The organism is Chitinophaga niastensis (assembly GCF_003014755.1).
GTDB lineage: Bacteria > Bacteroidota > Bacteroidia > Chitinophagales > Chitinophagaceae > Chitinophaga > Chitinophaga niastensis.
Map to the genome: position 1 here is coordinate 287,888 of NZ_PYAW01000002.1, position 57,671 is coordinate 345,558.

51 protein-coding genes (2 of these 51 running past the window's edge) are annotated in these 57,671 nt (G+C 41.9%); 33 read left to right on the forward strand and 18 right to left on the reverse strand.

All coding sequences use genetic code 11. From position 1 onward, the window contains the following. The 15 genes from rpsE to CLV51_RS29780 all read left to right on the forward strand — a co-directional run. A protein-coding gene (gene rpsE, locus CLV51_RS09750; RefSeq protein ID WP_106527856.1) for a 30S ribosomal protein S5 crosses the window boundary here: on the forward strand, positions 1-9 show its 3' portion. 510 nt of this gene lie to the left of the window's left edge; only the last 9 of its 519 coding nucleotides appear in the window; its start codon lies off the left edge, out of view; it ends in the stop codon at positions 7-9. 95 nt (positions 10-104) lie between these two features. Next, positions 105-290 carry a 50S ribosomal protein L30 gene (gene rpmD, locus CLV51_RS09755; RefSeq protein WP_106527857.1) on the forward strand — a complete coding sequence of 62 codons (186 nt, stop codon included), beginning with the start codon at positions 105-107 and terminating at the stop codon, positions 288-290. Positions 291-412: 122 nt separating this feature from the next. Beyond that, entirely contained in the window at positions 413-859 is a 447-nt protein-coding gene (gene rplO / locus CLV51_RS09760; protein ID WP_106527858.1) for a 50S ribosomal protein L15, read from the forward strand. Between the two features lie 78 nt (positions 860-937). Beyond that, a complete protein-coding gene (secY, locus tag CLV51_RS09765; RefSeq protein ID WP_106527859.1) occupies positions 938-2,284 on the forward strand; it encodes a preprotein translocase subunit SecY in 1,347 nt (448 codons plus the stop codon). Between the two features lie 173 nt (positions 2,285-2,457). Continuing rightward, positions 2,458-3,258 carry a type I methionyl aminopeptidase gene (gene map, locus CLV51_RS09770; protein ID WP_211301980.1) on the forward strand — a complete coding sequence of 267 codons (801 nt, stop codon included), beginning with the start codon at positions 2,458-2,460 and terminating at the stop codon, positions 3,256-3,258. 149 nt (positions 3,259-3,407) lie between these two features. Next, on the forward strand, positions 3,408-3,626 hold the full coding sequence (gene infA, locus CLV51_RS09775; protein WP_012789309.1) for a translation initiation factor IF-1: 219 nt from the start codon (positions 3,408-3,410) through the stop codon (positions 3,624-3,626). A 72-nt stretch (positions 3,627-3,698) separates the two neighbouring features. Then, on the forward strand, positions 3,699-3,815 hold the full coding sequence (gene rpmJ / locus CLV51_RS09780; RefSeq protein ID WP_073083232.1) for a 50S ribosomal protein L36: 117 nt from the start codon (positions 3,699-3,701) through the stop codon (positions 3,813-3,815). 59 nt (positions 3,816-3,874) lie between these two features. Beyond that, positions 3,875-4,255, forward strand: coding sequence for a 30S ribosomal protein S13 (rpsM, locus tag CLV51_RS09785; RefSeq protein WP_106527861.1), 381 nt, complete (start codon positions 3,875-3,877; stop codon positions 4,253-4,255). Positions 4,256-4,363: 108 nt separating this feature from the next. Next, positions 4,364-4,765 (forward strand): 30S ribosomal protein S11, encoded by a 402-nt coding sequence (gene rpsK / locus CLV51_RS09790; protein WP_079470752.1) that lies wholly within the window; start codon positions 4,364-4,366, stop codon positions 4,763-4,765. Positions 4,766-4,919: 154 nt separating this feature from the next. Beyond that, complete coding sequence (gene rpsD / locus CLV51_RS09795) at positions 4,920-5,525, forward strand: 30S ribosomal protein S4 (RefSeq protein WP_106528791.1); 606 nt, start codon at positions 4,920-4,922, stop codon at positions 5,523-5,525. 68 nt (positions 5,526-5,593) lie between these two features. Beyond that, positions 5,594-6,589 (forward strand): DNA-directed RNA polymerase subunit alpha, encoded by a 996-nt coding sequence (locus CLV51_RS09800; RefSeq protein WP_106527862.1) that lies wholly within the window; start codon positions 5,594-5,596, stop codon positions 6,587-6,589. 124 nt (positions 6,590-6,713) lie between these two features. After that, complete coding sequence (gene rplQ, locus CLV51_RS09805; protein WP_106527863.1) at positions 6,714-7,205, forward strand: 50S ribosomal protein L17; 492 nt, start codon at positions 6,714-6,716, stop codon at positions 7,203-7,205. A 111-nt stretch (positions 7,206-7,316) separates the two neighbouring features. Then, on the forward strand, positions 7,317-8,144 hold the full coding sequence (locus tag CLV51_RS09810; protein WP_106527864.1) for a hypothetical protein: 828 nt from the start codon (positions 7,317-7,319) through the stop codon (positions 8,142-8,144). Between the two features lie 137 nt (positions 8,145-8,281). Further along, the gene (carA, locus tag CLV51_RS09815) at positions 8,282-9,403 is read left to right on the forward strand and encodes a glutamine-hydrolyzing carbamoyl-phosphate synthase small subunit (RefSeq protein WP_106527865.1); all 1,122 of its coding nucleotides are present in this window, start codon (positions 8,282-8,284) and stop codon (positions 9,401-9,403) included. 103 nt (positions 9,404-9,506) lie between these two features. Continuing rightward, positions 9,507-9,635, forward strand: a complete 129-nt coding sequence (locus tag CLV51_RS29780) for a hypothetical protein (RefSeq protein ID WP_281261525.1) — start codon at positions 9,507-9,509, stop codon at positions 9,633-9,635. Between the two features lie 478 nt (positions 9,636-10,113). Here CLV51_RS29780 and CLV51_RS09820 read toward each other — a convergent pair whose 3' ends face one another. Further along, positions 10,114-11,313 (reverse strand): pyridoxal phosphate-dependent aminotransferase, encoded by a 1,200-nt coding sequence (locus tag CLV51_RS09820; protein WP_106527866.1) that lies wholly within the window; start codon positions 11,311-11,313, stop codon positions 10,114-10,116. Between the two features lie 107 nt (positions 11,314-11,420). Further along, positions 11,421-11,831: a DUF1573 domain-containing protein gene (locus CLV51_RS09825; RefSeq protein WP_106528792.1), complete on the reverse strand. Its 411-nt coding sequence runs from the start codon at positions 11,829-11,831 to the stop codon at positions 11,421-11,423. Positions 11,832-12,033: 202 nt separating this feature from the next. On the opposite strand from CLV51_RS09825, the gene CLV51_RS09830 reads away from it, so the two are divergent. Together CLV51_RS09830 and CLV51_RS09835 are read left to right on the forward strand one after the other, a co-directional pair. Continuing rightward, complete coding sequence (locus CLV51_RS09830; protein WP_106527867.1) at positions 12,034-14,436, forward strand: alpha-ketoacid dehydrogenase subunit alpha/beta; 2,403 nt, start codon at positions 12,034-12,036, stop codon at positions 14,434-14,436. 116 nt (positions 14,437-14,552) lie between these two features. Next, complete coding sequence (locus CLV51_RS09835; protein ID WP_106527868.1) at positions 14,553-15,860, forward strand: DUF3472 domain-containing protein; 1,308 nt, start codon at positions 14,553-14,555, stop codon at positions 15,858-15,860. Positions 15,861-16,145: 285 nt separating this feature from the next. On the opposite strand, the gene CLV51_RS09840 is transcribed toward CLV51_RS09835, so the two are convergent. The 5 genes from CLV51_RS09840 to CLV51_RS09860 all read right to left on the reverse strand — a co-directional run bounded on the left by CLV51_RS09840 (position 16,146) and on the right by CLV51_RS09860 (position 26,624). Continuing rightward, positions 16,146-16,823, reverse strand: coding sequence for a hypothetical protein (locus CLV51_RS09840; protein WP_146151261.1), 678 nt, complete (start codon positions 16,821-16,823; stop codon positions 16,146-16,148). Between the two features lie 454 nt (positions 16,824-17,277). Then, a complete protein-coding gene (locus tag CLV51_RS09845) occupies positions 17,278-17,550 on the reverse strand; it encodes a DUF7710 domain-containing protein (protein WP_106527870.1) in 273 nt (90 codons plus the stop codon). 439 nt (positions 17,551-17,989) lie between these two features. Next, positions 17,990-18,535 (reverse strand): hypothetical protein, encoded by a 546-nt coding sequence (locus CLV51_RS09850; RefSeq protein WP_106527871.1) that lies wholly within the window; start codon positions 18,533-18,535, stop codon positions 17,990-17,992. After that, complete coding sequence (locus tag CLV51_RS09855) at positions 18,532-23,022, reverse strand: DUF6443 domain-containing protein (protein ID WP_106527872.1); 4,491 nt, start codon at positions 23,020-23,022, stop codon at positions 18,532-18,534. The genes CLV51_RS09850 and CLV51_RS09855 overlap by 4 nt, the downstream gene beginning before the upstream one ends. A gap of 26 nt (positions 23,023-23,048) precedes the next feature. Beyond that, a complete protein-coding gene (locus CLV51_RS09860) occupies positions 23,049-26,624 on the reverse strand; it encodes an RHS repeat domain-containing protein (protein WP_146151262.1) in 3,576 nt (1,191 codons plus the stop codon). 472 nt (positions 26,625-27,096) lie between these two features. Here CLV51_RS09860 and CLV51_RS09865 point away from each other — a divergent pair, with 472 nt between their 5' ends. Both CLV51_RS09865 and CLV51_RS09870 read left to right on the forward strand, forming a co-directional pair. Next, entirely contained in the window at positions 27,097-28,059 is a 963-nt protein-coding gene (locus CLV51_RS09865; RefSeq protein ID WP_106527874.1) for a D-2-hydroxyacid dehydrogenase, read from the forward strand. A gap of 236 nt (positions 28,060-28,295) precedes the next feature. Continuing rightward, positions 28,296-29,021 carry a response regulator transcription factor gene (locus tag CLV51_RS09870; RefSeq protein WP_106527875.1) on the forward strand — a complete coding sequence of 242 codons (726 nt, stop codon included), beginning with the start codon at positions 28,296-28,298 and terminating at the stop codon, positions 29,019-29,021. 89 nt (positions 29,022-29,110) lie between these two features. On the opposite strand, the gene CLV51_RS09875 is transcribed toward CLV51_RS09870, so the two are convergent. Then, positions 29,111-29,821: a YebC/PmpR family DNA-binding transcriptional regulator gene (locus CLV51_RS09875; RefSeq protein ID WP_106527876.1), complete on the reverse strand. Its 711-nt coding sequence runs from the start codon at positions 29,819-29,821 to the stop codon at positions 29,111-29,113. Positions 29,822-29,967: 146 nt separating this feature from the next. Next, positions 29,968-31,467, reverse strand: a complete 1,500-nt coding sequence (locus CLV51_RS09880; protein WP_106527877.1) for an amino acid permease — start codon at positions 31,465-31,467, stop codon at positions 29,968-29,970. A gap of 202 nt (positions 31,468-31,669) precedes the next feature. Between CLV51_RS09880 and CLV51_RS09885 the strand changes: the two genes are divergently transcribed. The 3 genes from CLV51_RS09885 to CLV51_RS09895 are packed head-to-tail and all read left to right on the forward strand — an operon-like array spanning position 31,670 to position 35,026. Further along, positions 31,670-32,962, forward strand: a complete 1,293-nt coding sequence (locus tag CLV51_RS09885; protein ID WP_106527878.1) for a dicarboxylate/amino acid:cation symporter — start codon at positions 31,670-31,672, stop codon at positions 32,960-32,962. 60 nt (positions 32,963-33,022) lie between these two features. Beyond that, entirely contained in the window at positions 33,023-33,715 is a 693-nt protein-coding gene (locus CLV51_RS09890) for a DedA family protein (RefSeq protein ID WP_106527879.1), read from the forward strand. A gap of 24 nt (positions 33,716-33,739) precedes the next feature. Beyond that, positions 33,740-35,026, forward strand: coding sequence for an MFS transporter (locus CLV51_RS09895; protein WP_245898675.1), 1,287 nt, complete (start codon positions 33,740-33,742; stop codon positions 35,024-35,026). Here the strand turns inward: CLV51_RS09895 and CLV51_RS09900 are convergent, their stop codons facing one another. From CLV51_RS09900 to CLV51_RS09910, 3 genes are all read right to left on the reverse strand, one after another. Further along, the gene (locus CLV51_RS09900) at positions 35,027-35,488 is read right to left on the reverse strand and encodes a MarR family winged helix-turn-helix transcriptional regulator (protein WP_106527880.1); all 462 of its coding nucleotides are present in this window, start codon (positions 35,486-35,488) and stop codon (positions 35,027-35,029) included. A gap of 305 nt (positions 35,489-35,793) precedes the next feature. Beyond that, positions 35,794-36,735 carry a malate dehydrogenase gene (mdh, locus tag CLV51_RS09905; protein WP_106527881.1) on the reverse strand — a complete coding sequence of 314 codons (942 nt, stop codon included), beginning with the start codon at positions 36,733-36,735 and terminating at the stop codon, positions 35,794-35,796. Positions 36,736-36,834: 99 nt separating this feature from the next. Next, positions 36,835-37,338, reverse strand: coding sequence for a peroxiredoxin family protein (locus tag CLV51_RS09910; RefSeq protein WP_106527882.1), 504 nt, complete (start codon positions 37,336-37,338; stop codon positions 36,835-36,837). A gap of 189 nt (positions 37,339-37,527) precedes the next feature. Between CLV51_RS09910 and efp the strand changes: the two genes are divergently transcribed. The 3 genes from efp to accC all read left to right on the forward strand — a co-directional run bounded on the left by efp (position 37,528) and on the right by accC (position 40,166). Continuing rightward, a complete protein-coding gene (efp, locus tag CLV51_RS09915) occupies positions 37,528-38,091 on the forward strand; it encodes an elongation factor P (protein ID WP_106527883.1) in 564 nt (187 codons plus the stop codon). A 138-nt stretch (positions 38,092-38,229) separates the two neighbouring features. Then, positions 38,230-38,706 carry an acetyl-CoA carboxylase biotin carboxyl carrier protein gene (accB, locus tag CLV51_RS09920; RefSeq protein ID WP_106527884.1) on the forward strand — a complete coding sequence of 159 codons (477 nt, stop codon included), beginning with the start codon at positions 38,230-38,232 and terminating at the stop codon, positions 38,704-38,706. Positions 38,707-38,828: 122 nt separating this feature from the next. Next, positions 38,829-40,166, forward strand: coding sequence for an acetyl-CoA carboxylase biotin carboxylase subunit (gene accC, locus CLV51_RS09925; protein WP_106527885.1), 1,338 nt, complete (start codon positions 38,829-38,831; stop codon positions 40,164-40,166). Between the two features lie 144 nt (positions 40,167-40,310). On the opposite strand, the gene CLV51_RS09930 is transcribed toward accC, so the two are convergent. Next, positions 40,311-42,500, reverse strand: a complete 2,190-nt coding sequence (locus CLV51_RS09930) for a glutamine synthetase III family protein (protein ID WP_106527886.1) — start codon at positions 42,498-42,500, stop codon at positions 40,311-40,313. A gap of 290 nt (positions 42,501-42,790) precedes the next feature. Between CLV51_RS09930 and purL the strand changes: the two genes are divergently transcribed. After that, positions 42,791-45,016 carry a phosphoribosylformylglycinamidine synthase subunit PurL gene (purL, locus tag CLV51_RS09935; protein WP_106527887.1) on the forward strand — a complete coding sequence of 742 codons (2,226 nt, stop codon included), beginning with the start codon at positions 42,791-42,793 and terminating at the stop codon, positions 45,014-45,016. A 319-nt stretch (positions 45,017-45,335) separates the two neighbouring features. Here purL and CLV51_RS09940 read toward each other — a convergent pair whose 3' ends face one another. Both CLV51_RS09940 and CLV51_RS09945 read right to left on the reverse strand, forming a co-directional pair. Then, a complete protein-coding gene (locus tag CLV51_RS09940; protein ID WP_106527888.1) occupies positions 45,336-45,599 on the reverse strand; it encodes a hypothetical protein in 264 nt (87 codons plus the stop codon). 620 nt (positions 45,600-46,219) lie between these two features. Further along, positions 46,220-47,461: an aminotransferase class I/II-fold pyridoxal phosphate-dependent enzyme gene (locus CLV51_RS09945; RefSeq protein ID WP_106527889.1), complete on the reverse strand. Its 1,242-nt coding sequence runs from the start codon at positions 47,459-47,461 to the stop codon at positions 46,220-46,222. Between the two features lie 174 nt (positions 47,462-47,635). On the opposite strand from CLV51_RS09945, the gene pafA reads away from it, so the two are divergent. From pafA to CLV51_RS09960, 3 genes are all read left to right on the forward strand, one after another. Then, positions 47,636-49,303, forward strand: coding sequence for an alkaline phosphatase PafA (gene pafA, locus CLV51_RS09950; RefSeq protein WP_106527890.1), 1,668 nt, complete (start codon positions 47,636-47,638; stop codon positions 49,301-49,303). Positions 49,304-49,453: 150 nt separating this feature from the next. Beyond that, the gene (locus tag CLV51_RS09955) at positions 49,454-50,233 is read left to right on the forward strand and encodes an enoyl-CoA hydratase/isomerase family protein (RefSeq protein ID WP_106527891.1); all 780 of its coding nucleotides are present in this window, start codon (positions 49,454-49,456) and stop codon (positions 50,231-50,233) included. A 49-nt stretch (positions 50,234-50,282) separates the two neighbouring features. Next, positions 50,283-50,930 carry a hypothetical protein gene (locus tag CLV51_RS09960; RefSeq protein WP_106527892.1) on the forward strand — a complete coding sequence of 216 codons (648 nt, stop codon included), beginning with the start codon at positions 50,283-50,285 and terminating at the stop codon, positions 50,928-50,930. 272 nt (positions 50,931-51,202) lie between these two features. On the opposite strand, the gene CLV51_RS09965 is transcribed toward CLV51_RS09960, so the two are convergent. Further along, on the reverse strand, positions 51,203-51,604 hold the full coding sequence (locus CLV51_RS09965; protein WP_106527893.1) for a hypothetical protein: 402 nt from the start codon (positions 51,602-51,604) through the stop codon (positions 51,203-51,205). A 148-nt stretch (positions 51,605-51,752) separates the two neighbouring features. Between CLV51_RS09965 and CLV51_RS09970 the strand changes: the two genes are divergently transcribed. The 3 genes from CLV51_RS09970 to CLV51_RS09980 all read left to right on the forward strand — a co-directional run bounded on the left by CLV51_RS09970 (position 51,753) and on the right by CLV51_RS09980 (position 54,956). After that, a complete protein-coding gene (locus CLV51_RS09970; protein WP_106528794.1) occupies positions 51,753-53,174 on the forward strand; it encodes a tetratricopeptide repeat protein in 1,422 nt (473 codons plus the stop codon). Positions 53,175-53,353: 179 nt separating this feature from the next. Beyond that, entirely contained in the window at positions 53,354-54,118 is a 765-nt protein-coding gene (locus tag CLV51_RS09975) for a phosphosulfolactate synthase (RefSeq protein ID WP_106527894.1), read from the forward strand. 106 nt (positions 54,119-54,224) lie between these two features. Continuing rightward, on the forward strand, positions 54,225-54,956 hold the full coding sequence (locus tag CLV51_RS09980) for a shikimate dehydrogenase family protein (RefSeq protein WP_106527895.1): 732 nt from the start codon (positions 54,225-54,227) through the stop codon (positions 54,954-54,956). Between the two features lie 388 nt (positions 54,957-55,344). On the opposite strand, the gene CLV51_RS09985 is transcribed toward CLV51_RS09980, so the two are convergent. Continuing rightward, complete coding sequence (locus tag CLV51_RS09985) at positions 55,345-56,142, reverse strand: class I SAM-dependent methyltransferase (protein WP_106527896.1); 798 nt, start codon at positions 56,140-56,142, stop codon at positions 55,345-55,347. A 135-nt stretch (positions 56,143-56,277) separates the two neighbouring features. Between CLV51_RS09985 and truB the strand changes: the two genes are divergently transcribed. Beyond that, on the forward strand, positions 56,278-56,973 hold the full coding sequence (truB, locus tag CLV51_RS09990; protein WP_106527897.1) for a tRNA pseudouridine(55) synthase TruB: 696 nt from the start codon (positions 56,278-56,280) through the stop codon (positions 56,971-56,973). Here truB and tamL read toward each other — a convergent pair. After that, a protein-coding gene (tamL, locus tag CLV51_RS09995; protein WP_158266968.1) for a translocation and assembly module lipoprotein TamL crosses the window boundary here: on the reverse strand, positions 56,954-57,671 show its 3' portion. The gene runs 1,664 nt beyond the window's last position; only the last 718 of its 2,382 coding nucleotides appear in the window; the start codon falls outside the window, past its right edge — the gene reads right to left on this strand; it ends in the stop codon at positions 56,954-56,956. The genes truB and tamL overlap by 20 nt on opposite strands.

Below are 57,671 nucleotides of genomic sequence, written 5' to 3' on the forward strand. Positions count from 1 at the left end.
AACGGATGATAATTACTGCGCTCTCACGGGCATAGTAGTTTCCGGATATTTTGAAAATAATTCATTAACAATTAAATTACTCCGCCTTCGGCGGATAGGGGTTTATGGCAAAGATTAAGATCACTCAAGTGAAAAGTGGTATAGACCGTTCTGAAAGGCAGAAACTGACCTTGAAAGCACTGGGCCTGACTAAGATGCACGCTACTGTTGAAGTAGAAGCAACTCCTCAGATCTTGGGAATGGTTCGTAAAGTGAATCACCTTGTAACAGTAGCAGAAGTTAACGCTTAGTAATAAGTAACACTGCTGTGGGATTGTCCGTTGATAATCTTACCTTTACATTTGTGACTTTACCATTTTTATTCTAGATTAAAGCGAGCGGTTAATTTCCGCGCAAGTAAAAACAATTAATTATGAATCTGCATTCATTAAAGCCTGCACAAGGGGCTGTACATAAAGAAAAACGTCTTGGACGTGGTGAGGCTTCCGGTAAAGGTGGTACCTCTACAAAAGGTAACAAAGGTATCCAGCAACGTGCTGGTTATTCCAGCAAAAGAGGCTTCGAAGGCGGTCAGATGCCAATCCAACGCCGTATGCCAAAACGCGGTTTCAAAAACATTTTCCGTGAAGAATTTACAATCTTTAACCTGGGTCAGCTCGACAATTTAGTTGAGAAATACGGTATCCAGGAGTTCAATATGGAAAGCTTGTTCATGAACGGTCTGATTAGCAGAACGGCCAAAGTTAAGATTCTCGCTAACGGAGAACTCAAGACCAAGGTTACTGTTAAAGTGAACGCGATCAGTGAGAAAGCTAAGCAGGCCATCGAAACAGCGGGTGGATCAGTAGAACTGGTATAAGACTTTACGACTGAGGAGACGCCTACGGAGTAGTGCGTCTTTTCATATTTAATAGCGCTATTAAACCTTTATCTTCCTGTGAAGAAATTTATCGAAACGATTAAGAATATCTGGAGTATTGAGGATTTGCGTAACCGCATCCTGACCACCCTGCTCCTGGTCCTCATCTACCGTGTAGGATCCTATATCGCTTTGCCTGGTATTGATGCAAACGATCTTACCTCCAACTTTGAAAAGAATTCTAATCAAGGTATTTTAGGATTGGTGAACATGTTTGCCGGCGGATCGTTTTCAAGGGCCTCTATATTTGCGTTGGGTATTATGCCCTACATTTCCGCGTCAATTGCTATTCAGTTATTAACAATAGCAGTACCTTATTTCCAGAAACTCCAGAAGGAAGGTGAAAGCGGCCGCAAAAAGATTAACCAGTTTACCCGTTATCTCACAGTAATAGTAACAGGTTTCCAGGCGAGCGCTTACGTAGCTTATCTGCGTAATCAATCCGGTGGCGCTATTATGCCTGAATATGGCACCTTTTTCTTCTGGCTCTCTACTACCATTGTACTTACTGCAGGTACCCTGTTTGTAATGTGGCTTGGTGAAAAGATCACAGATAAAGGTATTGGTAACGGTACTTCCATCATCATCATGATGGGTATCCTTGCCCGTTTGCCACAGGCTTTAGTGGCAGAGTTCTCCAGTAAGGTAGCAGGTGAAGCGGGTGGACCGATCCTGTTCCTCATAGAAATTGCCATCTTTATCTTAATTACGGTTGGGCTTATCCTGCTTGTTCAGGGTACGCGAAAAATACCGGTGAATTACGCGAAACGTATTGTGGGTAACAAACAATATGGTGGTGTACGCCAGTTCATTCCCCTGAAGGTGAATGCTGCAGGTGTAATGCCAATCATCTTTGCCCAGGCTATTATGTTCATACCTGCTACTGCGATAGGCTTTGCAACTTCTTCTGAGAGTGCATCCGGCTTTATCCGCATCTTTAGTGATCACACTAATAGCTGGTATAACCTGATATATGCGGTACTTGTAATTGTATTTACCTACTTCTATACTGCGTTGATCTTCAATCCAACCCAAATGGCGGATGAAATGAAACGTAATAACGGCTTCATTCCTGGCATTAAACCAGGTAAATCCACTGCCGATTATATCGGCGCGGTAATGGACCGTATCACTTTACCAGGTGCATTTTTCCTGGCCATCGTTGGTATATTGCCAGGCGTAGCTGCTGCCTTTAAGATTAACAGTAACTTTGCTACCTTCTTTGGTGGTACTTCACTGTTGATCATGGTGGGAGTTATCCTGGATACACTGCAACAGATCGAAAGCCAGCTGCTGATGCGCCATTATGATGGACTCATGAGCACCGGCCGTATCAAAGGCAGAACTGCCCCGGCTAACGCATAAGTAATTGAACGCTCCGGCGAACAATAACAATAAAATAGCCACAGAAGCTTTTACGCTTTAGTGGCTATATTATTTTGAATAAAGCAGTTAGCCTTTAGCTATTGGCTTTTAGCAGAATTCTTTCTCTAACAGCTTATAGCTAATGGCTAACAGCTTAAGAAACAAGGATTGTTATGATTCATTATAAGACGAAGGAAGAAATAGAGCTGATACGTAAAAGCGCCCTCCTCCTGAGTGCTGCCCTGGCAGAAGTGGCCAAAGCCATGAAACCCGGAATGAGCACACTTGATGTAGATGCAGTGGCGGATAAGTTTATCGTTGAGAATGGTGCAACTCCTTCTTTTAAAAATTACAAAGGTTTCCCGAATGCTTGCTGCATTTCTGTAAATGAAGAAGTAGTGCATGGCATCCCCAACAAATATGTGCTGAAAGACGGTGATATCCTCACAGTGGACGTAGGCGTTTATATGAACGGTTATCATGCAGACAGTGCCTATACCTTTGCAATCGGTAATGTACCTGAAAATGTACTTCGACTGATGGCGGCTACTAAAGCTTCTCTTTACAAAGGCATTGAGAAAGCAATTGTGGGTAACAGGGTAGGTGATATCTCATACGCTATTCAGGAATACACAGAGAAAGAGCGTGGTTACGGCGTTGTAAGGGAGCTGGTGGGGCATGGCCTTGGCAGAAACCTGCACGAAGATCCTCAGGTGCCTAACTATGGTAAACGCGGTAGTGGCCCTGTGATGAAGGAAGGATTGGTAATAGCCATTGAGCCTATGATCAACCTCCGTACCAAGGATGTGGAATACCTGGAAGATGGCTGGACAGTAGCTACCCGTGATGGCAGTCCTTCTGTACACTTTGAGCATACAGTAGCGGTAGGAAAAGGTAAAGCAGATGTTTTATCTACTTACGTGGATATCGAAAAAGCAGAGAAAAATAACCCCGAATTGAACACAAATTACTGATGCTGAATAGTGTATTTGTCTAATATTATGTGGGTTTTAACGAGAAATCAGGTAGGTTTTAGTAAGAAAACTGGCAATATTAATAATAATCACGGTAAATTTTTCTATTTCAAAAGATAAATGCTATCTTTGCAGTCCTAAAAATTTTTATGGCAAAACAGGCACTCATTAAGCAGGATGGAATTATTTTAGAAGCCTTGTCGAACGCTATGTTCCGTGTAAAATTGGAAAATGGGCATGAGATCCTGGCCACCATTTCTGGAAAAATGAGGATGCACTATATCCGCATTCTGCCAGGAGATAAGGTTGGAGTGGAGATGAGCCCATACGATTTATCAAGAGGCCGTATAATTTTCAGATACAAATAAGGTCGGCACGGAATAGAAGAGTTTGGAAGTTACAATTTAACAAATATCATAACCTTTTATAAAGTATTAATCATGAAGGTAAGAGCTGCAATCAAAAAAAGAAGCGCGGATTGTAAAATAGTTCGTAGAAAAGGTGTTTTGTTGGTAATCAACAAAAAGAATCCTCGTTTTAAACAACGCCAGGGTTAATCGATTCCCCTAACGGAATTTGATTTTTTAATCAGAATCATAAAATCTAAAATAGAAATATGGCACGTATAGCCGGTATAGATCTTCCTAAAAATAAAAGAGGAGAAATTGGCCTCACCTATATCTTTGGTATAGGCCGTTCTACCGCCCAATATATCCTGAACAAGGCGGAAATTGATTTCAACAAAAAAGTGCGGGATTGGAATGATGATGAACAAGCTGCCATCCGTAATGTTATCAACGGTGAGTTTAAGGTAGAGGGTCAACTGCGTTCTGAAGTACAAATGAATATCAAGCGTTTGCTGGATATCGCTTGCTACCGCGGTTTACGCCACAGGAAAGGCTTACCGGTAAGAGGTCAGCGTACACGTACCAACAGCCGTACCCGTAAAGGTAAACGTAAGACAGTGGCTGGTAAGAAAAAAGCAACTAAGAAATAATAAATAAAATCCCAGGTTGAAATCCCAATTCCGAATCAGAGGGGTTTCAAGGACATTGAGTCGTGTAAATTTGGGATCTGGAATTTCATATTTGGAATTTAAATCATTATGGCAAAAGCAAATAATACAAAAACTGCTGCTAATAAAAAGAGGGTAGTAAAAGTAGATAACTACGGAGACGTACACATCTCCGCTAGCTTTAACAACATCATTGTTAGCATTACCAATAAGCACGGTCAGGTAATTTCCTGGTCTTCTGCGGGTAAGATGGGCTTCAGAGGTTCTAAAAAGAACACTCCTTATGCAGCTCAGCTGGCTGCACAGGATGCTGCTAAAGTTGCAATGGACTCTGGTCTGAAAAGAGCAGATGTTTTTGTTAAAGGCCCGGGTGCTGGTCGTGAAAGTGCTATCCGCGCTATCGCTAACTCCGGTATCGAAGTGAACATGATTAAAGACGTTACGCCTTTACCTCACAACGGTTGCCGTCCTCCTAAGAAGAGAAGAGTATAGAAATATATATTCACAGATTCCAGATACCAGATTTCTTACGAAGTTTGGTATCTGGAGTTTGTAGTTTATTATTTATAAATGGGTGTATGATCAGGTTTTCAGATTTTTTGAAGAGCATGCACCATTAACTAAAAAATCTAAAGTATATTTAATCATGGCAAGGTACACAGGACCAAAGACCAAAATTTCCAGAATTTTTGGTGAACCCATTCTCGGTAATGGCAAGTATTTAAGTAAAAACAGTAACCCTCCGGGTCAGCATGGTGCTAATCGTAAACGCAAACAATTAGGTGAATACGCACTGCAGCTGAGAGAAAAACAGAAAGCAAAATACACTTATGGTTTGCTGGAGCGTCAGTTCCGTAACCTGTTCGACGAAGCTACCCGTAGAAAAGGTGTTGCCGGTGAAGTATTGATCAAATTGCTCGAAGCCCGTCTGGATAACACTGTTTTCCGTCTGGGTATCGCACCTTCCCGCCCTGCTGCACGTCAGCTGGTTTCTCACAAGCACGTAACTGTTAACGGTGTCGTTGTTAATACTCCTTCTTTCCAACTGAAACCAGGAGATGTTATCAGCCTGAAAAACAAAACCGCAAACAATTCTGCATTGACCAGCGTTATTCGTGGAAAAAATCCTAAGTTTAGCTGGTTAGATTGGAGCGAAAAAGAAATGAAAGGTATATTCATTGCTTATCCTGAGAGAGAGAGCGTTCCTGAGAATATCAAGGAACAACTGATTGTAGAATTGTACTCTAAGTAATAAATAATTAGTCCATGGCCTTGGTCATGGACTAACCTCATATTTAAACAAATAAATCTATCATATCAATGGCAATTTTAAATTTCCAGAAACCTGATAAGATCGTATTGCAGAAGTCTACCGACTTTGAAGCTCAATTCGAATTCCGTCCATTAGAACCAGGTTATGCTGTGACTGTCGGTAATGCGTTACGTCGCGTACTGTTGTCTTCTTTGGAGGGCTATGCCATTGTGGGTATTAAGATCGAAGGGGCAGATCACGAGTTCGCTACACTGAAAGGTGTTACTGAAGACGTTACTGAGATTATTCTGAATCTGAAACAGGTTCGTTTTAAGAAGATCTCTGAGAGTGATGTAACGAACGAAAAGATCACGCTATCGATCAAGGGTAAAACAGAATTTCGTGCGGATATGATTGAAAAAGCCACCAGTGCTTTCCAGATCATGAATCCTGAGCTGTTAATCTGCACCCTGGATCCTTCTGCTAAGCTGGATATCGAATTGACTATCGGCAAAGGTCGTGGTTATGTTCCGGCTGAAGAAAACAAGCCCAAAGATGCAATATTTGGCTACATCGCTATCGACTCTATCTTTACGCCTATCAAGAACGTAAAGTACAGCATAGAAAATACCCGTGTTGAACAGAAAACTGACTATGAGAAGCTCGTAATGGAGGTGATCACAGATGGTACTATTCATCCGGAAGAAGCAGTAAAACAGGCTTCCCGCATTCTGATCCAGCATCTGATGATCATTACTGATGAAAACATCAGCTTTGATACTAAAGACACGGAGAAAGAAGACGTGGTAGACGAACAAACACTGCAACTGCGTAAGATCCTGAAAACACCACTGGAAGATCTCGATCTGAGTGTGCGTGCATTCAACTGTCTGAAAGCAGCTAAAATCAATTCATTGAGCGAACTGGTACAATACGAACAGGAAGAACTGATGAAGTTCAGAAACTTTGGCCAGAAATCACTGAGCGAAATTGAACAGGTATTAGGTGAAAGAGGTCTGCACTTCGGTATGGATCTTTCTAAACTGAAACTGGAAGAAGAATAGTCTTAACAGCTATTAGCCATTAGCTGTTAGCGTTTAGTGCTAAAAGCTAATAGCTAACAGCTAATATCTAAACAAAGTACCTTGCAATTCCTGACACGGTGTAAGGGTTAAAACAAATAATGTCATGCGTCACGGAGTTAAATTAAACAAATTAAGCAGAACTGCTTCCCACCGTAAAGCCCTGATGTCCAATCTGGCTTGCGAACTGATCAGCCATAAACGTATCAACACTACACTGGCAAAGGCTAAAGCCCTGCGTGTGTACGTTGAGCCGCTGCTGACAAGAGGCAAAACCGATTCTACCCACAACCGTAGAATTGTGTTCAGCTACCTGCAGGATAAAGAAGCTATCAAGGAACTGTTCAGCACGATCAGTGAGAAAATAGCTACCCGTCCTGGTGGTTACACCCGTATCATTAAGCTGGGTAAACGTCATGGAGATAACGCAGAAGTTGCGATGATTGAACTGGTAGATTTCAACGAAATCTACGGAGTATCAACTGAAAAAACTGCTGCTAAGAAAACACGTCGTGCCGGTGGTGCTAAGAAAAAAGGTGATGAAGCAACTGAAACTAAAGCTGCTGACACTACAACAGAAGAAAAATCTGCTGAATAATCTTATAGTAACGATACGAAAAAAGGACAAAGCCTCGCTTTGTCCTTTTTTTATGCATAGATAAATGCAGATATTTCGTAATATTACAGTAGTATTATTAACTACCCTCCTATGAAATACCTGAAATGCGACAGCTGTGGTCATGCCAATGCAATTAAGTCAGAGTACCTCACTTTTTGTGATGAGTGCGGCAAAAAGCTCCCCCATACTTTTGCAGAGTGGCGTAAAACGCATCCCATGGCTTCTTTTCCGGAGTACCAGCAAAAAGTAGGCATCTCCATAAAAATAGAAAAGCCAAATATGGCGATAGCCTGGGTGAAAAAACAGTTTCAGCCGGCCAACAGGGGTAAAGTAATTCTCTTTTTTTCTCTCTTAACAGTACTGGTAGCTACGGCAGGTACTTTATTCGGTAAACGTGCGGTATATACCTTGCTGTACCCAAAAGTAGCAAAGAGTAGCTTGTACAGCAGCTGGCAAACGGCCACTATTGGGCGTCAGGCACTGGAAATAAGCACTCCTGTGAAATTGTGGGTGCATGATCAGCCACTGGAAGGTGAGGAGGCTAAAAGCATTGAATATTCCAAAAGTTATAAAAATGAAGATGGCGGTGGTATACAAATATCTGTCAACATGTTCAGCTATTTGAGCAATGTGGCCAATAGCGTGGAAGAAGCTGTTGCCCAGTCACATAACGCTATGCAATTGGGAGGAGAGATAACGGATATACAGTGTAAGTCAGTACCAGTATTGATTTCCGGTCTGCCAGGTATACTGGAGGAAGGTAATTACCTGTATAAAAGTGCTATCCGTCTGGCATTTTGTAACCTGGTAATGATTAAGGGAAATAGCCGCTGGCAAATTCATATAAACTACCGGGATGATGATCAGATAGGCCAGCAGGTGGCACAAAGAGTATTGAAATCTGTAAAAATTAAGTAACATATTTATTTCTGGTAAAAAAAATCTGCAATTAACTGTTGCATTTCATAACTTTGCACGGTTTTTTATCCGAACCTTCAGGGCTTTTACACCCTTGAAGGTTTTTTTTAAAATATAAAACAAGACAGATACCAGAAATGCCTCAGACAAGAACCATCCAACCTGCCATACTGCTGTTAGACGACGGTACGGTTTTTCAGGGAAAAGCTTTTGGGAAAATTGGCACTGCCGCCGGTGAACTAGCTTTCAATACCGGTATGACGGGTTACCAGGAAGTGTTTACAGACCCTTCTTACAAAGGACAGGTACTTATTATGAACAACTGCTACATTGGGAACTACGGCACCAAGAAAGATGACGTAGAAAGTAGCAGTGTGAAGATCAGCGGTTTGATCGCTAAGAATATTGCGTATAACTATTCCAGGAAGATGGCTGATGCGTCACTGGAAACGTTCCTGACCGACAATAACCTGGTAGCCATTTATGATGTTGATACCCGTGCCCTCGTGTCTCACATCCGTAGCAAAGGTGCTATGAACTGTATTATCTCTTCAGAAGAACTGGACGTAGAAAAGCTGAAAGTTGAATTGGCGAAAGTGCCGTCAATGGAAGGTTTGGCCTTATGCCAGGAAGTAACCACCAAAGAGGTATACAATATAGGAGATCCGGCATCGGACATCCGTATTGCAGTACTGGATAATGGGGTAAAGAGGAATATGCTGAAATGTTTGTCTGAAAAAGGCGCATACCTGCAGGTATTTCCTACCGACACCAAATTTGAAGTGTGCGAAGAATTTAAGCCACATGCTTACTTTATTTCTAATGGTCCCGGCGATCCGGCTCCGTTGAAATACGCAGTAGATACGGTGAAAAAAATCCTGGCTGCAGAAAGACCGATGTTCGGTATCTGCCTGGGACATCAGCTGCTGGCATTGGCCAATGATATTCCAACTTACAAGATGCACCATGGTCACCGTGGTTTAAACCATCCGGTAAAAAACCTGAAAACAGGTTTGTGTGAGATCACTACCCAAAACCACGGTTTTGCGGTTGATCCTAAAGCCATAGCTGCCAGTGATAACGTGGAGGTTACGCACGTTAACCTGAATGATCACTCCGTAGAAGGTATTCGTATCAAGAACAAGCCGGCATTCAGCGTACAGTATCACCCGGAATCAACCCCTGGTCCGTTTGATAGCCGTTATTTGTTTGATGATTTCTTTGAGATGATCAGAGCGAATAAAGCTGCCAGCCTTTAGCTTTTAAGCATATAATTTACTAATAGCTAAAAGCTAAACGCTTATAGCTAAAATGAAGACGGTCCCGAGGAATCGGGACCGTTGCATTTTAAAATTCCACGTTATGAAAACAAACGAAATTACTATGCAACTAGGCAATAGTGTTTCCGCCGTTTTATTACATAACAATATTATAGAAAAAAGACGTGTAATGGTGAAATCAGTTGCTGAATATTTTGGATCATTGGCATAATCTGTTGATTTATGCTTGTTTTTCGAAGAATATACCGGGATTGGGACAAAAAAATACGGCTCTGTGATCAGAGCCGTTTGCCTTTATAAATTCCACGTTATGAAAAACTGATACAAAAATACGATATTTTGCTAAAACGTTTTAGTTAATCTTTGAGTTTTACAGAAGACTGATAAATCTTATGCTGTAATAACAATTCAAAGGTCGGACCAAATAAACGTTCTAAGAAATAATGCAGGTTAAATTTTTCTTAAACAAGTTTAGATTTTGCAGTCCATCGTATTTGTAAATATTTTTATTTATGAGTTATTTTCGTGTTGTTGCTGTTTCTTTATCAAATATACAAAATAAAACATGAAAATTCCAAGCATTGGATGTTAAATAATTGCCTTTTCGGCGAAAAAAATAAACATTAAATTATTAATAATATGTTTACTCTTCTTATTACTTTATCTAACTACTTATTTTAAGCCCAAAATTATTTGTTAGTTCGGTCAGGATATATCTCTAATGCCTTTTTCAGGCAGACCATGGCATGACGAATGTCTTCTGTATTGAGCACATAAGCCAGGCGCACTTCATTTTTCCCCAACCCAGGTGTAGCATAAAACCCGGTTGCAGGCGCCATCATCACCGTTTGGCCTTCGTAAGAGAAGGAATCCAGCATCCACTGACAGAACTTATCGGAATCGTCGATAGGTAAACTGGCCATAGCGTAGAAAGCTCCACCTGGATTAGGACAAAATACATCCGGGATCTCATTCAGCATTTTTACCAATATATCCCGACGGCTCAGGTACTCGGCTTTGATACCGTCAAAATAATCAGCAGGCAGATCTACTGCAGCTTCACCGGCAATTTGTGCAAAAGAAGGAGGACTGAGGCGTGCCTGCGCAAACTTCATAGTAGCATCCAGCACAGATTGATTTTTAGTAACAAATGCGCCTATACGACCACCACATGCGCTGTAACGCTTGGAGATGGTATCCATCAGTATCACATTGTTTTCCATTCCTTCCAGGTTCATCGCGGAAAAATGCTGACCACTGTAGCAAAACTCGCGGTAGGCTTCATCGGAGAACAGGAACAGGTTATGTTTCAGGCACAGCTCTTTCAGTACTTCCATTTCTGCCTGGCTATACAGATAACCGGTTGGGTTATTTGGGTTACAGATCAGGATCGCTTTGGTACGTGGTGTAATGGCTTTTTCAAAATCGGCCATAGCGGGTAACGCAAAACCGGTTTTAATGCTGGCTGTAATGGTTTTTATTTTCACTTCGGCCTCTACTGCAAACCCGTTGTAGTTGGCGTAAAAAGGTTCCGGAACAATCACTTCATCTCCCGGATCCAGGCAGGCCATGAATGCAAATACAATGGCTTCAGAACCACCGGTAGTTACAATGATCTGGTTATGATTAAGAGAGATGTTGAATCTTTCATAATAGGTAACCAGTTTGCGGCGATAGCTTTCATTTCCTGCGCTGTGGCTGTATTCCAGGATCTTGAAATCGGAATGACGCACCGCATCCAGTACCGGCTTAGGTGTTTCAATATCCGGCTGCCCGATGTTGAGGTGATATACTTTAACACCTCTTTTCTTTGCTGCTTCAGCGAAGGGTACAAGCTTTCTGATGGGAGAAGGCGGCATTTGCTCACCTCTCTGGCTAATGGTAGGCATAAAATTGTTTTGATTCTTTTGCGTTGCAAAGATAGGGGATACTATGGGCAACAAAAAAACCTTACAGCATTGTGCTGTAAGGTCTTAAATATGTTTCAGTGCGAATGTTAGTTGTTGGTACCTCCACCTACTGTACCGGTCAGGTGCAATTCCTTGTCCTGATCCACGCCTCTGAACTTAACCCAGATGGTTTTATTCTGCTGACCCAAACCGTTTGCGCTATAGCTAGCGGTTACTTTACCTTTTTTACCAGGCAGGATCGGTTCTTGTGTCCATTTTGGTGTAGTGCAACCGCAACTTGCGCGGGCAGCTTCAATCAAAATCGGTTCTTTGGAAATGTTGGTGAATTCGAAGTCAACAGAAACAGGTTTGTTCAGCTCTGTTTTACCAAAATCAACCGTTTCTTTTACAAATTTTACTTTTGCATCTGCTGCATTTTGAGGAGCTGGCGTAGTTTGAGCCCACAGCGCTGTAGTCAACAGCATGCTCGCAAATAGGGATAAGATGAATTTTTTCATTTTCATATGATGGTTTTTTAAATCGACCGGTTAAAAAATATGAATATCTTTCTAGCCGATAACAAATTTACGGCCAAAAAGCATTACATACCTTACAATTTATTAAATTCTTATTAAAAAAAATCAGATTATTTTAAATGAGAGATTTACGGCATTTCTCAACTGTATAATTAACCTTACTTTTGTACTTTAACCAAGAGGCATGATAGAAAATAACGAACTAGCTATGAATATAGAAAGCCGGTTGTCATTCGAAGAGTTCCGCAAGGAGGTGTTAAATGACTACAGGTTGGCCTGCGATAGCAGGGAGGTTAGTCTGCTGGCCCGTAAGGAAGTGCTTACAGGTAAGGCAAAGTTTGGCATTTTTGGAGATGGTAAAGAGGTGGCGCAGATAGCAATGTCCAAATACTTTCAGCCCGGCGACTACCGTTCCGGTTATTACCGCGATCAAACTGTTGCGTTTGCCACTGGTATCGCCACTCCCGAACAATTCTTTTCGCAGTTATATGCTGATCCGGACCTGAAAAACGATCCGTTTTCCGGTGGACGGCAGATGAACGCGCATTTTGCCACCTCTAATATTGATAAGGATGGTAACTGGCGCAATCTGACGGAGATGAAGAACTCCGCAGCTGACATCGCACCTACTGCAGGTCAGATGCCACGTGCACTGGGATTGGCATATGCCTCTAAAATGTTCCGGGAAGTAGAAACGTTACATCAGTTTAAAGGATTGTCTGACAACGGAAAGGAAATATGTTTTGCTACTATCGGTGACGCCTCTACGTCTGAAGGTCATTTCTGGGAAACCATGAATGCAGCAGGCGTACTCCAGGTACCACTGGCAGTATTTGTATGGGATGATGGTTATGGTATTTCCGTTCCCCGTAAATATCAGACTACAAAAAATTCTATCAGTGCAGCACTGGAAGGCTTCCGTAAAAAGGAAGACACCAATGGCTTTGATATATATAATGTAAAGGGCTGGGATTATGCCGGCATGTGTGAAGTGTTTGAAGCAGGTATCCGCAAAATGCGCGAAACCCATGTTCCTGCATTGTTTCACGTAGAAGAGATTACACAGCCGCAAGGCCATTCTACCAGCGGTTCTCATGAACGTTACAAAAGCAAGGAACGTCTTTCCTGGGAGAAAGAATTTGACTGTAACGCCAAGATGCGCTCCTGGATCATTGAAAATGCTTTATGTGAAGAATCTGCGCTGATCGAAGTAGAAGCAGCTGCCAAAGTGAAAGCACAGGAAGCCCGTAAGGCAGCGTGGGAAAAGTACATTGCGCCGATTAAAGAAGATGTGCAGTCATTCATCTCCCTGGTAACCCCTGTTGCTTCAGTAGCCGGTGCCGATACTGCTATGGTTAATCTGGCTGTCCGTGATTTGCAGCATAACCGTGAACCACTGCGCAGAGATGTACTGAAAGCCGCCGCTATTATTCTGCTGAAACATAAGCATCTGAAAAAAGATCCTGCCGTACAATCATTACAACAGTTCTACGATCAATATCTGCAGGCAGGAAAAGAAAATTATAATACCTACCTGTATGCTACCGGTGTAAACTCTGCTTTGAATGTACCCGTTGTTCCGGCTATCTACGAAGAAGATGGTATTACTGTAAATGGGTATGAAGTACTGAATAAATATTTTGATCAGCTGATTACCAACAATCCTAAAGTGTTTGCTTTTGGTGAAGATGTTGGTAAGATTGGTGATGTAAACCAGGGCTTCGCCGGATTACAACAGAAACATGGTAAAGATCGTATTGCTGATACCGGCATACGTGAACTTACCATCATGGGACAAGGCATTGGTATGGCATTGCGTGGTCTTCGCCCTATTGCTGAAATCCAGTACCTGGACTACCTGTTGTACGGCTTACAACCACTCAGTGATGATGTGGCCTCCCTGCAATACCGTACCAAAGGCATGACCTATTGCCCGATCATTGTACGTACCCGCGGCCATCGCCTGGAAGGTATCTGGCACAGCGGTTCTCCAATGGGCATGATCATCAACTCCCTCCGCGGCATGTATGTATGCGTACCACGTAATATGGTGCAGGCAGCTGGTATGTATAATACCCTGTTACAAGCCAACGAACCGGCACTGATGATTGAATCATTAAACGGTTATCGTTTAAAAGAAAAATTGCCTGCCAACCTGGAAACGTACACCGTACCATTAGGCATACCTGAAATACTGCAGGAAGGAACAGATATCACCCTGGTTACTTACGGTTCTATGACACGCATTGTGGAAGAAGCGATGGTAACATTAAATGAAATGGGCGTTTCCTGTGAACTGATAGATGTGCAGACTTTATTGCCTTTCGATATTAACCACAGTATTGTAAAATCACTGGAAAAAACCAACCGCATCCTCTTTATAGATGAAGATGTACCTGGTGGCGGAACTGCTTATATGTTCCAGCAGGTGATGGAAAATCAGGGTGGTTATCGCTGGCTGGATGTAGCACCACGTACCATGAGCGCACAGGCGCATCGCCCTGCTTATGGTTCTGATGGGGATTACTTCTCCAAACCAAACACCGAAGATGTAGTAAGAGTAGTAATGGAGATGATGGAAGAATAACATCCTCATCTACCTGAAAAATATAAAAAGGCTGACCATTGGTTAGCCTTTTTTGTTGCGTTTTTTTCTGCTGAAAGAAGTACTTTGTTTACAGAAACCAAAATCCACAGTAAACAATGAAACAAATTCCTCTTCTTTTGCTGGCCTTGCTGATTGCAGTCGGGTGCGCAAAATTCAACAGTGAACTTCAGGCCCAAACAGGGGCTAAGCCTTTGTTAGCAGTAACGGATACCATAACGTTGTTTAGCAACGGTTATGTGTACCCCGAAGATCAATATGATAGTTATGGCAGTATTTTTTCAGAAGGCCTTGTATCATGGAAGGATTCCAGCGGTTTTACGCGGGTGTTCTTCTATCCGCAGTCAACCGGAAGCATCAGCGTTTCTATTCGCCTGAAGGCCCCCAAAAATGCCAATACGTTGAAAATACGACTGGACAGTTCCGGTACTATTTATAATGTGGTGGTGAATAAAACATCCGATTACATCACCTTGAATGTTGGCAACTTCCACATTTCCTCTTCCCGTTATCATTGCCTGGAAATAAAAGCCGCTACTAAAAACGGTTATCTGCCCAATGTACAAGCTGTAATAATCACCAGTTCGCTTGGTTTAAAATATAACCGTAGTCAGTACAGAGGTGCACCAGCAACACATTTATCTTATCCTGTTCCGCATGATAGCGCCATCGCCTGGTTTTACAATGAAATATATGTACCTACAGGCGCAGACCCGTTATATTCATATTACATGGTCAATGGCTTCGGAGACGGCTACTTTGGTATCCAGGTAAATAGCCCCACAGAAAGACGCGTACTCTTTTCTATCTGGAGCAACTTTAACACCGATAACCCCAGCCAGATTCCTGCCGACTACGCAGTGACCCTGGTTAAAAAAGGAAGCGATATTACAAGTAATCCTTTCGGTAATGAAGGCTCCGGCGGACAGAGTTACCTGAAATTTCCCTGGAAAACCGGTAATACGTATAAGTTATTAGTGCATGCGGAAGCAGCCGGTACACACACTATTTATACCGGTTATTTTTATGCACCCGAAACAGGTTCGTGGAAACTTATTGCACAATGGAATAAATCCAAAACCAATGGAAAGCTGCTGGGTGGCTTGTATTCTTTTGTAGAAAACTTTTCTGAAAATGGTAACGACTATTTTAAAGCCCGTTACGGTAACCAATGGGTAAGAACAGTAAATGGTAACTGGATAGAACTGAACAAGGCTGCTTTTACCACTACTGCCGGTGAGTCTGTTCATCAGCGATATGATATCGGTGCTGGCCTGGAGAATAATTTCTTCTACATGTATAGCGGTGGTTTCAAAGAAGCAGGTAACAGCGTTGGACAATCGTATCAACGCCCAACTACCGGCACACCGCCTGCTGTAAACCTGGCTACATTGCCCACAAATTGATCTTATAATAGGCGAAGCCACCGTATCGGCATGAATCTGCTGATGCGGTGGCCTCTGTTAAAATTAAGCAGTTGATAGGCTTAGTAGTATTGCTATTATGGCGGTGCAAAGGTGTGGGATTTTTTGAATGAATGATGGGCTGGGAGAGGAGTTAACGATTATTTCATGTAGAAAGGATTCATGCATTGTAGTGCCAAAGAATAATCACTTGTAATGAGCAATTATAAAAAAGGGCAGCACCTTCGTGCCACCCTCCAAAATCATACACCCAAAATGTAATAAAATTTATACTTCCTTCTGCATCTTCGCACTACCTCTTCCAACTCTGTCGTTAATTCTGCGAAGGTTAAAATAAGTTTCAGAAAAAGTATCGTCTGTAACAAGACATTCCATTAAATCGTCCAGTACATCCAGTTGCTCTCTGGCGGCCTGAATTATTTCAGGAATAGTGTCAGTAGCTGTTTTTCGGGTGCCGGCAATCACATTACGCTGCGCCGAAAGAGGATGTGCATCGGCTACCAGTTTTTCTATATCAGTTATATCCTGTTCTGTTACACTATAGCCTTTTAATGCCGGTAATGTTTCTTTCGCATGTTGTATAATGCGGGTACAACGTTGCAGCATTAATTGCTCTGTGGTATTTTCCAATGTGGAATAAGGAAAATTAACATCCTGTAACATCACATTATTCTTAGCTGTTTTTGCATAAGCACGAAGTTTCAGACTTAACTGATAAACGGCTTCCCGCAGCTTGTTAAGGTGTTGATCTTTATTAAGTGTATGCCCCACAGTATTGTTTTGTTCCTGCAACTGAGATTGAAGCAGTAGTGCATTTACGTTGATACGAAAGCTGTCTACTATTGGAATAACAGGTTCCAGTTGTTGCCAGGTGGTTGGGAATTTATCCAGGTGCGTCAGTACAGCCTGATACATACCGAGCGTGTTTAATTGCCTACGGTCCATATTAGAGGTTGTTTAAATGGTGAACAAAAATCAATCATTAACTGATTTATTTTGGGTGTTAGATTTTTTAAAATTTATTTTGGTCTAAAAGTGGGTCAAGGTAGGAATCCTAATTTCGCATATATGTGACAGTCTGCAATATGCATAATTAATTTTAACTACAAAAAAATATAGTAGATTAATTAAGAGTACTTTCTATGTTCGTCATCTTCCTAAAAAATGGGGTGAGTAGATTGTTTATGGTGGCAGGAAAACAATTAGGAGTTGTAAGCTGACAGTCTAGCAGTGTAAGCAGGTATTTAAGCAATGTAAGTATGCATTCAAGTAATGTAAACTGACAGTCCAGCAGTGTAAGAGAGCATTTAAGTGATGTAGCCGGTAGGTCTGGTAGTGTAGGCGGTTATTTATGAATCTTAGTTTCATATTTATATCTTATAAAATACTACAGCTTTGGCTACCCCCTTTTACCTTCTTCGTAATGAAAGTGTTCCTGACTAGCTGAACTAAATTTACCTATAAACTCAGGACTCGTGTGCTCTTTCTTTTTAGGAGAAAAAAACTCATTCTCAATCGCCCAATGGTAAACACCAATATTAACCGGATAATTCGTTAAAGTACCTGTCAGTTTGTTTGTACTTATCCATTCTTCAGCTTTCTTTATATCATCAAAAGCACCACTTGCAAAGCGGCTATCGGCTCCATTAAAAATCCATATATTTTCTATCATAAGATTATGTTTTATCTATTATCTTGAAAAAGGATTAATTGCCATATTACCTAGAGTATATCCTGCATCCTTTGACTCTTAAACACCTGGAAGATATATCTTTACTACCAGAGGGAAATAAAAATTCATTTTTAATCTTGATGATAATGCTCAAGATTCAACATAATTAAATTAAGTTTATTTAACTTCTCTAAAAATTTTCTCACCAGAAGTACTCTTTGCTGTGCGCAAAGATTCTTTCCCTTTTACAACAGCTCGTGCAGATGATAGTTTCTGTCTGTAATTATATTTAATTCTTCCATCCAAAAAATTGCCCCCAAATAGTGTCTAACTTTTTGGGGGCATACAAGCGATACCTGCGGCTTCTCTATTGCGATTCATTGTTATATCAGTTGAACCTCAAGTATTATCCTTATGGGGAGCTTAAAAAATAATGACATCACCTGAGATAATTCAAATCTAATCCCTTTAACCAGCTTGTCACATCTCCTACTTTTACATCATCTAACTCAAGTAGTAGATATTCAGGATATTGGACTCTTTGATGTTCAGGATGTACAAGAACAATTAGTCTATCCCGATTAACGATTAAAAAGCCATAACAAAACCTTATAAGGTAACCTATAGAGTCATTGGCTAAGCCGGTTGTTTCTACAACAATAACTTCATTATTATCCAACTCATTCAAGATTACAAAGACAAGTTGCTCATAAAAGCTATTATCACTTAAGGACAGGTCCGGAAGATTAAATCTTTGCCTCAGATAATCGATTCTAGCAGGATTAAATTTCTTCTTACTTATATAATTAGAAACTTTTAGTGCTCCCATAAAAAAAGAGTTAATATGAGAAACTGGCATTTGTGACGTAGGGAATAATCGACTTTGGATTCCAGGTACAGATGTTAAGATCATATACAAGCACCCATAGGTCAATTGATTTTTCACCTTGTATTCATCACTTTCTATTAAGAAACCTCGCATCATTTTATGGGTTTTACTGGAAGATTATATACTTTCACTCCGTATTGTGCAGGATTTGCATGTGTAAAGTTACCATTTTGGATCAGTGACTGAACAAACTTATTGTCTCCCGTTTCAAGTGTATATTGGATAGCAGCATTCATCCTATGATTCCCGTCTGTAATAATAGTTTTTCCTTTATCTATGAAGCCTGCCGCCCCTTGTTCCGTATTAAATACACCTTCCTTCATCTGAGTCAAATAGTTCCCTACTATTGATATACTATTAAGACTTTTCTGCCCACTGTAAATTCCATTCGTTTTAGCATATTCAAGAACTTGTGACTGAAGCACGCCTTCTTTAGCAACAGCTCCTTGTAAACTATTGCCAGTGGCTTGCTCTCCCATTCTTGCGACCATTCCTTCTGCTGATGTGAGCAGTTTACCTCCTATTTGAAAAGCCTTTCCTATAGGAATAGAAGATAAAATACTAATTGAAGCATCCACACCACTCATAGCGTGACCTGTTTGCAGATCCTTACCGGTAACTAAAGCCTGTGCGCCATTTCCCGCAGCATACACTGGGTTTAAATTTTGATTTACTCCAGCCACAAATTCATTTACTATTCCTGCCGCGTATTGAGCTGCATATTTAAGAGAAGATCCAAACCCCGAGGGGGTAGTCAATGTATATTCCCTTCCGGTAACTAATCCATACTGTTTCTCAGGATCACCAGGACCAGGTTCATCCCCTAAAAAGTCATTATACCTTATCGGATTATCATAGTTAGATGCATACGGACTCCACATCTCCATCTTCTCCATTTTCGGATCTATCTGATTCCATCTTCCTATCTGTGGGTCCAGATTCCTCAGTTGAGCATCATATATATCAAGATCCAGCTCATTCGTATACTCTATACCATTATATTTCTTACGATTCTCCGGATAATTCGCTCCTTTCAACGCATTGGAACTGATCCCCGCCATCGTCAACCCAAACGGATAATAATGCGTTTCTTCCAATATAGGCCCTGTAGATTGCCCCAGTATTATATTATCAAAGAACACATCCTGCGGACTTTCATTACTGGTATATACATACAGAAAACCACTTTTGGTAATGGGCATCTTATCTGTAGCCAGTGACTGTAAATTATCAGGATCTCCCTGTACCTGTTTTACTCCGCTATTGTTGTCTACTAAGTTAAACTGATCATCAAAGAGTACAAAATTTAAGTATGCTTTGGGTTTGTCTGTTTTGTTCTGATTTGGATCTTTATCCTTTAACCGTTGATAATCATTATTAGTAAAATTGGAAGAAAAAGGAGATTGTTGTCCGTTGGTACTGCTGGCATGCACACTTCCCTGGTTGGTACTGGTGGCAAAGACATTTGCCAGGCTGGCAATCATATCTTCTATGGGAGCTGCTTGTTTAGTGTCTTGTGGCGACAGCGATTTATAAAATGCTTTGGCACTGATCTGTACTGTATCACCTGCCATTACCCTGAGTACCAGGGAGGGACCTATTTTATTTCCGCCGCTGTTGACATTCAGTTTAGCTACAAACGCATTATCACCGGCGCTATTGTCCTGTGGGTAGCCAACAGGTTTATTTACCCGGGTTGCTTCTATATTGCTGAAAAGGGCATTTTCTGTAGCGGCTTTGCTGGTTTCCATGGTAGCAGCATACATGCTGAAGTCACTTTGTTCTGTCAGGATCATGCGTACATTGCCCAGGTGGTCTTTTACAAAGTAATCATATACATAGGCTATTGGTTGTCCTGTTTTATAAGTTGCTCTTATCCTGCCTTCTTCATGTCCGGCAAATTGCAGCGTATCATTCTGATAAACGAATCCGCCTATATAATCTGTGGTCGTAATTTTAGCCGGGGTTATTGTATTATCTGTTACTACTTTCTCCAGCTTATTTCCTGCTGCATCATATTTATACTGGATAGCGCCTTTGCCTGAAATAGTAATATTTAGTGGTAGGTTCAGATGATTGTAACTGATAGCGGTGATATTTTTATTGGCATCACTTGTCAGGTTACCATTCAGGTCATAGAGGTAATCGTTATTTCCTGTACCATTTATCTCTTTAAAATCGCCGAGGGTAGAAGATGGATCGTTGGCCTGATCTGCCACTCCCTGCAGTTTATTACTGCTGGGTAAATAAGTATAGGTCAGTTGATCTATAGTTGCACTGGTAACACCTTTCATGCCTTTTTGATTCATGGTGCCTATGTTCCCGTTAGCATCATAAGTTAATCCGCTTACGGAAAAATCCATCTTATCGTTGGTCCAGGTGGTGCTACCTGAATTCTGTTGCGAAAAATCAGCTATTTTAATACGGTTCGCTTCATCGTAGCTATATCCATAAGCGCGACTGATCCCGTCTGATTTACTTTTCCATTTGATGCCCGCTATATTCCCATTATATTGGTTTTGCTGAAAGCCATCATCATAGTTGAGCTCCTGACCAAACCAGTTACCTGTGCTACCTGCTGTATTTACAAAACCTTTGTTGATCCCTGTTAGTGAGCCACGAATATTGTATTCATAGTTCAGTGTTTCCAGTGGAGTGCTGCCTATTACTCCTAGGCTTTTGTTCTTTAACTGACCCAGTTCGTCATAGGTATTAGCAGCAATGAGTCTTTGTGTGCTGGCGTCGTCATTTAATTGTTTGGTTACCTGTGTTAATCGTCCGGCGTCATCATATGCCAGCATGGTAAGCACCATCGTTTGCGGAGTTGCCCCGCTTCTTGGGTTCTTATGGCGTAAATAATTACTAAGCAGTTTCCCATTGAAATTATAAAGATTAGTTACAACATCCTGCCCGCCGCCAACATTATCAGCGATCACCTGGGCAACCCGGCCTTTGTCGGTGTAATAGGTGGTGGTGGTTAACCATTTATCGGTGCCCAGTACTCTTACTTTGGTACCCGTTACCATTCCCGAAGTCATGTTACTTATACCTGTTAACAACTCTGCATAAGGATTACTACCCGCCTGTGGTTTGCCAAAATCCCCGGACTGGTAAGACTGTGCACCTGCAAAGCTATAATCATTATAATAGGTATAGGTTAATGGTGTTAAATCATTGGAAGAGATACCCGGTAACGGATTAGTTGCTGTAATAGTTGTTTGTCCCTCTGTTGTATTAGGATCAATCAATGCATCGAATACACCATTTGTTCCTGAATCGAAACCGCTTTCTATACTAATGCTTTTAGTTGCCTGGTAAACCGGGCGATCATGCGTAGCTACTACCAAGTCTGCAATACCCGGAAAAGTATAACCAATCGTTTGTGAATTAGCAGCTGTATTCATGGATGTTTGTAATGCATCCTTGGTGGCACCGGAATTATACAAAGCGGTCATGGAAGGCCGGTTAAGTGCATCGTAGAAAGTAACCAGCCATTGCGGGGTTGTTCCCGTTCTCAGGTTCCCATCTCTGCTGAACACAAGTCTATCTCTGATGTCATATACCAGTTCTGTAGAATCAGCTCCCGGTATCTTTTTTACTATCATCCGGTTGCGTCCATCATACCTGTATAGAAAACATAGCTCTTTTACAACATCAGGTGTCAGGGTCCAATTGCTTTTGATGAGTTCTACCGCTTTGGGAGGGATTACACAGCGAAGGTTGCCCAGGTCATCATATACATAGTAGGTGCAAAGCCAGTTATTATGGCCGTCTGCAACTTGCGATCCCAGTTCCACTCTGTTCATAACCGCCCGTCCTTCTTTATCTTTAAAAGCGACTACGCGGTAACCACGTTCATCTGTGCTTACATTTTTATATAACTGACCCGGATCATAGCTACGGGTGCTAACGGGTGTTATACCAGTAGCCGGCATATCCCACACACGCACGCCATCGCCTGCTGTATTTACCTGGTAGTCCTGTATGACAGGTCGGTTTCCTCCGCTACTGGCCCAGTTATTACCGGGAGAATAAGTTTTAAGCACCCGGTTTAACGGAGAAGCTTCATATTCAACCTGGCTGTAAAATATTGATTCTCCTTTAACACCGGGATTCAACACTGCATTCTGATAAAATGTCTGTTGACTGTTGAAGGGATCTGTTTTAAACTTGCCATCATTGGTATTACCTGACTGCTGTGCATAGGGGAGATACTTAAATTGCTCCCTGCCAAATGGGTCGTAGATGACAGGTGTCACCATATCAACACCCTGAGGACTGATCTTTTTGCTTACGGTTTGTAGCGGTCTGCCTAATCCGTCGAAATATTGGGTGGTTTGTTTTACTTCAGCTACAGTGCGACTGCCAGCAGTTACTATTGCTGTATCAGTAGTGGGCATAGAAGGTTCCCAGGCACGGACATAGTTAATAGTACCATTGGTATAGGCGCTTTGTGGGATAACCGGTGTAGCCCCGGGCCGGGTACTGTTACCCGGAAGATTCTGGGCTGTTAACGAGGATGCATATACGATCCCCAGCAATACTCCGGATATCTTTTTTATGTTGAGATAAATATTTAACATATCATGGGGGTTTTAGGGTCGATGAATTATTGGGTTATTGTAGCCTGGTATTGGTAATCATATTGTTTAATGATTTTACCATCCTGGTCTGTTATTGTTTTAAGTCGCCCTAATGGATCATAAGAATAATAAACAATCTTATTCTGTGCATCACATTGACTGTTAATACCTACCAGGGGAGCATAAGTATAGGTAGTCATCTGAGCAGAAGAAGGATAGAGCCGCAGTTCATCGATGAGCGCAGTTCCGGCAATAGTGAGATTATTATTTACCGGGGTAAATTTATATTCATATTCTGTCCACCCCATGCGCTGTGTTTTTGCTGTAGCTTGCACCCCATTGATATTTACAGTACCTCCTTTTGCCCAAAAAGTAATGATGTATTCTACATTGAGCGGTAATGCGGGTTGTGTGATACTGCCGCTGCTCAACGAATAGGAATATAAACCGGTAATAGCATCTGTACTGTTACGCTGGTTGCCGGATACTATCCATCCACCATTGTTATCTGCTTCAAAGCTGGTGTACGAAACGCTTTGTTTCCCTGCATTAACAGTGCTGGCAACCATCAAACAACTATTGTAATCCCATAAATAACTGTTTACAAATCCATCTTTTACAACTTCCTGTACATTTCCATAAGGATCAAATCCTGTAATGTCATATTGCGTTTTTAAAGGCTGTCCTGCCAGTTCTGTTACATACCTGTATGGTTGTACAATGAGATTATTGTTATCCTGGAATTTATAATCTACTGTATTATGTGTTTGCACATTTCCGTTCCTGGATGCAGTAACATCTGCAGGCAATGCTATATTATTACGGTTTTTTATAGTGTCGGATAATGCATTTGAATTAAGCTCCCAATAGTATTTGAAAGCCGAATTTAAGGTTTCTCCTTTGCTGGATTGGCTGATGCTTTCTTTGATAAGCGTATAAGGTGTGGTGTTATAGTTATTTGTTACAGAAGATTGTAAATACCCGTTTCCATTAAGCGCATAATCCGTTTCCATTGTAGAAAGCAGCTTTTTCTGCTGAAAATAGATCGGGTAATTATTTATATAGTATGCTCCGAATTCAACTGGTTGAGGTGGTTCAAACTGGCAGGGAACGGTGTATACTTTTTTTACATTATAGTTATCCACTATCCGCTGATAGTTTTCTTCATAGGTCTTCTTAATTATCTTCTGGACAGTCCTGTTAGCTGTATTTTTATCAACAGCATAATAAGTAGTTAAAGTATCTCCAATTAAAAAATCAGGAAGGATCCCATATGGTGTGTTAGCGATAGAACCGTTAATTACTCCGGGATACAGGATGGAATTATATTTATACCGATATTCCACTGACCGGTCTATATTATCTGCCCCGGTCACTGTTTCTATCACTGATTCATGATAACAGGTATTACTGCCGGATACTGTAGTAGGGGTATTTGTATTATTGGTGTGCACAAGATATGTGCAAGACTCGGAACCGAGACAATCCTGTGTATTCGTACAGCTTATGAATGCAGGAATATTGGAAGACTGCATATATTTGGGATCCTTGAGAATCCGAAATGTTGAATAACGCCCATCTTCTTTATACATATAATTATAACTCTTTTTAACAGCTGTATTGGTGATGTTATCACAGTTGGTGATAGCAGCTACACTTACTCCTCCCAAAGGAACATCGCGATATAATGTTTCTGGTTTTTGAGAAAAATACTTGATGCCTACCACTGAGCTGATGACGGCACCCTGGGATAATATCCTTATGTCGTAGGTACCTGAATCCAGTTGTATATCTGAGGCAGTCTGCCCATTATTCAACGGCATATAAGTTCTGGTATAAACCGTTATATCACCTTGCTCCCGGCTGTATATGTACAGTGTTCCCTGGTTACGCGTATTGGGCTGATTAGGATCGGTACTTGTTACCTTGAAATCAACATTGATGGTTTGTTTGTAGGGAAGTGTGATAACACCATTATTCTCCTGTACAGTATTCAGGCCGGTACCGATTACGCCGGCGCTGTACACCGCTTTGTGATCATCAATATATTGCTCTTTCGTTTTGTTGAAATCATAAGTAATAGTGTCATAACCACCTGTTGGATATACCACCTTGTTTAATAAGCCATACTGCATTTTTTTTGTATCGGGTGTACGATCACCAAATCTTGCAGGATACCCTAATAAGTAATAGTCTGATTGCGGATATTGATCAGTAATACTGGTTAATAGATAGGGGTTATCTTTCCCGTTATTATATCCATAAAAATCCTGGGAACCGGAAAGACGTGCAGGCAGGGCATTACCCTGTAAATAAGAAAATGAATAATTATAGGAAGGTGTGGTACTTTCGAAGGATTGGGTAATATTAAGCTTATCCAGTACCAGGCGGTAAATTAGTGTTGAATCCAGCATGCCGTTATTCCTAAGAAAAGTGCCAAAAGAAGGTGACTTAAAATAGGTGAAACTAAATCCTGCATGCCTGATAATATCACCTTTATTGTTAATCAGTGAAATGTCTGTCAGTGTGGCCCCTCCTGTTATATCCTTTCTTATCACATCATTCGCGTTATAATCAAATCGAAGGTATCCGTTCGTGAAATTTATTTGCGTTAGTAGTTTACTATTTATCGTCTGATTGGTAAAACAATTATCAAAGGTGCTGGAGTACTTCGGGCAGCCAAAACCGGAAGAACCATTAGTGCATGCCCATAGTGTAGAGGCCATGACAATAGATTCTGTTTCACTTACATCTACCAGGTATGAATGATAATTATCCATGTATTGAAATGTGATGGTATCTTGTCCGGGCTGAATGATACTGGACAAATACCAGGCATTGCCAAACTTTTTAGCCCTGCCGGCAGCTCCGTCTGCACAATAGGTTCCAACTTTAGTAAACGTAGAAGTATCACATACATTGAAGGAATAATGGATTCCTTTTTCATCGATAATTTCAATACCATTTCTGATGGAAGAAAGCGATGTAACAACTTTATAATTTTTGTCTTCCAGTAAAATAGCCTTTCCGTCATTTCCAAAAATGAACTTACCGGAGATCATACCATTAACGGAAAAATCAAAAACATCACTCTCTTTGTCAATAGCATTATTGAGATAATCTAATGTAGGTCTGTCAACACTAAAAGTTGTTTTTGTGAAATTGTTCATCTGAACAGATGACCGCTCTTCATCAGGAAGTCCAAAGCAGGTTCTGTTAACTACTCCACCATAGTTCAGGCTCCATCCTAAGCCTGCGATACCAGCTAATTCATTAACCTTTATCCCATTGGAGGCATAATTTAATGTAACAGGTAAGTTCAGAAATCTTGACTTGATGTTAAAGAGAGGAATACCAACATTGGGTGTGCCGGATGCCAGATTAACATTAACATCTCCTCCTTTATTTATAGTAGCAGCATTTACCGGTGGTGGGTAAAAGGCATTTGGATTAAAATTATAGTTGGTTCCACCAGGGGATGTTGCCGTTAGCGTTCGTACCTGCGAAAAAGCAGGATTAATATTTCCGATGAGCATGGAGGCCAGACAAACAAAAAATAATATGGTTCGTTTTATTTTCCGGGAGAGAAATTGATATATCATATCTATGGGATAAAAAAGGTAAATATTGTTCATCTATATTATTTATTTTAAAGAGAATACCTAAAACGTGTACACTTTTAAAGTGTCCAGGTAGCTGTTATAAACGTTGCCAGAACTGGCCATGGGTAGCTTACGGGAAAAATATTTAGCTGGTAGTTGCTGTAGATGCCGGACAGTACTATCCTGAGCAGATACTGATGTATAGAGAAAAATTAAAAAAAATACAGGTACTGAATAAAAATACTTCATAAGGGTTCAACAAAAAATTACTACAATGTACACGTCCTTAGGCGGTGCAATATAAAACTATTTCATTTATTCTGATACCTATATCATTATAAATCGCTTGTTACCAATGTATTAACAATAAATATAAGGTGTCGCTACGCAGTGTATATACTAAGTGAAATAGTTATTCTTAATAAAAATCACCCACCTTCTTTTAATACATTTACACCCAAAAATAACACCCATGAAAAATATAGTAGTACTGGATGGCTATGCACTTAACCCCGGCGATCTCGATTGGGCCCCGTTAAAGGCCCTGGGTAATGTTACTATTTATGATCGTACGTCTGAAAAGGATGTAGTGGAAAGAGCAAAAGACGCACACATTGTGCTTACCAATAAGACCATCCTGCATGCAGATAATATCAATCAGTTAAAGCAACTGGAATATATAGGGGTGATAGCTACCGGTTATAATGTAGTGGACATCGCAGCTGCAAAGGCAAAAAATATTCCGGTAACCAATGTACCTGCTTACGGTTCTGCCTCTGTAGCGCAGATGACGTTTGCCTTAATCCTGGAGTTATGTCAACATACAGGTTTGCATGCAGATAGTGTGCGGGCAGGAGAGTGGAATAGCAGTGTTGATTTCAGTTACTGGAAAATGCCATTGATGGAGTTATCCGGAAGAACGCTGGGGATAGTGGGTCTGGGACAAATAGGGCAGGCAGTAGCACGTATTGCGCTGGCATTTGGTATGAAGGTGATCGCGTCTCACAGGCATCCGGAACGGCATAAGATGGAAGGGGTAACATTTGTGGAGTTGGATGTTTGTTTCCGGGAAGCGGATATAGTATCGTTGCATTGCCCGCTGAATCCGGAGAATAAAGCGTTTGTGAATGCGGCATTACTGAGTACCATGAAGAAAACTGCTTTCCTGGTAAATACCAGCCGCGGGCCGTTGATAGAGGAGATGGATCTGGCAGCAGCATTGCAGCAGGGTGTGATTGCCGGTGCAGCGCTGGATGTATTATCTGTAGAACCTCCTGCAGCAGATCATCCACTGGTGACTGCACCTAATACTATTATCACACCTCATATTGCATGGGCTACACAAGCAGCCCGCGGAAGGTTAATGGATACTGCCATTAAAAATGTAGCTGCGTTTTTATCCGGGAAACCGAAAAATATTGTGAACCAGGTATAACCCATCGCGGCAATAAATTTGTTTTATTGTTAGGAATCATAAGTATACAGGAAAAAAATGCCAACGGGTTACTCATCTTTTTGAATGAATAAGAATGAACAAGGCGGAATAACTGGATATACTGAATGCAAAAGTTATTAATATTCCATTTACATTTGATTAAACGTAAAAAATACCCTAATTGTCAGGGGCAACAACTAAAATCTTAATTGTTTAACTTTCAAAAACCGACGTATATGCAGCAAGCAAGCATTCTTCTGGTGGAAGATGACGTATTCTTCGCCAAAGTAGTGAAAAGACATCTTGAACGTGCGGGTTATGAAGTTAGCTTGTGTGAAGACGGTGAAGAAGGCTTGGAAAAATTCAAGAAAAACATCTTTGATCTTTGCTTGCTTGATGTAGTAATGCCCAAAAAAGACGGATTTCAACTGGCGGAAGACATCCGCTTAATGGATGAGAATGTTCCAATCATTTTTGCATCTTCCAGATATATGGAACAGGACAAACTGCAGGGCTTTGAATCAGGTGCAGATGATTATATAACCAAGCCCTATAATATGCAGGAACTGTTATGCAGAATAGAAGTATACCTCAAACGTAGCCGCCTCCTGAATAGTGAAAGAAGGATTGTTTACACAATGGGCAAAATGATATTTGATTATACCCAGTTCAACATAAAACATAAAGATGCTGATTCCCATGTTCGTATGGCCCCAAAAGAGGCGGAACTACTCCGCTTCCTCTGCGAAAATTCAAATAAAAAACTGAAGAGAGATGAAATTCTTGCCAGCATATGGAAGCAGGAAGATTTCTTCGCATCACGTGTGATGGATGTGTACCTGACGAGATTGCGCAAGCATATTGCACAGGACCCATCCCTTAAACTTGAAACCTATCATGGAAAAGGGCTCATGTTTATTGCCAACGAATTGGATCGTTCACACAAGATCTTCAAAGCTTAATTGTTTTTGGTTTGAGTAAATTAACACTATCCAATGAAAAAACGTCCGCCTTATGGCGGACGTTCTATTTATAGGTGGTTATGCTATTATTATTTCAGATTGTAGAACACCTGCTGCACATCTTCATCCTGCTCTAAACGATCTATCAGCTCCAGCACTTCTTTCGCCTGTTCATCATTCAGCTCCACAGTAGTGGCAGGAATACGCTTCAGCTCTGAGCTGATCACTTCTATTCCTTTATCATCCAGCGCTTTGGCCATATTACCAAATTCAGTGAAAGCAGCACGGATAATGATATTGCCTTCGCTGTCTTCACCTACTTCTTCCAAACCAAAATCTATCAGTTCCAGTTCCAGGTCTTCCAGGTTCTGGCCGGTATTTTTTATCTTAAACTCACCAACACGATTAAACAAAAATCCAACGGAACCACTATTACCCAGGCTTCCACCACCTTTTGTAAAGTGCATCCGCAGGTTAGCTACGGTACGGGTTGTATTGTCAGTAGCAGTATCTATGATTACAGCCACACCATGGGGTGCATAGCCTTCGTAAACAACTTCTTCGTAATCGGTTTTGTCCTTACCCATGGCACGCTTAATGGCCGCATCTACACGGTCTTTAGGCATGTTTACACTTTTTGCATTGAGTATGCAACGACGGAGTGCAGGGTTATTATCCGGATCAGGACCAGATGCTTTAACAGCAATGGCAATTTCTTTTCCAATTCTTGAAAATGCTTTCGCCATTTTATCCCAGCGGGCAAACATGGTCGATTTTCTTACTTCAAATATTCTTCCCATTTGGAGTGGTATATAATTGTTGGTTACTTGTAAAAATAGAACGCAAAAATAAGAGATTATAAATAAGTCATGAAACACAAAAGGTGAAAAGTGAAAATGATTAACATTTTCGCTTTTCACCTTTTGTCTAAAAAACTTATAATCAATTATTTATCAAGTAGTTTACGAGCCTTACTGTGTTTCACACTGAAGCGGAAGTAGACAATAAACCCAATTCCCAGCCAAACAAACAGTCTGCTCCAGTTTTCCCAGCCAAGGCTCAGGATCATGGCCAAACATACCAATGCGCCTAAAATAGGAACAAATGGTACCCATGGTGTTTTGAAAGCACGAGGTAACTCAGGATTGCTTTTTCTCATTACGATTACCCCTATACAAACCAGCACGAAGGCAAACAAAGTACCGATACTGGTCATTTCACCCACTACGTTATCCGGAATAAATGCAGCAAAAAGAGATACAAATCCAAAGAACATCCACTGTGAACGGTAAGGAGTACGGTATTTAGGATGCAGCTTGGCAAATACGGTAGGTACCAGACCATCATTACTCATGGAATAAAATACCCTGGTTTGTCCCAGTAACATTACCAGTATTACGGAAGAGAAACCCGCCAGAATAGCAACAGTAATGAAAGTAGATAACCAGCCATAACCAGGCATATAGGTATCAATAGCATAAGCTACGGAAGCCTCACCACCTGCTTTCAAGAAGTCCTGAAAAGGTGCAATACCGGTAAGTACATATGAAAACAGGATATACAATACGGTACAAATAGCCAGCGATACCAGGATACCTATAGGCATATTCCTTTTAGGATTTTTTGTTTCCTGAGCGGCAGTAGATACGGCATCAAAACCAATGAAAGCAAAAAATACCACACCAGCCCCTCGCAATACCCCGGCCCAGCCGTGATTCCAGAAATCTGCATAATTCACCACCTGTCCGTTATGCATGGTTACTGTACCTGCATTGGCAGAAATGGTAAAAGGCGTATGGTTGGCAGGGTTGATAAAATGCCATCCAAGGAAGATGAACAATAAAACGATGGTAACTTTTACGATTACAATAACATTGTTTACAATGGCAGATCCCTCTGTTCCCCTGATCAGCAATAGCGTAAGCAACAGCAGGATAAAAATGGAAGGGATGTTCATGATACCATGTACACCCAGGTCAGATACCTCAAATGGACTATGGCTCCACTGGTACGGTATGGTTACATGAAATACACTTGTTAGCAGTTTATTCAGGTACTGCGACCAGCCAATGGCCACTGTAGCTGCACCCAGTGCATATTCCAGCACCAGATCCCAGCCAATGATCCAGGCAACAAATTCACCCAGTGTAGCATAGGAATAGGTGTAGGCACTTCCCGCAATAGGAATCATGGAAGCAAATTCTGCGTAGCATAAACCTGCCAACGCACAACCTATAGCGGCAATAATAAAGGAAATAGTTACTGCAGGACCAGCATGTTGACCAGCAGCAGCAGCTGTTCTTACAAAAAGACCTGCACCAATGATGGCACCAATTCCAAGGGCAATCAGAGAGCCAGCCCCCAGCGTTCTTTTAAGACCTTTTTCTGATTCTGATGCTTCAGCAAGTAAAACAGATAGTTGTTTCTTAGCAAAAAGTTTGCTCATAAGAAGTTGTGTTGTGGTTGATGTTTTAAGGTAGTTTAGCTTTTTGTTGTTTTTTGTCGATCGCCAAATATAATATCTAAAATCAAAAGCATATACTTTTATTTTACCCTTTAAGGCTCATCTTAAGCTGCTTAACCTTATTTTTGGGAAATTTTCAGGTTACAACTCAAATTATTTACAAGTAGAAAAATTCTGGCTCAGCATGAAGAAATCATCGAATCTGCTCACATTATACATTTTCATTGCCATGATAGTGGGAATCGGCACAGGTTACGCCGTATTCACCATCTATGGTAATGCAGGCACACCTCCACCACTTCCTGGTGCGCCTGTTACGCAGGATACCCCGCAGATTTTCGCTGATAACATCTCTATTCTTACAGATATCTTCCTGCGCCTTGTTAAGATGATCATTGCCCCCCTGGTGTTTTCCACCCTGGTGGTTGGTGTGGCCAAACTGGGCGATATCAAAGCCGTAGGCCGCATTGGAGGGAAAACGATGCTGTGGTTTATCAGTGCAACTTTTGTATCATTGTTTCTCGGTTTAATATTGGTGAACCTGATGAAGCCAGGTTTGTCGTTGCAACTGCCTTTGCCAAGTGAACATGCGGCTACCGGTATTGAAAAAGCCAATATGACCCTGAAAGGATTCTTTCAGCATTTGGTACCTGATAGTGTGGTCAATGCAATGGCACATAATGAAATATTACAGATCGTAATATTTGCTATCTTCTTTGGGGTGGCCGCTGCGGCCATCGGAGAAAAAGCGATGCCGGTAGTAAAGCTGCTCGACAGCGTAGCATACATCATGCTGAAAGTTACCGGCTTTGTAATGAACTTTGCTCCCTTTGCAGTATTTGGCGCTATGGCAGGTATTGTCGCATTAAAAGGCCCCATCGTTTTAGTCACTTACGGGAAGTTCATTCTGCAGTTTTATCTCGGATTATTCAGTTTATGGATAGTAATAGCATTAGTAGGATGGCTGATATTGGGTAAATCTGTATTCAGGCTCCTCGGACATATTAAAGATCCCCTGTTACTGGCTTTTGGTACTGCCAGCAGTGAAGCTGCTTACCCACGTACCATGGAAGAACTGGAGAAGTTTGGCTGCGATAATCGTATTGTAAGTTTTGTATTACCGCTGGGCTACTCCTTTAACCTGGATGGCTCTATGATGTATATGACCTTTGCCAGTTTATTTATTGCACAGGCCTATGGTATGCACCTGAGCATTGATCAGCAGATCACGATGTTATTGGTATTGATGATCACCAGTAAAGGTATTGCAGGTGTACCACGCGCTTCGCTGGTGGTAATTGCCGGTACGCTGTCTATGTTCCATATTCCGGAAGCAGGCTTAATACTGCTGCTGGGTGTAGATCATCTCCTGGATATGGGCCGTTCTGCTACCAATGTAATCGGTAATGCAATGGCTACCGCAGTTGTTTCCAAATGGGAAAACAAACTGGGGCCCGGAGAAGCTACTAATGCCTAACTTAACATATGCGTAACAGATTAATTCTTATTTTACCGATTCTGAAATAGAGTATTTAGCATGGACCAGATTATTGAGTTATTTAAACACCTCATTAATCCCTTGTGGATTATTGAACATGGTGGCCTATACCTGTTGCTGGCGATTATTTTCGCAGAGACAGGCCTTTTTATTGGCTTCTTCCTACCTGGAGATTCCCTGCTCTTTGTAGCAGGTATTTACAGCGCAGCCCTTTGCCATAGCTTCTTTGGTTTGCCTTTTGTTGCTATCATCGTACTCATTGCTATTGCAGGGGTGCTGGGAAATATGGTAGGATTCTGGTTTGGCAAAAAATCAGGTCCGATTATGTTTAAAAAGAAAGATACTTTCTTCTTCAAGCAAAAACATCTGCACCAGGCACACGAATTTTTTGTGAAGTATGGTGGCGGTGCTATTTTCTTTGCCCGTTTCCTTCCTATCGTCCGCACTTTTGCACCTATTGTGGCAGGGATCGTGCAAATGGAAACCAGGAAATTCATGATGTACAATATCATTGGTTCCTTTGCATGGGTATTTTCTATGATGCTGGCAGGTCATTACCTGGATAAGTTTTTTCCTAATCTGAAAAACCACCTGGAGCTGATCATCCTGGTGTTGGTATTGGTAACCACTTTACCGGTAATACTTAAACTGGTATTTGGAAAAGTGAAACACCACCATGATCACGATCACGGACATCCGGAAGTGAAAGAAAAATCTGATTCTACTTTATAAATTTTGTGTATAAAAAGGGCCGCTATGGCCCTTTTTATCTTTATCCCCGTTATTATCTATATCAACCAAACCAACATGAAAACCGACAATCGTTCCGTTTCTATTTTCAATATAGCGGTGATAGTAGCATCGCTGGGCTATTTCGTAGATATTTATGATCTCTTGCTGTTTACCATTGTAAGGGTCCCCAGCTTAAAATCACTCGGGTTGCCGCAAAGTGAAATCGATGCCGGCGCCGGTATGTTGCTCATCAACATACAAATGGTGGGACTACTGATTGGTGGTATCTTCTGGGGTATTATAGGAGATAAAAAAGGACGCTTAAGTGTATTGTTTGGTTCCATCCTCATTTATTCTATCGCTAATATCGCCAATGGTTTTGTGCATAGTGTAAATGGATACGCGTTATGGCGGTTTATTGCCGGATTTGGTCTGGCAGGGGAACTGGGAGCAGGTATTACACTTGTATCTGAAATATTACCGAAAGAAAAACGGGGATATGGTACCATGATAGTTGCTACTGTAGGCGTTTCCGGCGCAATAGCTGCTAACCTGATTGCAAAAACAGTGGGAGACTGGCGCGTTTGTTATTTTATAGGAGGTGGATTGGGACTGGCTTTGCTGATACTGCGTGTAAGCGTTATGGAGTCGCATTTATTTAATGCGGTAAGAGCTTCATCGGCTTCCCGGGGTAGTTTCATGGCGCTGTTTACCAATAAACAACGGTTTCTTAAATACCTGAAATGTATGTTATTGGGCACGCCCACCTGGTTTGTAGTGGGTATTCTCATTGCCTTTTCAAATAAATTCGCAGTAGTCATGAATGTGAAGGGCACCATTAGTCCGGGAGATGCAGTGGCTTTTTGTTACGCTGGCCTGGTGTTGGGAGATTTCTCAACCGGTTTAATCAGTCAGTTATGGAAAAGCCGCAGAAAGGTGATGTTGGTATTCCTGGTGTTAACGGGCATTATGGTAACAGTGTATCTAAATCTGCATGGTGCTGAAACGTGGGTGTTTTATACCGTATGTTTTGTGTTGGGCTTCAGTGTTGGGTTCTGGGCAATTTTTGTAACCATTGCAGCTGAAAGCTTTGGCACAAATCTTCGTGCTACGGTGGCTACCACGGTACCCAATTTTGCGAGAGGCATGCTGCCATTGATATCCATCTTGTTTATCAAGGTACAGCAATACTTTAGCTTCTTACAAAGCGGGGCTATTGTTGCAGTGATCTGTATTGGTATTGCACTCGTCACTGCCTGGAAAATAGAAGAAACATTTGGTAAAGATCTGAATTACCTGGAAGAGATATAATTAATGATAGTTTTCCAGCATTTTGTCCAGCAGCTTATTCAGCTGTGAGATTTCTTTTTCGTTTAATGATTTGAAGGTATCGTCCAGGCGATTGATTTCTCCATCAATCACTTTCAGGAGGTCGAGCCCTTTGGCCGTAATGCGTACATCTACTGCACGTCTGTCCATTTCGCAGCTTTTGCGTTCTACCAGGTCTGCTTTACGGAGTCGTTCTACCAGGCGGGATACATCACTCATTTTGTCCAGCATTCTTTCTTTCAGCACATTAATACTGGCTGCTTTGGGGTGTTGTCCACGCAGGATACGCAGAATATTGTACTGCTGCATGGTGATGTCATACTGTTTAAAAAATTGCTGGTGGCGCGAGGTGATCCAGTTTCCTACAAAAATCAGACTCACTAATCCGCGCTGATTGTCATTTTCAAACGCTTTCTGTGTAATTAGTTTTTCCAGGTTAGACATGTGTTCAGAGTTAAACTAAATTTTCTCAAACGGTTTGGAAGTCTTTCATTTATACCGTTTTAGCATATACGATATGCAGCAGCAAAATTACTAATCTTTTTCAACACTAATTAACATCGGGAAAATTGTCTTGCTCAGGATTCGCCTGATTATGATGATTACCCCGATTATTTTTATAATTAAAAAAGATTAGCGAAGATATAAGCGAGCATTTTAGTCACTTTTATCTTCGCTAATCTATTCATCTTCCATTGAAAAGAAAATCGGGTAATCATCATAATCAGGCGAATCCTGAATAAGACAATTTATGCTGTAGCAGACTGCATTTTGTCCAGTACATCCATTACTTCCTTTACATGTTTGGCAGAAGTATCCAGCAGTTCTTTTTCGGCTGCGTTCAATTTCAGTTCAATGATTTTTTCGATACCTTTTTTGCCCAGTACTACCGGAACGCCGAGGTAAATATCTTTCAAACCATATTCGCCGGTGAGCCAGGCGCATACAGGGAAAATACGTTTTTCATCTTTTACGATGGCTTCCACCATTTGAGCGGCTGCTGCACCGGGAGCGTACCAGGCAGAAGTGCCCAGCAGGTTCACGATTTCACCACCACCTACTTTGGTGCGTTGGATAATAGCTTCGAGTTTATCAGCAGCTACCAGTTCTGTTACCGGAATACCACCTACAGTAGTGTAACGTGGCAGTGGTACCATCGTATCACCGTGGCCGCCCATGAGGATGGCCTGAATATCTTTGGGAGAGCAACCTATTTCATCTGCCAGGAAAGCGCGGTAGCGGGCAGTATCCAGGATACCGGCCATACCAAATACTTTGCTGCTGTCTTTTTTAGCGGTCAGATAACTGCAATATGTCATTACATCCAGCGGATTGCTTACAATGATAATGATTGCATCCGGCGAGTGTTTCGTAATATTTTCAGTAACAGATTTAACGATGTTGGCATTCGTTGAAATCAGGTCATCACGGCTCATGCCCGGTTTGCGCGGAAGGCCGGATGTGATTACCACTACATCGCTGTTAGCGGTTTTGGTGTAATCGTTGGTAACTCCCGTCACTTTAGTACTGTAATAATCAATGGGAGCCTGTTGCCAGGTGTCCAGCGCCTTTCCTTCAGCTGTTCCTTCTTTAATATCCAATAAAACCACCTCCTGCAGAAAATCTCTATGGGCCAGTACGTTGGCACATGTTGCGCCCACATTTCCGGCACCTACTACTGTAACTTTCATTTTGTCTATAGCTTTAAAAGTGAAGAATGATTGTGATTAAACAAATGTAATGATTCGGCATTACATTCATCCGTCGCACAGACACTTTTTAACAAGGCATTATTTATTCAGATAAAACAGCAAAGAATCCAGCTTGGCTGCTCCTTCAAAACCTTTTACAAACTGTTGTTTCTTATCATATATATATAAACCAGGGAAGAAATGCAGGTCATAAAAGTACATGATCTGCCGGGTAGGTTCGCTGGCCATAATCACGTTTGGATAGTTCTGGATCTTATATTGATCATAATATTCCTTCATTTGTTCTACTTTGAAGGGGGTGATCATCAGGATCTGTGTTTTTTTAAATTTGTCAATATTTTTTAAGACCTCTTCCGTCAGGTGTTTACAATGGTCGCAATCCACACTGAATACAAACACCATTGTTTTCTCGTTTCTTTTAAGATCATTTTTGGTAATACCGTGTCCATCCACCAGTACCAGCGGGAAAGCGGGAATAATCGGGTATTGCAAATAGGGGGCTTTAGCATTCGAATTTGCAGACGTTTGGGCCATCAATAATGTGGGCAGCCAGCTTAAAATAACGAAAAACACGTAGCGCATACTTGTAAAAGTTTCTTGATTTGAGGTTAAATTTACCCCATAAATGTCATTTATTGAATAAAAAAGACGAAAATTGGGCCGAAAAGGGACTAATCTATCTAATTTTGAGAATTAGTTGCTTGTTCATATGCGAAAATTTTTACTTTTGCAATCCGTATAATTTTTAACTTAAAAAATAGTAACCTATTTATGGCTACCACCGCAGATATCAGAACAGGATTAATAATCAAGCTGGATAACAGCTTGTATTCTGTTGTAGAGTTTGGTCAGAACAAAACCGCCCGTGCAGCCGCAAAGGTTTGGGCGAAGTTGAAGGGCGTTGACAATAGCCGTTCTATAGAGCATACCTGGAACTCAGGAGATAATATCTTCCCGATTCGTATTGAAAAGAAGGCATTTCAGTTCTTATACAAAGATGACACCGGCTATAACTTCATGGACAATGAAACGTTTGAGCAGATAGCGATGGCGGAAAACACCATCGATGCGCCGCAATTTCTGAAAGAAGGCCAGGAAGTGAGTGTTCAGATCAACACTGAATCTGACCAGTACATGGCAGTAGAATTACCGGACAAAATTGTTATGCTCGTTACTTACTCCGAGCCAGGCGTAAAAGGGGATACTGCTACCCGCACCCTGAAACCTGCTACCGTTGAAACAGGAGCTACTGTAATGGTACCTTTGTTTGTGGAAGAAGGGGAGAAGATCAGAGTAAACACCAAGAGCGGCGAATACATTGAAAGAGTAAAATAATTTCATTTAGGGATTTTTTGATTTTTGATGCAGAGATTTTGTCTCCGAAATGTTTTTACACGGACAACAAAATATCAGCACCGGAAGATCATTAAATCCCTAAATTTTCATCAAATTTCTAAACCAAAAACTGTCTACATGGACTTTAAACAGATTCAGGAACTGGTAAAAATGATCAACAAGTCAAATATCAGTGAACTGAGCATTGAACAGGACAAGTTTAAGATTACAATAAAGCAGAAAGACAACGAAGTACAACAAGTAATCACTGTTCCTGCAACCATGGCACCCGTACAGGCAGTAGCCGCTGTAGCTCCTGCAGCAGCTCCGGCCACCGCAGCAACAGCCGCTGCTCCAGCTGCTTCTAAAGCAGATAACCTGGTAACAATCAAGTCTCCAATGATTGGTACTTTTTACCGCAGCGCTGGTCCGGATAAAGCCGCCTTCGTAAACGTAGGCGATGAAGTTACTTCCGGTAAGGTAGTATGCATTATTGAAGCAATGAAGTTATTCAACGAAATAGAAAGTGAAGTAAGCGGAAAGATCGTGAAAGTGCTTGTAGATGATGCATCTCCAGTAGAGTATGATCAACCTTTATTTTTAGTTGAACCGTAATAAATAGCTGTTAGCATTTAGCTGTTAGCCTTTAGCTTTTTCCTGAATGGGTAGGCTGAAGGCTATCTGCTAAAAGCTAACTGCTTAAAGCTAATGGCTATTATTAACTTATAAGGAAAACAATGTTCAAAAAAATATTGATTGCCAACCGTGGTGAAATTGCCCTTCGGATTATCCGTACCTGTAAGGAAATGGGTATCAAGACGGTAGCAGTTTATTCTACTGCAGATAAAGACAGCCTGCACGTGAAGTTTGCGGATGAAGCAGTATGTATAGGCAAACCACAAAGTGCTGAGTCTTATCTGAACATCCCTCACCTGATGGCGGCTGCTGAGATTACCAATGCAGACGCTATCCATCCAGGATACGGTTTCCTGGCTGAAAATGCACGTTTTGCAGAGATCTGCGGTGAACATGGCATTAAGTTTATCGGCCCCACTCCGGACATGATCCGCAGAATGGGTGATAAAATGACTGCTAAAGAAACCATGATTGCTGCCGGCGTACCGGTAATTCCAGGCTCCGAAGGCTTGCTGCAAAGCGTGGAAGAAGCGAAAACCATTGCTAAAAGCATGGGACTTCCGGTAATCATCAAAGCTACTGCCGGTGGTGGTGGTAAAGGTATGCGTGTGGTATGGGATGAGAGTGAAATTGAGACCGCCTACAACATGGCTAAAAATGAAGCCCGCGCTTCCTTCAGCAATGATGGTATCTACATGGAGAAATTCGTGGAAGAACCCCGTCATATTGAAATCCAGGTAGCGGGTGATCAATACGGTAAAGTATGTCACCTCAGTGAAAGAGACTGTTCTATTCAGCGTCGTCACCAGAAGCTGGTAGAAGAATCTCCTTCTCCTTTCATGACTCCTGAGCTGCGTGAAAAAATGGGCGAGGCAGCTATTAAAGCAGCCAGCGCTATCAACTACGAAAGTGTTGGTACCATTGAGTTCCTGGTTGATAAACACCGTAACTTCTACTTCATGGAAATGAACACCCGTATCCAGGTGGAACACGGTGTAACAGAAGAAGTAATCAATTTTGATCTCGTAAAAGAACAAATCAAGATTGCTGCAGGTATCCCTATCTCCGGAAAAAATTATATGCCACAGATGCACGCCATCGAGTGCCGTATTAATGCGGAAGATCCTTATAACGACTTCCGTCCGTCTCCCGGTAAAATCACGGTATTACATATCCCTGGTGGTCATGGTGTGCGTGTAGACTCACACATCTACGCCGGTTATGTAATTCCTCCTTACTATGATTCCATGGTAGCGAAAATTATTACCATGGCACAAACACGTGAAGAAGCGATCAATACGATGGAGCGCGCACTGAGCGAATTTGTGATCGAAGGTGTAAAAACAACTATCCCTTTCCATCAGCAACTGATGCGTGATGAAAACTTCCGTAAAGGCAACTTTACTACCAAGTTTACAGAAACGTTTAAGCTGGTATAACGGTAACGGATATATTATATTGAAAAGTCCTCCTGATATTATCAGGAGGACTTTTTTATGCGTATTTGCAGGGAATATTTTTTAAAAAATAAAGCCCCGGATGAAAATCCGGGGCTAATCATACACCAAAACAATCTTACGGTTTTATCGCAAGAAAAGCAGTTCTCTGTATTTAGGCAGTGCCCATTTTTTGTCGTCCACAAGGAACTCCAGTTTATCGGAGTGGTAGCGGATTACATCAAAGTACGGCTTAATCTTTTCACAGTAATCAATAGCTTTCTGACGGCTGTCAGTAAGCTTGTTAGCTACCTTACGCGCCTCAATCATAGCCTGTACGTTTTCACTAATGGCATTAATATGTTCAGCTATTTTAGCAGCAATTTGTTTTTGAGCTTTAACGGCATCGTCTCCTAAACCAATTTCTTTCAGGCCGCGGATGTTACCTACCAGGTCATTGATATAACTGATGGCACATGGCAGAATATTATTGGTAGCGAGGTCGCCGATAACGCGGGCTTCGATCTGCACTTTCTTCACGTAGTCTTCCAGCAGTATTTCATGACGTGCGTGCAGTTCTTTTTCATTGTAGATACCGGTTTCAGTAAAGAGTTTGGTTGATTTCTCTGTTACGAAAGCATCCAGTGCCTGTGGTGTGGTTTTAATGTTGGGTAAGCCTCTTTTAGCAGCTTCTATTTCCCACTCTTCGCTATAACCATCACCTTCAAACAATACCCTTTCCGAATCTACAATATATTTCCGAAGAGTTTGCATAATCGCAATCTCTTTTTTCTCGCCTTTTTCTATCAGGGCATCCACTTCTACTTTGAAGGTAGCAAGGGTTTTAGCCATGATGGTGTTGAGTACGGTCATTGCAGATGCGCAGTTAGCAGAGGAACCTACCGCGCGGAACTCAAACTTGTTGCCGGTGAAAGCAAAAGGAGAGGTACGGTTACGGTCTGTATTATCCAGCAGCAACTCAGGAATATGACGGTGCAGATCCAGTTTCAGGATGGCTTCGTCCTGCTCGTCAAATTTGTTGTTTACGCGGTTTTTCACTTCCTGCAGTACTTCAAACAGGTATTTACCTGTGAATACAGAGATAATAGCAGGAGGCGCTTCGTTGGCACCAAGACGGAAATCATTGCTGGGAGAAGCGATAGAAGCTCTCATCAGATCAGCATAATCATGAACCGCTTTAATGGTGTTAACGAAGAAAGTGAGGAACATCAGGTTGGTCTTCGGTGTTTTACCGGGAGCCAGCAGATTTACACCGGTATCTGTAGCGAGGCTCCAGTTATTGTGTTTACCTGAACCGTTGATGCCTGCAAAAGGTTTCTCGTGCAGTAACACTTTCAGTTTGTGACGTTTAGCCACTTTATTCATTACGTCCATCAGCAGTGAGTTGTGGTCAACTGCGATGTTTACTTCTTCAAATATAGGAGCACACTCAAACTGAGAAGGTGCTACTTCATTATGACGGGTTCTTAAAGGAATACCCAGTTTATAGGATTCCATTTCGAAATCGCGCATGTAAGCATAAGCACGCTCAGGGATAGCACCAAAATAATGATCTTCCAGCTGCTGGCCTTTGGAAGGTGCATGACCTACCACAGTACGACCGGTCATGATCAGATCAGGACGGGCGTTAGCCATTGCTTCGTCTACCAGGAAGTATTCCTGTTCCCAACCCAGGGTAGCAGTTACTTTGGTAACATTTTTATCGAAATAGTTACATACGTCTACAGCTGCTTTATCCAGGGAAGCCAGTGCTTTCAGCAATGGAGCCTTGTAATCCAGCGATTCGCCGGTGTAAGCAACAAATATAGTAGGGATGCAGAGTGTTTTACCATAACCCTGTTCCAGGATAAATGCAGGAGAAGATGGATCCCAGGCAGTGTAGCCGCGGGCTTCGAAGGTTGCTCTGAGGCCACCGTTAGGGAAGCTGGAGGCATCCGGCTCCTGTTGTACCAGGGCGTCGCCATCAAAAGTTTCCAGGGCAGTACCATCACCTTTCAACGTGAAAAATGAATCATGTTTTTCAGCTGTAGTGCCGGTTAATGGCTGAAACCAGTGTGTGTAGTGTGTCACACCTTTCTTCATTGCCCATGCTTTCATGCCGGAAGCAATCTGCTCGGACATTTTACGTTCCAGCTTGGTACCATTTTTAACAGAGTTCTGCAGGCTTTTATAAGCCTCATCGCTCAGATATTCCCGAACAACTTTACCAGAGAAAACATTGCTGCCAAATACATCGGTAATTTTACCGGTATGTTCGGTGAGTGTAGAGTCTACGCCAGCTAATCCTTCCAGCGCTTTGAAACGTAACGATTGCATGCTGTAAATATTTTACACAAAAGAACGCATCCATTCCTATAAATGCAAATAAATTGTTCATTTTAACCGAAAAATTACATTTAGCTGTTTTAAAACGACCTTTTTTTGCTTTTTGATTAAATATTTAGGATTGAACTGTCTTGAAACTGACAGATTAAAAAATTAATAATATGACATAGGAAGGTGAAATATCTTCGTATGGTCTTAACCGTTAACCTCTTGGCATTTGCCGGAAAATCATGTAGGTTTGCATCTTCTTTTTAATTACTCGTTTTTTTTAACTTAAATACATGCAAACCACCGTAGAAATTGCTGAACAGCTAGGACTTACCGCTGACGAGTTTGAACGAATTAAATCTATCTTAGGCCGCACTCCCAATTTTACTGAACTGAGTATGTACTCTGTAATGTGGAGTGAGCACTGCTCTTACAAAAACTCTATCGTTTGGCTGAAATCCCTGCCCCGTGAAGGTGATCGCCTGCTGGTAAAAGCAGGAGAAGAAAATGCCGGTCTGGTGGATATTGGTGATGGCTACGCGGTTGTATTTAAAATAGAATCTCATAATCACCCGTCTGCCATTGAACCTTTTCAAGGTGCTGCAACAGGTGTGGGTGGTATTCACCGCGATATTTTCACAATGGGCGCTCGCCCCATCGCGGCACTGAATTCCCTCCGTTTCGGTAATATCAACGATAAAAAAACACAACACCTGGTAAAAGGTATTGTACACGGTATAGGCCACTACGGTAACTGCTTCGGCGTACCTACTGTAGGTGGTGAAGTTTATTTTGAAGACTGTTACGGTACCAATCCGCTGGTGAATGCCATGAGCGTAGGTATTGTAAAAGTTGGTCAAACAGTATCTGCTACCTCCCATGGTGAAGGCAACCCTGTTTTCATCGTAGGTTCTGCTACCGGTAAAGACGGTATTGGTGGTGCTTCCTTTGCTTCTGCTAATATTACAGAAGATAGCGCGGAAGACTTACCAGCAGTACAGGTAGGTGATCCGTTCCAGGAAAAGAAATTGCTGGAAGCCTGCCTGGAAATCATCAAAACCAATGCTATCATAGGTATGCAGGATATGGGCGCAGCCGGTATCACCTGCTCCACTGCGGAAATGAGCGCCAAAGGCGAACATGGCATGAACATCTGGCTGGATAAAGTACCTACCCGCCAGGAAAACATGAAAGCATGGGAAATGCTGCTGAGCGAAAGCCAGGAGCGTATGCTGATTGTAGTAAAGAAAGGCCAGGAAAAAGAAATCCTCGAAATATTTGAGAAATGGGATCTGCATTGCGTACAGATCGGTGAAGTAACCAAAGATACCAACCTGAAATTCTACATGAATGGTGAACTGGAAGCAGACGTTCCTGCTGAAAGTATGGTACTGGGCGGCGGCGCTCCGCAATATCACCGCGCTTACACTGAACCTGCTTACTTCTCTAAAATAAAAGCATTCGATATCCAGAATATTCCGGATACTACTCATGCACATTTTGTTGCAGAAAGAATCGTTGCTTTACCTAACATCGCTTCCAAACGCTGGGTGTACAACCAGTACGACAGCATGGTAGGTACCGCTAACGCCAGCACCAACGCTCCAAGTGACGCTTCTATCGTACTGGTAAAAGGCACTAAGAAGGCTTTGGCAATGACTACCGACTGTAACAGCCGTTATGTATATGCTGATCCTCATAAAGGCGGACAAATTGCAGTGGCGGAAGCAGCCCGTAATATCGTTTGCTCCGGTGGTGAACCAGTAGCTATCACTAACTGTCTGAACTTCGGTAATCCTTACGATCCTGAAGTATACTACCAGTTTGTACACGCTGTACAAGGTATGGGTGAAGCCTGCCGTAAATTCAATACACCTGTTACCGGCGGTAATGTAAGTTTCTATAACCAGTCTCCTGATGGTCCTGTTTACCCTACACCAACAATTGGTATGGTGGGTATTCTGGATACTATGGATCAACGCATCACACTGGATTTCAAAGAAACCGGCAACCTGGTATACCTGGTAGGACGCAGCCGTAACGATATCAACAGCTCCGAATACCTGCATAAGATCATTGGTATAGAATTTAGCCCTGCACCGCATTTCAACCTCGAAGAAGAACTGCACCTGCAACAGGCTATCACTAAACTGAACAAAGCACATCTGATCCAGTCAGCACATGATGTAAGTGAAGGTGGTTTGTTTGTTACCATGCTGGAAAGCGCTATGCCAAGAGGTTTGGGCTTTGAACTGCAACTCAATGGTAAATTCCGCAAGGATGCTTACCTGTTCGGTGAAAGCCAGAGCCGTGTAGTAATCACCATCAGACCGGAAGATAAAGAGAAGTTTGAAGCACTGATGCATGGCCTGGTAGACGCTTCCGATACTTCCGTACGTTACGAGAAGTTAGGGGTAGTTACCGGTGAACACATAAAAGTAAATGGTGAAGACTGGGGCAATGTAAGCACCTGGAAGAAAAATTACGATACTGCTATCGAAGAACATCTGAAAAAATAGCTTTTAGCAGTTAGCTATTAGCTTTTAGAATAATAAAAAAGGTTCGCATAAATCCTATGCGAACCTTTTTTATTATTCTAAAAGCTAATAGCTAACTGCTAAAAGCTATTTATCAGGAGAGATGCGGGTTGTAGGCAGATAGGTATGTACGCCATTTACATCTTTCTTTCCTTCTGCATGTGAACAAGAAGCCTGTTAAAACCCACTTCGTAGTTATTATTCACATAGGCGTTGTGGTTATACGGTGTACCTTGTTTATCACCCGGACTGGTGCCCAATGTGTTTTAATAATAAATTGCCGGCGATACCATATCAGGAATCACAGGAATAGCAGTATGCCCATAATAAGCACTATTGTAGCCTCTGTTTTGCCACTCAGGAGGGCGAAGTGCAGGTAAGGTGCAAAACCTGTTAAACGGCCTGTATGGGGGTATTGCTGTAATATTTTTCCCGTATAGAGGTCCGGGGAGATGTATACTTTATGATCTGCGAAATATTCTGCCCGCAGCAGGATACTATCATCATTGTTTAGTTTCCCTATCAACAGACCTGTTTCTTTGAACCGGTAAGTTTGGATGGCCACGAAAGTGGTATAACCATATTCCCGGTCTGCGTCAGTAAAATCCAGTGGATGTTTTCCCGCTGATTTGGGCTACAGACGCCGCAAAGTTACCATAGCTATGATAGTTGCATTTACGCAAAGAGGAAAAATATTGATCGGATAGGGAAAAAGAGGAGCTATTTTGCCTTCCAGTGATTTATTGCTGCAGTAAGAATCTTTAACAACCTATTAACAAAATACCACTTTCGTGTTATATTTTCTTGTAAAATCTAACATATTTTTGATAAGAATCAGATGCAAACGATTCCTGAATTAAAATAAAACCATCCGTATAAAATATTTGGAATCACTTGGTTATTCCAATTTCTATGAAAACCATTTGTTCTCTACCATGTCCTGATGAAATCTAATGAAAAATTACACCTAGTGAAAGAACGATTTGAAGTAAGGGCTGAGTAAAATCAGCCCTTTTGTATTTTGTTATATTGAGATTGTCCTCCTATCTTGCCAACTCCCGCTGACCTTTTCCCATTTTCAATAAAAAAGCCTTCCTGAATAGCAGGAAGGCTTTTAATATGTTGGAATTGAATGTTTTAGAGATAATAAAGGTTACATCTAAAAATAATCAAATCTCAAAAGGCTTATACCATTGGAATTTCAGCCACTTCGTAAACTTTCTGATCCAGTTTAGCTTTGGTTTCGCTGAAGGCATTGAGTGTCAGTTCAATATCTTCATCGTTATGAGCCGCAGTAGGGATCAGGCGATAAATGATCTGTCCTTTAGGGATTACCGGGTACACTACGATAGAGCAGAAAATATTATAATTTTCGCGTAAATCCAGGCACATAGCGGTTGCTTCAGGAATATCACCCTGCAGGTAGATAGGTGTTACCGGAGAGTTGGTTCTACCGATATTAAATCCACGGGCTTTCAGGCCGTTCTGCAGTTTATTTACATTTTCCCACAGTTTAGCCTTCATTTCAGGATGCTGGCGCATCAGCTGAACACGTTTCAGGTGACCTACCACTATTGGTAAAGGAATGGATTTGGCAAATATCTGGGAGCGCATGTTATAACGCAGGAAATTGATGATGGCTTTTTCGCCGCTAATGAAAGCACCGATAGAAGCACCGGATTTTGCGAAAGTATTGAACAGCAGGTCAATTTTGTCCTGCACACCCTGTTCTTCACCAGTACCGGCACCGGTTTTACCCATGGTACCAAAACCATGTGCATCATCTACCAGCAGGCGGAATTCATATTTATCTTTAAATGCAGCGATTTCCTTCAGCTTACCCTGATCTCCGGCCATGCCAAAAACCCCTTCAGTAACTACCAGGATACCACCACCATTGGTTTTAGCCAATTCGGTAGCACGCTTCATTTGTTTGTCAAAATCTTCCATATCGTTATGCTTGAACACATAACGTTTACCTGGATGCAGGCGAAGACCATCCAGGATACTGGCATGACATTCTGCATCATATACGATTACATCTCTGCGGCCAACGATAGCATCAATGGCACTCATGATGCCCTGGTAGCCGTAGTTCAGCAAAGTTGTGGCTTCTTTACCCATGTAGTCGGAAAGTTCATTTTCCAGTTGCTCATGGTAATTGGTGTTGCCGCTCATCATACGGGCGCCCATGGGAGAGGCCAGTCCAAAGTCAGCTGCAGCTTTAGCGTCTGTAGCACGAACTTCCGGGTGATTGGCCAATCCCAGGTAGTTGTTGAGGCTCCAAACGATCTTTTCATTGCCCCGGAAATTCATACGGGGGCCTATTTCTCCTTCCAGTTTAGGGAATGCGAAATAGCCATGGGCTCTGTCTGAATGTTCCCCGATAGGGCCCAGATGTTTCAGCAGTTTCTCGAAAATATCCATACGCTATATTATGTAATGGTTAATTGCTTCCAATAAAAACGGACACAAAGGTATTAAAATATTACTTTTTGTAAACTTGGTTTACATTTGCCGCGCATCTTTTAACATTATTCATACTATGAAATTCCGGTAAAGGCCGGAATATTACAGTGACTTTCAAATAATTACCATCTGATGAAACTAAACAATCTTCTGACAGCCGCATTCCTGTTGATTGCACCGGCTGTTTGGGCACAAAAAGCAACATCCCCGAAGCCTTTCCATCATCTTTCACCACCTAAAGTTACTAAAACGGCCGCCAGACCAAAACTGATAGTTGGTGTAGTAGTAGATCAGATGCGCTGGGATTACCTGTACCGCTATGGTAGCAGATATTCAGCCGGTGGATTTAAAAGATTGTTACAGGATGGTTTTTCCTGCGAAAATACCCTGATCAATTATACTCCTACTATCACTGCCTGTGGTCATACCTGCGTGTATACCGGCTCGGTGCCTGCTATTCATGGCATCATCGGTAATACGTGGTACAGTACTGTACTGGGCCGCAAAATGTATTGCGCAGAAGATTCTACGGTAAATACTGTTGGCAGCAGCTCTGCAGCAGGTAAAATGAGTCCGCGTAACATGCTCGTAACTACTATTGGCGACGAATTAAGATTGTCCAATAATTTCCAGAGCAAAGTAATTGGCGTGGCTATTAAAGACCGTGGTGCTATTCTTCCTGCAGGACACAGTGCCAATGCTGCTTTCTGGTATGATGGCAGCACCGGAAACTGGGTTACCAGCACTTATTACATGAACGAATTACCAACATGGGCACAGGAGTTTAATAACCAGAAATATCCACAACAATATCTTAGCAAACCGTGGACCACTTTATATCCTGCGGCTACCTACACCCTCAGCACATCAGATGAAAAACCGTATGAAGGCAAATATAAAAATGCTTCCAATACATCTTTCCCACATGATCTGAGCAGTATTGCCAACGGCACCATTGCAGCTTCCCCATTTGGTAACACCATGACATTGGAGTTTGCCAAAAAGGCCATGGAAGCTTACAATCTTGGTAAAGGTAATGTAACAGACTTGCTTGCTATCAGTCTTTCTTCTACTGACTATGTAGGTCATCAGTTTGGACCCAATTCTGTGGAAGCAGAAGATACTTATATCCGTTTGGATCAGGACCTTGCTACCTTATTCCAGTACCTGGATGCAAAGGTAGGTAAAGGTCAGTACCTGTTTTTTATTACAGCAGATCATGGTGTGGCGCATGTACCCGGCTTTATGGAAGAAAATAAACTGCCTGCTGGTACCTGGGATGATAGCGATGCTATGAAAGCACTGAATGAACAGATTGCCGGCAAATTTGGTGTAAAAGACGCGATCAAAGCGGTGGATAACTATCAATTCTGGCTGAATCATAATGCTATTGCAGCAGCAGGTAAAAATGAATCAGATATTCAACAGTTTATGATAGCACAATTACTGCAATCACCCGCTATTGAAAAAGCATTTCCACTCAATAACCTGATGACCACTACACTGCCGGAACCTATGCGTACTATGCTGGCAAATGGTTTCAATGTTAAAAGAAGCGGTGATATACAGGTGGTATTAACACCTGGTTATATAGACGGCGGCAAAATCGGTACTACACACGGTTTATGGTATCCTTACGATGCACATATTCCTTTGGTATGGATGGGTTGGGGCATTCAGCCGGGTAAAACCAACCGCACTATCGGAATGACAGATATTACACCTACGCTGGCTGCTATGCTGCATATTCAGATGCCTAGTGGTAACGTGGGTCAGGTGATCCAGGAGATTACCCATTAATTTTTTTTTGTTTAGATTGCCGTAAGAATAATTACGAATTACGAATTGCGAATTACGATTTAGTGGAGAGATATTCGCGAAGATCTCCTATTATATCTCCTTACTAAATCGTAATTCGCAATTGGCAATTCGTAATTACAATTGTTTCTTATGGCTTTTTCGTTTTTACAATATGAAGTGGCTGCGCGCGTAGCAACTATCACACTGAATCGCCCTGAAAAGCGAAATGCATTAAATGGCTTACTGGTGGCGGAACTTCGCCTGGCATTTAAAACTGCTGCTGCAGATGATGCAGTAAAAGTGGTTATATTGAAAGGAAACGGTGAAGCTTTTTGTGCCGGCGCTGATCTGGAATATTTACAGCAGCTGCAAAAAAATACCTACGATGAAAACCTGGCTGATTCCCAGGAGTTAATGCAGCTGTTTCAGGAAATTTATCAATTAGATAAGATTGTAATTGCGCAGGTAGAAGGGCATGCTGTAGCCGGTGGCTGTGGCCTTGTTACTGTTTGTGACCTGAGTTACGCGGTACCGGAGGCCTTATTAGGATATACTGAAGTGAAAATAGGCTTTATCCCTGCGCTGGTAGCCGTATTCCTGGTACGAAAAATAGGAGAGGGAAGAGTCCGGGAACTATTACTCACCGGCAAATTGGTGACTGCAGCAAAAGCCGCTATTGATGGTTTAATCACTACTGTAATTCCTGCCACAGAAATTAAAGCACATGTAGCAAAAGTGGCTGCCAGTCTATGTAATGAGGCATCCGCCAACTCACTGAAAGTGACAAAAAAATTGATTGGCACAGTGTTGGACTTACCATTGGAGAAAGGGTTGGCGCATGCAGCAGCATTGAATGCAGCTACCCGTGGACACGATGACTGTAAACGCGGTATTGCCGCTTTTTTAAATAAAGAAAAGCTTACCTGGTAGTTCGTTATCAATATATAACCATACTACCACCGAACTAACACACCATACTATGTCACATCGGTTATTTTTAACTTTCATCTTCTTATGCCTTACCAGCTCATCGCAGGCGCAGCGCACTGTTTCAGATGCCAAGATTGTGTATAAAATGGAGCTGCCACCTGAGCAACTTCAAATGGATGCTATGCTGGAAGGCAGCACTTTTACACAATATATGCGCGGTCCGCTGAGCAGGATAGATATGAATTTCAATATTGTACATTATACCTATCTGATTAACAGCAAAGACGAAACCATGACTACGCTGATTGATCAGCATGGCACCAAATACCTCATCCGTGCAGGAAAGGAGGAGTATGAGAAAGATCTGAAGCAGTATGAAGATATACAATTCAAAGACCAGCCCGAAACGAAACAGATAGTTAGCTATAATTGCAGGAGAGCTATTGGAACGATGCCTGGAGGACAAACTTTTGAGGTGTATTATGCTATAGATCTGGTGCCGGAAAACAAGCAATATAATCGTCGTTTTGTAAACCTGAAAGGCATTCCGTTAGAGTTTGAAATAATTACCAAAACAGGTGCTAAAACCAAGGTGATCGCTACTAAAATAGAATTGTACCCTATTCCTGCTTCTTATTTTGATGTGCCTAAAACAGGGTATAAAGAAGTGAGTCAGAAGGAGTTGAAGAATATGTAAGGAAGGGCTTCGCCCTTTTAGATTGTCTTACTCAGGATTAGGCTGATTTAGATGATTATGCTGATTTTATTTTTATTTACGCAGGATTCAATATTAGAAATAAGATCCCTGATGAAAGAAAATAAAATCAGCATAATCATCTAAATCAGCCTAATCCTGAGTAAGACATTTTTTTCAGGCGAAGCCTGAAGATCTCCAAATGAAAAGAACCGGTTAAAAAGCTATTAAACTTTTTAACCGGCTCATATTGTACTTGAAGAAACGTAAAGTTATTATCCTTTCTTAAGCGGCAGAATAATCTGCAGTTTCTGAAAGTTCATGTTTCCGGGCGGCTGTTGCAGCACCTGAACATTGTAAGGCACTACGTAGGTCACATTACCCTTGGTGTAGGTCATTACGGTTTTGAAGTTTATTACATTATTATTAGTAAACTTAAAGTCAGAGCTTAGGGCACCGGTATACCGGTAACCTGCATCGAGGCCCAGGTTAGTTTTGGGCATAGCAGTATTCAGCACAAAATGCGGATTGTCTGCTGATTTTTTCACTTTGTCTTTATTATTATCGGTGGGCAAAAGACTAACATTTGCCAGCGCATTGAGAGCAAAAAAGGCTAAAGCGCCCGCCAACAAGCAAGACAATGAAAAAGTGCGTGATATGTTTGTTTTCGCTTTCATTGTAATTCAAATGTACAAACTTTTTTATATATCTTATAACAAATTCTTAACGCAAGATACAACTAAATCACAAGGAAATGTTAAAAAAAATATAAACGGCTCATATCACCCGATTTTGGGGGATAGAAAAAGTCTTATATTTACAGTAATGAGTAAGGACTTTTCATTTTTAAACGAGGATTTTGACGATCTGAGAGACTTGTTGCAGCAGTTTGAAAACCTCAGAGCTGGTAAGTCTCATTCTTTTTTGGACGAAGATTCATTTGAGCAGATCATAGATTATTATGACGAGCATGACGAAATGCCGATCGCGTTGCAGGCGGCAGAACTAGCCATCGAACAATTTCCTTATTCCTCCTCCCTGCTACTTAAAAAGGCCAACTTACTTATAGAAACCAAAAAATACAAAGAAGCCCTGGATCTGCTGGGAAAAGCAGAAGTACTGGACCGCACTGATATTAATCTTTATATACTGCAAACAGATGTGTACCTGGCGCTGAATCAGCACCAGAAGGCCGCTGCTGTGCTGGAAGAGCAAATAGAGCAGTTTACAGGAGAAGACAGAACTGAGCTGTTGCTCGAGCTGGCAGATGTGTATGATGATTGGGAGGAGTTTGAAAAAGTGTTCGATTGCCTGAAAATGGCCCTGGAATATGATCCCACCAGTGAGGAGGCTTTGCATAAGATCTGCTTCTGGACAGAATTTACCGGTCGTAATGAGGAAAGTATCCGCTTGCACAACTTCATTATCGACGAACATCCCTATAATCACCTGGCCTGGTTTAACCTGGGCACGGCTTTTCAGGGGCTGAAGTTATATGAAAAGGCGATAGATGCCTACCAGTATGCTGTAGCCATTGATGAGAAATTTGATTATGCCTACCGTAACATGGGCGATGCGTATATCCGCCTCCGGAAGTATGCCGAAGCGATAGAAGTGCTGCAGAAACACCTGGAAATAGCCAAACCGGAGGATGTTATCTATGAAGCCATCGGTCATTGTTACGAGCGTCAGCGTAAGTTTACACAGGCCCGCTACTATTACCGTAAAGCCTCGCATTTGAGTCCTAATGATGACAAGCTATACTACAAGATAGCGGTGGCATACATGATGGAGGCCAACTGGGATAATGCCGCCAAATCACTGTTGAGTGCACTTAAAATAAATAAAACCAACGCAGAGTATAATATGAGTTTGGGTGAATGTTACCTGGAACTCGGAAAAAACAAGGATGCACTGATCCATTTCATGAACGCGGTTAGAACCCGGCCCAAGAGTGCTGTCACCTGGCAGGAACTACTGAAAGGGCTATATGTATCCGGATTCATGGAAGAAGCATTGGTGCAACTGGCTATAGCAGAGGAAAAAGCAGGTAGAAAGCCTGTATTTATCTATTATCGGGCAGCCATCCTGATAGCTATGGGGAAAACCAAGGAAGGTTTGCTGCACCTGGAAACAGGTTTGCAACAGGCGCCTAAAATCGTAAAAAAGCTGGTAGAGCTGGATCCGGCTATATTACAGCATGTGAGTGTGGTAGATCTGATTGCGCAATACCGCCGTAAACGTTAACCAATGTTATTTACTTTAATAAAATAAAGTATACTTCTTATTTTTGCGCCGGCTTAAATTGTCATGGACAAAAGTCAATAGTATTTCCGGTTACTAAAATTGCTACTAAGCTATCCCGAAGTGCCTGGCGAAAACTAGTATGTGTTTTACTGACCAATAAGAAGATAAAAATATTTCAAATGAATTTTAATCTGACACAAATCCCGGAAAGGACAAAGAAACCCCGTACACATGGATTAACCATGGTGATGGATAAGGGGCTAAGTTTGGAAGAAGCACGAAATTTTTTATCTGCTGCCGGTCCTCACATCGACATCCTGAAACTGGGCTTTGGCACTGCTTTCGTTACGCCCAATCTGCGCGCTAAAATCGAACTTTACCAGGCTGCTAACATCCCCGTTTACTTTGGTGGTACCTTGTTTGAAGCCTTTTTAATCCGTAACCAGTTTGACGACTATGTGAACATAGTAAAGGACTATGGCATTTCCTATATGGAAGTTTCCGACGGTTCCATCACTATTCCGCATGCTGAAAAGTGCGGTTACATTGAGAAGCTGGCTAAAGTTGGTCTGGTATTGAGTGAAGTGGGTTCTAAAGATGCAGAACACATTATTCCTCCTTATAAATGGATCGAATTGATGAGCGCCGAACTGGCTGCCGGTGCTACTTACGTAATTGCAGAAGCCCGCGAAAGTGGTAACGTTGGTATTTATCGCGGAAGTGGTGAAGTACGTGAAGGTCTGGTACAGGAAATCCTGACACAGATACCTGCTGAAAAAATTATCTGGGAAGCCCCTCAGAAAGCACAACAACTCTATTTCCTGGAACTGGTAGGCTGTAATGCCAACCTGGGCAACCTGGCTCCTAATGAAGTAATTTCCCTGGAAGCCATGCGTATTGGTTTAAGAGGAGATACTTTTAGTCTGTTTCTTGACAGAGAATAATTTTTAAATAATTACAAATTACGAATTGTGAATGACGGTAATGAGCGCAGCATCGCTTCTATCCATCATTCGCCATTCGTAATTTGCAATTCTCAATCAACGATTCATGAAAATTTACGGACTTATCGGTTATCCGCTCAGTCACTCCTTTTCAAAAGGTTTTTTTGCACAGAAATTTGAAAAGGAAAATATAACGGGATGCCTGTACGAAAACTTCCCACTACCCGGTATCGCGGACTTTCCCCTCTTATTGCAACAACAACCACAGCTTAACGGATTAAATGTAACCATTCCCTATAAGGAAGTGGTAATCCCTTTCCTGGATGAACTGAGCAAAGCGGCGGCACAAATTGGTGCGGTAAATTGTATTCGTTTTAAAGATGGGAAAAAGACCGGTTATAATACGGATGTGATTGGGTTTACTAAATCGTTGCAACCATTATTACAACCACATCACAACCGCGCATTGGTACTGGGTACCGGCGGAGCAGCCAAAGCAGTGATGTATGCTTTGCAGGAACTGGCTATTCCTTATACGGTGGTAAGCCGCCAAACAGCTAATGGTGCGGTATCTTATGACTCGCTGGATCAGACAGTTATAGAACAACATACATTAATTATCAATACTACCCCATTAGGGATGTATCCCAAGGTGGATACACTTCCCGAAATACCTTATCAATACCTTTCTTCCAGGCATTTGTTATATGACCTGGTATATAATCCGGCAGAAACATTATTTCTGCAACGTGGCGCCGCACAAGGGGCCACTATCAAAAACGGGCATGAGATGCTGATCCTGCAGGCGGAGGCGTCGTGGGAGATATGGAATGGCTGATTGTCTTTCCCAGGATTAGGCTGATTATACTGATTACCCTGATTTTGTTTTGCTGATTTAGATAGATTTAAAAAGATTAGCGAAGATCTCAGCGGATATTGTCTGAACCAGGATTTAACGGATTGAATGGATTACCATGATGGATGCCGAAGATCATAGCGAAGATATTCGCATATATCTTCCAGATAAAACAATATAACATCCATCAGGGTAATCCATTCAATCCGTTAAATCCTGGTTCAGACAATATCCGCTGAGATCTTCGCTAATCTTTTTAAATCAAAAAAATAAAATACCCGCTGAAATCTCCGCTAATCTTTTTATAATCAAAAAAACAAAATCAGGGTAATCAGTATAATCAGCCTAATCCTGTGAAAGACAATTTTCGCTATTCCGGTTTGATCATATAATACACACACGTGGTCACAAAATTCCTCACAAAAGGAATGGCCGCAATGGGCTTCCACTGTTCACGTGCACTAACCCCGAATTTATATTTATAGATAGGATTGATCAGATAAAACCTGCGCCGGGTGATCTTATATTGCTGGCGTTTTACAATACGCTCAAAACGTTCGATAGAAATGCCGGTGGATTTTACTTCCATCAGATCTACCACCACATCATCACCTTCGCCGAAGAGGCGCAATAGCCCTTTGTATAAAGGAACGGGCAGCAGATGAATATAAGGGACCATGCTGAGGAATTTATTTGCACAGATCTGCTGGTGGCCTCCATGGGGCATATACCAGGGCGGGAAGCCAAAGTACACTTGTCCGCGGGGGGTAAGCAACTGTTTCAGATGTCCGATGATTTTTTCCTGATCGGGAATATGCTCAATCGCATCTTTGAGGATGATCACATCAAAAGAGTTACGGAACTCTCCCAGAAAATCAACGTCATAAATGTTTTTGGCGATCAGTTTTAATTGTCCGGCATCCAGGTATTTTTGCAGAAAATTTTTGGCCAGTTCAATACGGTCCGGCGCAAGATCAACTCCTACACAGTGGCAACCTTTTTCCAGCAATGGGGTGAGTACACCGCCTTCCCCACAGCCTACCTCCATTACCCGAAGACCTTCCAGTTGCGGAAATTCCTGTTGTATGAAGGGCAGCACATAGTTGCGCGAATTGTCTACCTGTTGCTGGTACCGTAGTGTTGCGTCTTTATGATGTTCTAATGACATGGTTTAGAAAATTCCGTGAATTTAGTAAAAAGGGCTTAGCTTTTAGCTATTAGCTATGAGTATTTAGCTTTTAGGCGTTTGGATGCTCCATTTTTTGCAGGCTAATTGCTAACAGCTAATAGCTATCTTTGCGGGATGCAAACGAACGAAATAATAAATTACCAGGAAGGAGCCGTGATACTGATCAACAAGCCATTAACGTGGACCTCCTTTGATGTAGTACGTAAAATAAGGAATACCACCAAAGCTAAAATTGGTCACGCCGGCACGCTGGACCCATTAGCAACCGGGCTGCTTATTTGCTGTACCGGTAAAATGACAAAAAAAATAAATGAATACCAGGCGCAGGAAAAAGAATATACCGGCACTTTTACTTTAGGTGCTACCACGCCTACATTCGATAAAGAATCTGAACCTGAAAATTTTAAAGACATCAGCAATATTGATGAAGCTGCCTTACTGGCTGCTACCAAGCCTTTCATCGGCGAAATCATGCAGCTGCCACCTATTCATTCTGCTATCAAACAAAATGGTAAACCTATTTACCTGTTGGCCAGAAAAGGGGTAGATGTAAAAGTAGAACCACGTAAATTAACCATTACTGAATTTGAGATCACCAAAATAGCCTTACCGGAAGTACATTTCAGGGTTGTGTGCAGTACGGGTACGTATATACGTTCCTTAGCAAATGATTACGGCGCTACTTTAGGATGTGGTGCTTATCTGAGCAGTCTTTGCAGAACACGTATCGGTAGTTTTAAACTGGAAGATGCCACTGATATGGCCGATTTCATTGCTGCCAACACCATTCCTAAAACGGATAACCAATAGCAATATTCCAGATAATATTATTACGGCGCCAATGGGCGTCTTTCAAATCCCATTCACTTACATACCAGCCATTTTTATTACCGGTGAAATAAGGTACTTTCAATGGTATACCCCAATCCAGGCGGATGAGGAAGAAGGAGAAATCTAAACGCAGGCCCGCACCGGTGCCCATGGCCAGATCATGATACAACTGATTAAACTGGAACTCGGAGCCGGGCCTGGATGGATCTTTCTTGATCATCCAGATATTACCCATATCCAGGAAGGTAGCGCCTTTGAGATTAACGCTGCCGCCAAACATCCTTAACAGATCAAAACGATATTCCACATTGCCTTCCAGCTTCATATCTCCTGTTTGATCCGGAAATGCCTGTGCGGTGGCAGAAGAATCTTTGAAAGAGCCTGGTCCCAGCGTACGTAGCCGCCATGCACGGATACTGTTAGGCCCGCCGGAAGTGAATTGCCGCACATAAGGCAGCACCTGTGAATAACTATAAGGAATACCCAAACCGGCATATACCCTGGTAGCCAGACCGCTGTGCAGGCCCACTTTCCAGAAGTGACGGTAATCGGCTTCTATCTTCACAAAATTGGAAATATTAACCTTGGTCAGCGTTTCCAGGTTCGTTTTATTCCCTGAGATGGTATTCAACAAACTATTGATGCCATTCAGCCACAGGCCGGACTCTTCCATGTTA

What these genes read in the sequence shown, in the direction of transcription:
- rpmD (WP_106527857.1), top strand. Translation starts at nt 105, where the DNA reads ATGGCAAAGATTAAGATCACTCAAGTGAAAAGTGGTATAGACCGTTCT.
- rplO (WP_106527858.1), top strand. Translation starts at nt 413, where the DNA reads ATGAATCTGCATTCATTAAAGCCTGCACAAGGGGCTGTACATAAAGAA.
- map (WP_211301980.1), top strand. Translation starts at nt 2,458, where the DNA reads ATGATTCATTATAAGACGAAGGAAGAAATAGAGCTGATACGTAAAAGC.
- infA (WP_012789309.1), top strand. Translation starts at nt 3,408, where the DNA reads ATGGCAAAACAGGCACTCATTAAGCAGGATGGAATTATTTTAGAAGCC.
- rpmJ (WP_073083232.1), top strand. Translation starts at nt 3,699, where the DNA reads ATGAAGGTAAGAGCTGCAATCAAAAAAAGAAGCGCGGATTGTAAAATA.
- rpsM (WP_106527861.1), top strand. Translation starts at nt 3,875, where the DNA reads ATGGCACGTATAGCCGGTATAGATCTTCCTAAAAATAAAAGAGGAGAA.
- rpsK (WP_079470752.1), top strand. Translation starts at nt 4,364, where the DNA reads ATGGCAAAAGCAAATAATACAAAAACTGCTGCTAATAAAAAGAGGGTA.
- rpsD (WP_106528791.1), top strand. Translation starts at nt 4,920, where the DNA reads ATGGCAAGGTACACAGGACCAAAGACCAAAATTTCCAGAATTTTTGGT.
- CLV51_RS09800 (WP_106527862.1), top strand. Translation starts at nt 5,594, where the DNA reads ATGGCAATTTTAAATTTCCAGAAACCTGATAAGATCGTATTGCAGAAG.
- rplQ (WP_106527863.1), top strand. Translation starts at nt 6,714, where the DNA reads ATGCGTCACGGAGTTAAATTAAACAAATTAAGCAGAACTGCTTCCCAC.
- CLV51_RS09810 (WP_106527864.1), top strand. Translation starts at nt 7,317, where the DNA reads ATGAAATACCTGAAATGCGACAGCTGTGGTCATGCCAATGCAATTAAG.
- carA (WP_106527865.1), top strand. Translation starts at nt 8,282, where the DNA reads ATGCCTCAGACAAGAACCATCCAACCTGCCATACTGCTGTTAGACGAC.
- CLV51_RS29780 (WP_281261525.1), top strand. Translation starts at nt 9,507, where the DNA reads ATGAAAACAAACGAAATTACTATGCAACTAGGCAATAGTGTTTCCGCC.
- CLV51_RS09820 (WP_106527866.1), bottom strand. Translation starts at nt 11,313, where the DNA reads ATGCCTACCATTAGCCAGAGAGGTGAGCAAATGCCGCCTTCTCCCATC.
- CLV51_RS09825 (WP_106528792.1), bottom strand. Translation starts at nt 11,831, where the DNA reads ATGAAAAAATTCATCTTATCCCTATTTGCGAGCATGCTGTTGACTACA.
- CLV51_RS09830 (WP_106527867.1), top strand. Translation starts at nt 12,034, where the DNA reads ATGATAGAAAATAACGAACTAGCTATGAATATAGAAAGCCGGTTGTCA.
- CLV51_RS09835 (WP_106527868.1), top strand. Translation starts at nt 14,553, where the DNA reads ATGAAACAAATTCCTCTTCTTTTGCTGGCCTTGCTGATTGCAGTCGGG.
- CLV51_RS09840 (WP_146151261.1), bottom strand. Translation starts at nt 16,823, where the DNA reads ATGGACCGTAGGCAATTAAACACGCTCGGTATGTATCAGGCTGTACTG.
- CLV51_RS09845 (WP_106527870.1), bottom strand. Translation starts at nt 17,550, where the DNA reads ATGATAGAAAATATATGGATTTTTAATGGAGCCGATAGCCGCTTTGCA.
- CLV51_RS09850 (WP_106527871.1), bottom strand. Translation starts at nt 18,535, where the DNA reads ATGATGCGAGGTTTCTTAATAGAAAGTGATGAATACAAGGTGAAAAAT.
- CLV51_RS09855 (WP_106527872.1), bottom strand. Translation starts at nt 23,022, where the DNA reads ATGTTAAATATTTATCTCAACATAAAAAAGATATCCGGAGTATTGCTG.
- CLV51_RS09860 (WP_146151262.1), bottom strand. Translation starts at nt 26,624, where the DNA reads ATGATATATCAATTTCTCTCCCGGAAAATAAAACGAACCATATTATTT.
- CLV51_RS09865 (WP_106527874.1), top strand. Translation starts at nt 27,097, where the DNA reads ATGAAAAATATAGTAGTACTGGATGGCTATGCACTTAACCCCGGCGAT.
- CLV51_RS09870 (WP_106527875.1), top strand. Translation starts at nt 28,296, where the DNA reads ATGCAGCAAGCAAGCATTCTTCTGGTGGAAGATGACGTATTCTTCGCC.
- CLV51_RS09875 (WP_106527876.1), bottom strand. Translation starts at nt 29,821, where the DNA reads ATGGGAAGAATATTTGAAGTAAGAAAATCGACCATGTTTGCCCGCTGG.
- CLV51_RS09880 (WP_106527877.1), bottom strand. Translation starts at nt 31,467, where the DNA reads ATGAGCAAACTTTTTGCTAAGAAACAACTATCTGTTTTACTTGCTGAA.
- CLV51_RS09885 (WP_106527878.1), top strand. Translation starts at nt 31,670, where the DNA reads ATGAAGAAATCATCGAATCTGCTCACATTATACATTTTCATTGCCATG.
- CLV51_RS09890 (WP_106527879.1), top strand. Translation starts at nt 33,023, where the DNA reads ATGGACCAGATTATTGAGTTATTTAAACACCTCATTAATCCCTTGTGG.
- CLV51_RS09895 (WP_245898675.1), top strand. Translation starts at nt 33,740, where the DNA reads ATGGCCCTTTTTATCTTTATCCCCGTTATTATCTATATCAACCAAACC.
- CLV51_RS09900 (WP_106527880.1), bottom strand. Translation starts at nt 35,488, where the DNA reads ATGTCTAACCTGGAAAAACTAATTACACAGAAAGCGTTTGAAAATGAC.
- mdh (WP_106527881.1), bottom strand. Translation starts at nt 36,735, where the DNA reads ATGAAAGTTACAGTAGTAGGTGCCGGAAATGTGGGCGCAACATGTGCC.
- CLV51_RS09910 (WP_106527882.1), bottom strand. Translation starts at nt 37,338, where the DNA reads ATGCGCTACGTGTTTTTCGTTATTTTAAGCTGGCTGCCCACATTATTG.
- efp (WP_106527883.1), top strand. Translation starts at nt 37,528, where the DNA reads ATGGCTACCACCGCAGATATCAGAACAGGATTAATAATCAAGCTGGAT.
- accB (WP_106527884.1), top strand. Translation starts at nt 38,230, where the DNA reads ATGGACTTTAAACAGATTCAGGAACTGGTAAAAATGATCAACAAGTCA.
- accC (WP_106527885.1), top strand. Translation starts at nt 38,829, where the DNA reads ATGTTCAAAAAAATATTGATTGCCAACCGTGGTGAAATTGCCCTTCGG.
- CLV51_RS09930 (WP_106527886.1), bottom strand. Translation starts at nt 42,500, where the DNA reads ATGCAATCGTTACGTTTCAAAGCGCTGGAAGGATTAGCTGGCGTAGAC.
- purL (WP_106527887.1), top strand. Translation starts at nt 42,791, where the DNA reads ATGCAAACCACCGTAGAAATTGCTGAACAGCTAGGACTTACCGCTGAC.
- CLV51_RS09945 (WP_106527889.1), bottom strand. Translation starts at nt 47,461, where the DNA reads ATGGATATTTTCGAGAAACTGCTGAAACATCTGGGCCCTATCGGGGAA.
- pafA (WP_106527890.1), top strand. Translation starts at nt 47,636, where the DNA reads ATGAAACTAAACAATCTTCTGACAGCCGCATTCCTGTTGATTGCACCG.
- CLV51_RS09955 (WP_106527891.1), top strand. Translation starts at nt 49,454, where the DNA reads ATGGCTTTTTCGTTTTTACAATATGAAGTGGCTGCGCGCGTAGCAACT.
- CLV51_RS09960 (WP_106527892.1), top strand. Translation starts at nt 50,283, where the DNA reads ATGTCACATCGGTTATTTTTAACTTTCATCTTCTTATGCCTTACCAGC.
- CLV51_RS09965 (WP_106527893.1), bottom strand. Translation starts at nt 51,604, where the DNA reads ATGAAAGCGAAAACAAACATATCACGCACTTTTTCATTGTCTTGCTTG.
- CLV51_RS09970 (WP_106528794.1), top strand. Translation starts at nt 51,753, where the DNA reads ATGAGTAAGGACTTTTCATTTTTAAACGAGGATTTTGACGATCTGAGA.
- CLV51_RS09975 (WP_106527894.1), top strand. Translation starts at nt 53,354, where the DNA reads ATGAATTTTAATCTGACACAAATCCCGGAAAGGACAAAGAAACCCCGT.
- CLV51_RS09980 (WP_106527895.1), top strand. Translation starts at nt 54,225, where the DNA reads ATGAAAATTTACGGACTTATCGGTTATCCGCTCAGTCACTCCTTTTCA.
- CLV51_RS09985 (WP_106527896.1), bottom strand. Translation starts at nt 56,142, where the DNA reads ATGTCATTAGAACATCATAAAGACGCAACACTACGGTACCAGCAACAG.
- truB (WP_106527897.1), top strand. Translation starts at nt 56,278, where the DNA reads ATGCAAACGAACGAAATAATAAATTACCAGGAAGGAGCCGTGATACTG.